A 55111-nucleotide genomic window follows, 5' to 3' on the forward strand; every position below is an offset into this window, starting at 1 on the left:
CGAGCTTCTTCGGCAGCAAGTTCCAGCGTTCCATCGAAGAGCTGATGGTCTCGCCGGTGTCGCCGCACACGATCCTGGTCGGCTACACCCTGGGCGGCGTGCTGCGCGGCCTGATGGTGGGCATCATCGTGACCCTGCTGTCGCTGTTCTTCACCCGCCTGCAGGTGCATCACCTGGGCGTCACCGTGCTGGTGGTGGTGCTGACCGCGACGATCTTCTCGCTGCTGGGCTTCATCAACGCGGTGTTTGCGCGCAACTTCGACGACATCTCGATCATCCCGACCTTCGTGCTGACCCCGCTGACCTACCTGGGCGGCGTGTTCTATTCGATCAGCCTGCTGCCGCCGTTCTGGCAGACCGTGTCGCTGGCCAACCCGGTGCTGCACATGGTCAACGCGTTCCGCTACGGTATCCTCGGCGTGTCGGACATCAGCATCGGCACCGCCATCACGTTCATGCTGGTGGCGACGTTGGCGCTGTACATCGGCTGCGCACGGTTGCTGGTGAGCGGGCGCGGGATGCGCACCTGAGTACCGGTTGCGACCATCGCCGGCCCGCTGGCGATGGCTGCAGGCCAGGCACCCAAAAAACGGCCTCCGGAGATGGAGGCCGTTTGCGTTCATGGCATTCGGTTTCTCTTGCGCCGCGCCCATTGCCGGGCCACCCACCAGCGCCAGTACATCATCACCGTGAAGTAGGCGAGGGCGCCCAGCGCCAGCCCCGTCACCACCGAGCCCAGCAGGAACGGCTTCCACAGGGTGGAGAGTTCGCCGCTGATCCATTCCCAGGTCAGTTCGTCGGGCAGGGTCCTGGCCGGAACGTCCATCAGCCACGCACCGGCCTGATAGGTGCAGAAGAACACCGCCGGCATGGTGATCGGGTTGGTCAGCCAGACCAGGCTGACGGCGATCGGCATGTTGCCGCGCACCATGATCGCCAGCACGGCCGCCACCAGCATCTGCGCCGGGATCGGCAGGAACGCCGCGAACAGGCCGACCGCCATGGCGCGGGCCACCGAGTGGCGGTTGAGGTGCCAGAGGTTGGGGTCATGCAGCAGCGTGCCGAGAAAGCGTAAGGACTTGTGTTCCCTGATGCTCGTCGGGTCGGGCATGTAACGTTTGAATAAGCGCCGGGGCATAAGGCTTCTCGGTCGGTCAAGGCGGCAAGTATGTCTGGATTCTAGAAGCGGCCCATTCAGACTTTGTGACAATTGTTGACGACGTTTGGGGCCCGGATCCGCTATGCCTGAAGGCGGGACTCTCAAGGACGGGCGTATGCGCACAGGGATGATGGCGCTGGCGGCCGGTCTGCTGGCCCCGGTTTTTTTGCCGGCCTTGCCGCCGGTCGGGCTTTTGTGGGCGATGCCGGTGGCGGTGCTGATGCTGCTGCCGTTTCGCGGTTATCCCTTGGCCTTTCTGCTGTTCGGTTTCATGTGGACGGGCCTCGGCGCCCATTGGGCGCTGGACGACCGCTTGCCGGCGGCGCTGGAGGGCGAGACGCGTTGGGTCGAAGGGCGGGTGACCGGCCTGCCGCAGAACGGCGGGGGTGTGGTGCGGTTCGAACTGGCCGACGCCCGTTCGCGCCATGAACGGCTGCCGGCGAAGATGCGCCTGGCCTGGTACGACGGGCCGCCGGTCAACAGCGGCGAGCGCTGGCGTCTGGCGGTGAAGCTCAAGCGCCCGGGCGGCCTGCTCAATCCCGACGCCTTCGATCCGGAAGCCTGGGCGCTGGCGCAGCGCATCGGCGCGACCGGCACGGTCAAGGACGGCCAACGGTTGTCGGCGGCGCAGTGGGCCTGGCGTGACGGCATCCGCCAGCGCCTGCTCGCCGTGGACGCGCAGGGCCGCAACGCCGCGCTGGCGGCGCTGGTGCTGGGCGACGGCTCGGGGCTGGCGCGTGAAGACTGGCAGATCCTGCAGGACACCGGCACCGTGCATTTGCTGGTGATTTCCGGCCAGCACATCGGCCTGTTGGCGGCGGTCGTCTATGGGCTGGTCGCCGGCCTGGCGAGGTGGGGCCTGTGGCCGGTGCGTTGGCCGTGGTTGCCGTGGGCCTGCGCACTGGCGTTCGCGACGGCCCTGGGATACGGCCTGTTGGCCGGGTTCGACGTGCCGGTGCGGCGCGCCTGTGTGATGGTCGCGCTGGTGCTGCTGTGGCGTCTGCGCTTTCGCCATCTGGGCCTGTGGTGGCCGCTGCTGCTGGCGTTCGACGCCGTTTTGCTGATGGATCCGCTGGCCAGCCTGCGCCCGGGGTTCTGGCTGTCGTTCGCGGCGGTGGCGGTGCTGATCTTCACCTTCGGCGGCCGTTTGGGGCCATGGCGATGGTGGCAGACGTGGACGCGGGCGCAGTGGCTGATCGCGCTCGGCCTGTGCCCGGTGCTGTTGGCGCTGGGCTTGCCGGTCAGCCTCAGCGGGCCGCTGGTCAATCTGCTGGCGGTGCCCTGGGTCAGTCTGGCGGTGCTGCCGCCGGCCTTGCTCGGCACGGTGCTGCTGCCGGTTGCGCCGGTGGGGGAAGCCCTGCTGTGGCTGGCCGGCGGGCTGATCGAGGGACTGTTCCGTGGTCTGGCCCTGATCGCCGGGCAATGGCCGGCATGGACGGCCGCCACGGTCGCGGGCTGGGTCTGGGCGCTTGGGGCGCTGGGGGCCGTTCTGCTGCTGTTGCCCAGGGGCGTGCCGATGCGTCCCCTGGGCTGGCCGTTGCTGTTGCTGCTGGCGGTGCCGCCCCGGGAAGGGCTGGACGAGGGCGTCGCCGACGTCTGGCAGTTCGACGTCGGGCAAGGCCTGGCGGTGCTGGTGCGTACCCGCCATCACGCGTTGCTGTATGACGCCGGCCCGCGTATGGGCGATTTCGATGCCGGTGAGCGGGTGGTGCTGCCGGCGCTGCGCAAACTGGATGTCCGGCGGCTGGACCTGTTGTTGCTCAGCCATGCCGACGCCGACCACGCCGGCGGCGGATTGGCGGTGTTGCGCGGCTTGCCCGTCAGCCGGGTGATGAGCGGCGACCCGGCGGGGCTTGCGGGCGGGCTGTACGCCGAGGCCTGCGCCAGCGGCCGGCAATGGCAGTGGGACGGCGTCGTTTTCCGGCTGTGGCAATGGGACGCGGCCCACGACAGCAATCAGCGCTCCTGTGTCCTTCAGGTCGACGCCGCCGGCGAGCGCCTGCTGTTGACCGGCGACATCGATGCCGCCGCCGAGCGCGCCTTGCTCGACAGCCCGTTGGCGCAGCCGGTGCGCTGGTTGCAGGCGCCGCATCACGGCAGCCGCACGTCATCGTCGATGGCGTTGCTCAGGGGATTGCGCCCCGAGTCCGTGCTGATTTCCCGGGGGCAAGGCAATTCGTTCGGCCACCCGCACCCGACCGTGACCGCGCGTTACCGCCATCAGGGCATCCATATCTACGACAGTGCCCGGCACGGCGCCCTCCACCTTCGGCTGGGCCGGTTCCAGCCGCCCCGCGTCCTGCGTCAGCAGGGGCGGTTCTGGCGCGACCCACCGCCGCCGGCCGAGACGCGCCGTTGAGCCGTCACAGGGCACGGTCGTCGGAGCGACGGGTCGTCATCGTGAACCGGTATGGTAAAGTGGCGCACTTTTTCGAGGGGGCTGTCACTGTGTGGGAATTGGTCAAATCCGGCGGCTGGATGATGTTGCCGATCATTCTGAGTTCCATCGCCGCCATGGCGATCGTCGCCGAGCGCCTGTGGACCCTGCGGGCCAGCCGCGTGACCCCGGAGCACCTGCTCGGTCAGGTCTGGGTGTGGATCAAGGACAAGCAGCTCAACAAGGAAAAACTCAAGGAACTGCGCGCCAATTCGCCGCTGGGCGAGATCCTCGCGGCGGGCCTGGCCAACTCCAAGCACGGTCGCGAGATCATGAAGGAGTGCATCGAAGAGGCGGCCGCCCGAGTCATCCACGAGCTGGAGCGCTACGTCAACGCCCTGGGCACCATCGCCGCCATGGCGCCGCTGCTGGGCCTTTTGGGCACGGTGCTGGGCATGATCGACATCTTCAGCGCGTTCACCGGCTCCGGCATGACCACCAACGCGTCCGTGCTGGCCGGCGGCATCTCCAAGGCCCTGATCACCACGGCGGCGGGCCTGATGGTCGGCATTCCGTCGGTGTTCTTCCACCGTTTCCTGCAACGGCGCATCGATGAGCTGGTGGTGGGCATGGAGCAGGAAGCGATCAAGCTGGTCGAGGTGGTGCAGGGCGACCGTGACGTCGACCTGGCCGGAGCCAAAGCGTGAAGTTCCGTCGCAAGCCCCGGGAAACCATCGACATCAACCTCGCGTCGCTGATCGACGTGGTGTTCATCTTGCTGCTGTTTTTCGTCGTGACCACCACGTTCACCCGTGAGACCCAGCTGCGCGTCGACTTGCCGGAAGCGGTCAGCGGTTCGCCCGCCGAAGACCAGCAGGTCAAGCAGTTGGACGTCGCCATCAACGCCGAGGGCGTGTTCTCGGTGAACAACCGGATCCTGCCGAAGAATGATCTGGCGACCCTGATGGAAGCCATGCAGAAGGAATCCAATGGCGACACCAACATGCCGTTGTCGATCAGCGCCGACGGCAAGACCCAGCACCAATCGGTGATCACCGCCATGGACGCGGCCGGCAAGCTTGGCTTCAGCCATCTGCGCATGACCACGGTCGAGGCGGCGCCCAAATCCTGATGGCCATGTCCGATCGATTGCTCGCCGCCTGGTACGAGGGGCATCCGGCCCTGAACCTGCTGCGGCCGCTGGAGTGGCTGTACCGCCGCGTCGTCGACGGCAAGCGCCGGCGTTTCCTGGACGGCGAAGGCGCGATCTATCAGGCGCCGGTGCCGGTGGTCGTGGTCGGCAACATTACGGTCGGCGGCACCGGCAAGACGCCGATGATCCTCTGGCTGATCGAGCACTGCCGGCGCAGCGGCCTGCGGGTCGGCGTGGTCAGCCGCGGCTACGGCGCCCGGCCGCCGGCGTTGCCGTGGCGGGTCGAGGCCGATCAGGGGGCCGACGTGGCCGGCGACGAGCCGTTGCTGATCGTGCGGCGCACCGGTGTGCCGCTGATGATCGACCCCGACCGCAGCGCCGCCGTCAAAGCCTTGCTCGAGAGCGAACCGCTGGACCTGATCCTGTCCGACGACGGCATGCAGCATTACCGTCTGGCCCGGGACCTGGAACTGGTGCTGATCGACGCCGCCCGCGGCCTGGGCAACCGGCGCTGCCTGCCCGCCGGACCGCTGCGCGAACCGGTCGAGCGGCTGCAGAGCGTCGACGGCGTGCTGTACAACGGCGCTGCCGCCGACCGCGACGACGGTTTCGCTTTCCGCCTGCAACCCACGGCGCTGGTCAACCTGCGCAGCGGCGAACGCCGGCCGCTGGATCATTTCCCTGCCGGCCAGGCCCTGCACGCGGTGGCCGGGATCGGCAATCCGCAACGTTTCTTCAATACCCTCGAAGCGCTAGACTGGCGACCTGTTCCGCATGCGTTTGCCGACCACGCCGAGTACAGCGTGCAGGCCTTGAATTTCACGCCGTCATTGCCGTTGGTGATGACCGAGAAGGACGCGGTGAAGTGCCGTGCCTTCGCCGCCGCCGACTGGTGGTACCTGGCGGTCGATGCCGTGCCGTCGCCGGCCTTCGTGGCCTGGTTCGACACCCAACTGATGCGCCTGCTGCCGGATCGGCTTTTGCCTTAAACCGTTTTCATCCAGGGAATGTTCATGGACACCAAACTGCTCGACATCCTCGCGTGCCCCGTCTGCAAAGGCCCGCTCAAGCTCAGCGCCGACAAGACCGAACTGATCAGCAAGGGCGCAGGCCTGGCCTACCCGATCCGCGACGGCATCCCGGTGATGCTCGAAAGCGAAGCCCGCACCCTGACCAGCGACGAGCGCCTGGACAAATGAGCACAGCGTTCACCGTCGTCATTCCGTCGCGCTTCGCCTCCACCCGCCTGCCGGGCAAGCCGTTGCTGCCGATCGCCGGCAAGCCGATGATCCAGCATGTCTGGGAACAGGCGAGCAAGAGCGGCGCCGACCGCGTGGTGGTGGCCACCGACGATGCGCGCATCGTCGAGGCCTGCAACGCGTTCGGCGCCGAAGTGGTGCTGACCCGCGAAGACCACAACTCCGGCACCGACCGCCTGGCCGAAGTGGCCGCGAAACTGGGCCTGGCGCCGGACGCCATCGTGGTCAACGTGCAGGGCGACGAGCCGTTGATCCCGCCGAGCGTGATCGATCAGGTGGCCGCCAACCTCGCGGCCCACACCGAGGCGCGCATGGCCACCCTGGCCGAGCCGATCGAGGACGTGGACACCCTGTTCAACCCCAACGTGGTCAAGGTCGTCAGTGACCTCAACGGCCTGGCGCTGACCTTCAGCCGCGCCACCCTGCCGTGGGCCCGCGACGCGTTCGCCAAGAGCCGCGAGCAACTGCCGGAGGGCGTGCCGTACCGCCGCCACATCGGCATCTATGCCTACCGCGCCGGGTTCCTCCAGGACTTCGTGAACTGGGGCCCGTGCTGGCTTGAGAACACCGAGTCCCTGGAGCAGCTGCGTGCCCTGTGGCACGGCGTGCGCATCCACGTGGCCGATGCGTTGATCGCGCCGCCGACGGGGGTCGACACCGCCGAGGACCTCGAGCGCGTCCGTCGCCTGCTGGAGGCCTGATGCGCGTTCTGTTCGTGTGTCTGGGCAACATCTGCCGCTCGCCCACCGCCGAAGGTGTATTGCGCCACAAACTGCGCGAAGCGGGGCTGGCGGGGCAGGTCGAAGTGGCCTCCGCCGGCACCGGCGACTGGCACGTCGGCAACCCGCCGGACAAGCGCAGCCAGGCCGCGGCCAAACTGCGCGGCTACGACCTGTCGGCCCAGCGGGCGCAGCAGGTCAGCCGCGCCGACTTCGCCAGCTACGACCTGATTCTGGCGATGGACAACAGCAACCTGCGCAACCTCAAGGCGATGCAGCCGTCCACCGGTAAGGCCGAACTGGACCTGTTCCTGCGCCGCTACGAAGGTGAGGTCGATGAAGTGCCGGATCCGTACTACGACGGCGATCAAGGGTTCGAGCAAGTGCTGGACCTGATCGAGCGCGCCTGCGACCGGTTGCTGATCGAAGTGAAGGGGCGGTTATGAGTCTGTCGGTGCAACCGCAGGTTTCCCTGAAACCGTTCAATACCTTTGGCGTAGACGTGCGGGCGCAACTGTTCGCCGAAGCCCGCAACGACGCCGACGTGCGCGAGGCCCTGGCTTATGCGGCGGCGCAGCAGCTGCCGCTGCTGGTGATCGGCGGCGGCAGCAACCTGCTGCTGACGGCGGATGTGCCGGCGCTGGTGCTGCGCATGGTCAGCCGCGGGATCCGGGTGGTCGGCGAGGACGGCGACCGCGTGGTGCTGGAGGCCGAGGCGGGCGAGCCGTGGCATCCGTTCGTGCAGCACACGCTGGCGCTGGGCCTGTCGGGCCTTGAGAACCTCAGCCTGATCCCCGGCACCGTCGGGGCGGCGCCGATGCAGAACATCGGCGCCTACGGCGTCGAGATCAAGGACGTGTTCGCCGGCCTCACGGCGCTGGATCGCCAGACCGGCGAACTGCGCGACTTCACGCTGGCGGAGTGCGGGTTCGCTTACCGCGACAGCGTGTTCAAGCAACATCCTGGCCGTTGGCTGATCCTGCGGGTGCGCTTCAACCTGAACCGGGCGGCCCACCTGCACCTGGAATACGGGCCGGTGCGTCAGCGCCTGACCGAACAGGGCATCGAGCAGCCTACCCCCAGCGACGTGAGCCACGCCATCTGCAGCATCCGCAGCGAGAAACTGCCGGATCCGGCGGTGCTCGGCAATGCCGGCAGTTTCTTCAAGAACCCGCTGGTGCCGGCGCAGACGGCGGCGCAGATCAAGGCGCAGCACCCGGACCTGGTGGCCTATCCGCAGGCGGACGGTCAGGTGAAGCTGGCCGCCGGCTGGCTGATCGAGCGGGCAGGGTGGAAGGGTTTCCGCGAGGGCGACGCCGGGGTGCACAAGCTGCAGGCTCTGGTGCTGGTCAACTACGGCGCGGCCACCGGCCTGCAACTGTTCGACCTGGCGCAACGCATCCAGAAAGACATTGCAGAACGTTTCAATGTCGAGCTGGAAATGGAGCCCAACCGGTATTGAGGCTACGCTTCCAAGGCCCGGCCCAAAGCCCTGCACCGGACACCGGTGCAGGGCTTTTTTGTTAATGCTGGGTTAACTTAGCGAGCTAACGATGCAAGTCATTTGCTCCACCGAAGGCCCGGTGCAGACGCATCCCGTCGGCACAAGAGAGCCGCATTAGCCTGAGTCGATCTGCACGAACCACCGCCGTGCCTGCGGCGGCAGATTGCTCGACCCCATAACCTCCATGAATATGCGGGCGTGCCCATGATTACCCTGAAGCTCAACGGTCAAGACCATCAACTCGACGTCGGCGAAGACATGCCGCTGCTGTGGGCGATCCGCGACGTCGCCGGCTACAGCGGCACCAAGTTCGGCTGCGGCATGGGCCTGTGCGGCGCGTGCACCATCCATATCGACGGCTCGCCCGCCCGCAGCTGCATCACGCCGATCGGATCGGTGGCCGGGCAGGACGTGACCACCCTCGACAACCTGCATGCCGACCCTGTGGGCCGGATCGTCCAGCAGGCCTGGCTCGACACCGCCGTGGCCCAGTGCGGCTACTGCCAGGGCGGGCAGATCATGTCCGCCACCGCATTGCTTAAGGTAAACCCGAACCCCAGCGACGAGCAGATCGAAGAGGCGATGGTCGGTAACATTTGCCGCTGCGGCACTTACAACCGGATCAAGACCGCCATCCGCCAGGCGTCCACCCACCTGAAGGAGGCCAAGGCATGAGCCGTCTACCGAGCGATTTCGCCCTGAGCAATCTCAGTCGCCGGGGCTTTCTCAAAGGCGTCGGCGCGACCGGCGCCCTGGTGCTGGCGGCGAGCTGGGGCTGGCAGGACGCCCTGGCCGAGGACAAACCCAAGCAGTTCGGCGCCGACGGCATGCCCAACGGCTGGGTGGACGATCCGAAGGTCTACGTCAGCATTGCCGCCGACGGCACGGTGACCGTGGTGTGCAACCGTTCGGAAATGGGCCAGGGCGTGCGCACCAGCCTGAGCCTGGTGGTCGCCGATGAGCTGGAGGCCGACTGGGCCCACGTGAAGGTGCAGCAGGCGCCGGGCGATGAAGTGCGTTTCGGCAACCAGGACACCGACGGTTCGCGCAGCATGCGCCACTGGTACGAGCCGATGCGCCGTTGCGGCGCCGCCGCCCGCACGATGCTCGAACAGGCGGCCGCCACCCAGTGGAAGGTGCCCGTGAGCGAATGCCATGCGCAGCTGCACAAGGTCATTCACCAACCGTCCGGGCGCGAGCTGGGCTACGGCGAGCTCGCTGCCGCCGCCAGCGCGTTGGCGGTGCCGGCCCGTGACAGCCTGCGGCTCAAGCAGCCGTCGGAGTTCCGCTACATCGGCAAGGAGGGCACCAAAGCCATCGACGGCGCCGACATCGTCAACGGCCGCGCCGTGTACGGGGCCGACGTGCATTTCGACGGCATGCTGTTCGCCGTCATCGCCCGGCCGGCGGTGTATGGCGGCACCGTCCGCGCGGTGGACGACAGCGCCGCGCTGAAGGTGCCGGGGGTGCTCAAGGTCATCTGGATCGAAGGCCGTCCGTTGCCTTCGGAGTTCCAGCCGCTGGGTGGCGTCGCCGTGGTGGCCAGCAACACCTGGGCGGCGCTCAAGGGCCGCGAAGCCCTGAAGATCGAGTGGGACGACGGGCCCAATGCCAGCTACGACTCGGTGGCCTACCGCAAGACGCTGGAAGCCGCTTCGCTGAAGCCGGGCAAGGTGGTGCGCAACACCGGCGACGTCGACAAGGCCATCGCCGGAGCGGCCGGCACCCTGGAAGCCTCCTATTACCTGCCGCACCTGGCGCAGGCGCCGATGGAGCCGATGGTCGCCGTCGCCCGCTACAAGGACGGCACCTGCCAAGCCTGGGCGCCGAGCCAGGCGCCCCAGGTCACCCGCGAGCGGATCGCCGAGCGTCTGGGGCTGCCGTTCGACAACGTCACCTTCAACGTCACCCTGCTCGGCGGCGGCTTTGGCCGCAAATCCAAGCCGGACTTCGTGATCGAAGCCGCGATCCTGGCCAAGGAATTCCCCGGCAAAGCGGTGCGGGTGCAGTGGACGCGGGAAGACGACATCCATCATTCGTATTTCCACACCGTCTCTGCCGAGTACCTCAAGGCCGGCGTGGGCAAGGACGGCTTGCCGTCCGCCTGGCTGCACCGCACGGTGGCGCCGAGCATCAGCGCATTGTTCGCGCCGGGCATGAACCACGAGGCGGCATTCGAGCTGGGCATGGGCTTCACCAACATGGCGTACGCGATCCCCAACGTACGCCTGGAGAACCCTGAAGCCGCCGTGCACACCCGGGTGGGCTGGTATCGCTCGGTGTCCAACATTCCCCATGGCTTCGCGATCCAGAGCTTCGTCGATGAACTGGCGCACAGGGCCGCTGAGGATCCGCTCCAGTACCAGGTCAGGCTGCTCGGCCCGGACCGGCAGATCGACCCGCGCACCCTGAGCGAAGAGTGGAACTACGGCGAATCCCCGGAGCGCTATCCGATCGACACCGGGCGCATGCGCACGGTGCTGGAAACCGCAGCCAAGGCCGCCGGCTGGGGCCGCAAGCTGCCCAAAGGGCGCGGGCTGGGGCTGGCGGTGCATTACAGCTTCGTCACCTACGTGGCGGCGGTGATCGAGGTGGAGGTCAAGGACGACGGCACGCTGATCGTGCACAAGGCCGACATCGCCGTGGACTGCGGACCGCAGATCAACCCCGAGCGGATCCGCTCGCAGTTCGAAGGGGCCTGTGTGATGGGGCTGGGCAATGCCGTGTGGGGCGAAATCAGCTTCAAGGACGGCAAGGTGCAGCAGGACAACTTCCATATGTATGAAGTGGCGCGCATGTCCCTGGCGCCGAAGGAGGTGGCGGTGCACCTGGTCACGCCGCCGGGCGAGGTGCCGCTGGGCGGCGTCGGCGAACCGGGCGTGCCGCCGATTGCGCCGGCGCTGTGCAACGCGATCTTCGCCGCCACCGGCCGGCGGATCCGCAGCCTGCCGGTGCGCTACCAGCTGCAGGGCTGGCAAAAGGCGCAGGCGTGATGGACAGCGTCGATCTCAACGTCCTGCGCAGCGTGCTCCAGTGGCGCCGCGCCGGGCAACGGGTGGTGCTGTTCAGCGTGGTGCAGACCTGGGGCACCGCGCCCCGGGCGCCCGGCGCGATGCTGGCGCTGCGTGAGGATGGCGTGGTGATCGGCTCGGTGTCCGGCGGTTGCGTCGAGGACGATCTGATCGCCCGTCTGCACGACGGCCGGATCCCTGCCGGCGGGCCGCCGGTGCAGTTGATCACCTATGGCGTGACCCAGGAGGAGGCGGCCCGCTTCGGCCTGCCTTGCGGCGGCACCTTGCGCCTGACCGAGGAGCGGGTCGGTGATCCGGCCTGGGTCGCCGAATTGATCGCCCGTTGCGATAACCATGAAATCGTTGCCCGGACACTGAATGTCGAGACGGGTGAGGTGACGTTGCAGGCGGCCGGCAAGCACGACTCGCTGGCCTTCGACGGCCGGATCCTGCGCGCGATCTATGGCCCGCGCTGGCGGCTGTTGCTGATCGGCGCCGGGCAACTGTCGCGTTATGTGGCCGAGATGGCGCGGCTGCTGGATTTCGAAGTGCTGGTCTGCGATCCGCGCACGGAGTTCGTGCAGGATTGGGAAGAGTTGCACGGGCGGTTCATCCCCGGCATGCCGGATGACGCCGTGCTGAGCATCCAGGCCGATGAACGCACGGCGATTGTGGCCTTGACCCACGACCCGCGCCTCGACGACATGGCGTTGCTCACGGCGCTCGACTCCAGGGCGTTTTACGTCGGCGCCCTCGGCTCGCGGGTCAACAGCCGCAAACGGCGCGACAACCTGGCTGAGCTAGGCTTGTCGGAACAGGCCATCGCCCGCTTGCACGGTCCGATCGGCCTGCCCATCGGCAGCCATTCCCCGGCGGAGATCGCCTTGTCGTTGCTGGCGGAAATCGTGGCTCTGAAAAACGGCGCCGGGCAGAAACAGAAAGAGGCAATGGAGAGCGTATGAGTCGATCCATCGGCGTGATTGTGCTCGCGGCAGGCGAGGGCAGACGGTTTCGCGAAGTGGCAGGGGCCGACAAGGACAAGCTGCTGGCCGATTGCACCGGGCGTGACGGCGCGGTGCGTTCGGTGATCGAGCAGGCGCTGGTGAATCTGCCGGCGGAACTCGACAGGCGCGTGCTGGTGACCACTGAAGCGCGCCCGCAAGCCATGCGCATGGCCCAGGCCTATGGCTGTGACATCGTTTCGATCGAGTCCACCGGGATGGGCGACAGCATTGCGGCAGGGGTTGCGGCATGTCCTGATCTGGACGGTTGGCTGATTGTGCTGGGCGACATGCCGTTCATCCTGCCGTCGAGCATCGAGCGGGTGGTGGCTGCCATCGCTGACGATGGCGTCAGTGTGCCGGTGTTCAACGGCGAGTACGGGCATCCGGTCGGATTTGGCCGCGTGTTCGGGCCGAAGTTGCAGGCGTTGTCCGGCGATCGGGGCGCCAGGCCGTTGTTTGTCCAAGGGCGGGTGGTGGAGGTGGCGGTGGATGATCCCGGGGTGTTGTGGGACATCGATGTGCCCCAGGCGTTGCTTTTCACGCCATCCTGACGTGCCCCTGCAGGAGCGAGCCTGCTCGCGATAGCACTGGATCAGTGACGCCAATGCCGACTGATGCACCCCTATCACGAGCCGGCTCGCTCCTACAGGGGGATTCGCAGTTCGCGCAGGCAATAAAAAGCCCCGCCTGGATCACCAGGCGGGGCTTTTTAACGGCTGTCGGAATCAGACGAGCGGTTTGCTCTCGTGTTCTTTTTCCTCGGACCGTTCGTGTTGCTCGACCGCTTCCTGTACGGAGCGCGGCGCTTCGTCGATCACGGACTCAACCGGCGCAGCGGCTTCTTCGGCGACCGGGGCAGGGGCTGCCTCGACCACGGTTTCGGCGACCGGCTCTACGGCGGCAACGGTTGCGGCAGCGGCGGCTGCTGCAGCTGCTTCGGCTTCACGCTTGCGGCGACGCACTTCACGTGGATCGTTCGGTGCGCGGCCGCTCGGGCTCAGGGCGCTGGCCGGAGCCGCTTCTACCGCAGGTGCGGGTGCTTCGGCAACGACTGGCGCCTCTTCAACCGCTGGAGCCGGCTCGACAGCCACTTCCTCTACCTTGGCTTCTTCAACCGGCGCTGCTTCAACGGCAGGCGCAGGCGCTTCGGCCTCGGCAGGTTCGGCAGCAGGCTCGGCGGCCCAGTTGAATGCGGTCTGCTCTTCGCGGACTTCACGCACGGTTTCGGTCACGGTCTCAGCGACGGTTTCGACGACCGACTCTTCGACAACGACCGGCGCCTCGACGACAGCGGCTGGTTCGGCGACCGCTTCAGCCTGAGGCTGTTCTTCGCGGGCCGGAGCCACTTCGACTTCCGGTGCGGCAATCACTTCTACCGGCGAGGTCGCTTCGACGACCGGCGCTTCCACTGGCGCAGCGTCCTGAACGGCGGCGGTGGCGCGCTCAGCCTGCTCGTTGGCCTCGGCTTCGGCCGGTGCGCTGATCACGGTGCCGGCGACGGCAGCGGTGACCGCCAGGCCGGCGGCCAGGTCGGCAGCGGCTGGGGTCGGTACGTTTTCGCCGGATTCGGACTCTTCCGAACCTTCGATCACGTTGCCGTTGGCATCACGCTGACGCTCGCGACGGTTGCTGCGACGGCGCTGGCCACGGGAACGACGGCGTGGGCGGTCGCCTTCGGCGCTTTCCGAACCGTCTTCCGGCAGTTGCTCTTCGCCGACGACCGGTTGTGCGTTCAGTTCCTCTTCCGCCACGGCGGCAGCGGCCTGCTCGGCACGCGGTTGACGCTCTTCGCGCGGAGGACGCGGTGCACGCTCTTCGCGTGGCTGGCGCGCCGGACGCTCTTCAGCGGTGGCGGCGGCCGGTGCGGCATCCAGAGGCTCGCGCAGTTCGCGTACGCGCTCTTCGCGTTCGCCGCGTGGCTTGCGGTCTTCGCGCGGTGCACGTGGGGCACGTTCTTCACGCGGGGCACGCGGTGCGCGCTCTTCGCGGGCGGCCGGCGCATCGTCACGGGATTCGCGAGGCTCACGCAGTTCACGTGGCTCACGGGCTTCGCGTGGCTGACGCTCTTCACGAGGCTCGCGCGGTGCGCGTTCTTCACGTGGAGCGCGCTCTTCGCGCGGCTTGCGGTCTTCGTCGCGGCGACCGTTACGGTTGCGGCTCTGTTGACGGCCGTTGCGGCGTTCTTCGTTGCGGGCAGGGCGTTCGGTGGCCGGTTTTTCGACCGCGACCGGAGCGGCAGGCTCTTCCTTGCTGGCGAACAGGCTGACCAGGGACTTCACCAGGCCCTTGAACAGGCTTGGCTCAGGCGCAGCGACAGGGGCCGGGGCCACAGGAGCCGGGGCGGCGGCTTCGGTCGGAACCGGAGCGTTGGCGCGGGCCGGAGCGGTCTTGACGGCCGCTTCCTGGCGCACCAGGGTGCGGGTCGCAGCGGTCGGCTGGGCTTCTTCGGCTTCAGCGGCCGCAGCGGCGATTTCGTAGCTGGACTGGCTGTTCGCCGCTTCCGGGTTGTCGTCGCGCAGGCGCTGAACTTCGAAATGCGGGGTTTCGAGGTGGTCGTTCGGCAGGATGACGATGCGGGCGCGGGTGCGCAGTTCGATCTTGGTGATCGAGTTGCGTTTTTCGTTGAGCAGGAACGCCGCCACCGGGATCGGCACCTGGGCGCGGACTTCGGCGGTGCGGTCTTTCAGGGCTTCTTCTTCGATCAGGCGCAGGATCGCCAGGGACAGCGACTCGACGTCACGGATGATGCCGGTGCCGCTGCAGCGCGGGCAGACGATGCCGCTGCTTTCGCCCAGGGACGGACGCAGGCGCTGACGGGACATCTCCAGCAGGCCGAAGCGCGAGATGCGGCCGATCTGCACGCGGGCGCGGTCGGCTTCCAGGCATTCGCGGACTTTCTCTTCCACGGCGCGCTGGTTCTTGGCCGGGGTCATGTCGATGAAGTCGATGACGATCAGGCCGCCGATGTCGCGCAGGCGCAGCTGACGGGCGATCTCTTCGGCGGCTTCGAGGTTGGTCTGCAGGGCGGTCTCTTCGATGTCGCTGCCTTTGGTGGCGCGCGCCGAGTTGATGTCGATGGACACCAGGGCTTCGGTCGGATCGATGACGATGGAGCCGCCGGACGGCAGTTCGACGACGCGCTGGAAAGCGGTTTCGATCTGGCTTTCGATCTGGAAGCGGTTGAACAGCGGCACGCTGTCTTCGTACAGCTTGATCTTGCTGGCGTACTGCGGCATCACCTGACGGATGAAGGTCAGGGCTTCGTCCTGGGCTTCGACGCTGTCGATCAGCACTTCGCCGATGTCCTGGCGCAGGTAGTCGCGGATGGCGCGGATGATGACGTTGCTTTCCTGGTAGATCAGGAACGGCGCGGAACGGTCCAGCGAGGCTTCCTTGATGGCGGTCCACAGCTGCAGCAGGTAGTCGAGGTCCCACTGCATCTCTTCGCTGCTGCGGCCGAGGCCGGCGGTGCGCACGATCAGGCCCATGTCGGCCGGGGCCACCAGGCCGTTCAGCGCTTCGCGCAGCTCGTTGCGCTCTTCGCCTTCGATGCGGCGGGAGATGCCGCCCGCGCGCGGGTTGTTCGGCATCAGGACGAGGTAACGGCCGGCCAGGCTGATGAAGGTGGTCAGGGCGGCGCCCTTGTTGCCACGCTCTTCTTTCTCGACCTGGACGATGACTTCCTGGCCTTCGCTCAGGACGTCCTTGATGTTGACGCGGCCTTCGGGGGCTTTCTTGAAGTATTCGCGGGAAATTTCTTTGAGGGGCAGGAAGCCGTGGCGCTCGGAGCCGAAATCGACGAAGGCGGCCTCCAGGCTTGGCTCGATGCGAGTGATGCGGCCCTTGTAGATGTTGGCCTTCTTCTGCTCGCGGGCACCGGACTCGATGTCCAGGTCGTAGAGGCGCTGGCCGTCTACCAGGGCAACACGCAACTCTTCGGGTTGAGTTGCGTTAATCAGCATTCTTTTCATGTAGTACCGTCGGTTTCCGGGCTGCCGGAAACGGCGTTCGGCACACACGACTTCTCACGGTCGGTGTCAGGTGCGTCGGGAGTGGCTGGCCATTCCCGTGTCCAGCGATGTCCGGCCTGTGGCGCGGGTATCGCGACGTACGCGTCCTGCTTGCTGTGGCTACTTAAGCACTCAGTCAGGAGGAGGAATCAACCGGCGGCTGCGGACGGGATAAAGCGTCTTGATAAAGCCTGTCGCTACGCAGTCCAGCGGTTGTGCATCTCCACCCTACACGTATCCCTGATAATTCGGGTGCTGCCGCGCGCAGAATCCGCAGCGGGTTGGCATTTACCGTGAGCTCCGGTTTGGGGAGGTCACGCATCATGGCTTTTCAGGCGATGTTTCCGACGCCTTCGCTCGGGGTCATCCGCAGACGACTGCACTTTGTGAACTGGCCATGAATATGGCGCGCCTGGCGAGTGGAAACTCTGCCTGGCGGCGTGAATCAGGCCTCATGTCACCTGCGCTCGTTGCATCTGCAAACTCCACCGTTACGTAGCGAAAGCCCCGTAGGACGGCCTTGCGTCCTGGTGAATTGCGTTGGTCAGGGCCGGTCTTTGACCGTGGTTCCGCTGTCCAGGCCGCTTTTGGCGGCGTTCGCGACTATAGCAGCAATGATTAAGTGCTTCAATTCCATAAAAATTGTTATCATCCGCGCCATGACGACTACGACCCCTCCGACTTCCGGCGTTCAAATGCTTGAGGTCTCGCCGGAATATGCCGGCCAACGAATCGACAATTTCCTTCTCGCCCGCCTCAAGGGCGTGCCCAAGACATTGATTTACCGCATTTTGCGCAAGGGCGAAGTGCGCGTGAACAAGGGGCGGATCAAACCTGAGTACAAGCTGCAGGCCGGTGATGTGGTGCGCGTTCCGCCGGTTCGCGTGCCTGAGCGCGACGAGCCCGTGCCGGTCGCCCAGGGCCTGCTGCAACGCCTGGAAGAGTCGATCGTCTACGAAGACAAGGCCCTGATCGTGATCAACAAGCCTGCCGGCATTGCGGTCCACGGCGGCAGCGGGCTGAACTTCGGCGTGATCGAGGCCTTTCGTCAGTTGCGTCCGGATGCCAAGGAGCTGGAGCTGGTGCACCGCCTCGACCGCGACACCTCCGGCCTGCTGATGATCGCCAAGAAACGCAGCATGCTGCGCCATCTGCACGAGCAACTGCGCGGCGACGGCGTCGACAAGCGGTATATGGCGCTGGTGCGCGGCCATTGGGCCACGTCGATCAAGCAGGTGCGTGCGCCGTTGCTCAAGAGCAACCTGCGTTCCGGTGAGCGCATGGTCGAGGTCAACGACGAGGGCAAGGAGGCGTTGACCGTGTTCAAGGTGCTGCGCCGCTTCGGCGAGTTCGCCACCATGGTCGAGGCCAAGCCGGTGACCGGGCGTACCCACCAGATCCGCGTGCACACCCTGCATGCCGGGCATTGCATCGCCGGCGACAGCAAGTACGGCGATGACGATTTCACCAAGGAAATCCGCGAGCTGGGCGGCAAGCGTCTGTTTCTGCATGCGTACATGCTGACGGTGCCGCTGCCAGACGGCGGTGAACTGAAATTGCAGGCCCCGGTGGACGACATGTGGGCCAAGACCGTGGAGCGACTCAGTGCGGCACCCTGACTATGAGCTGCTGATCTTCGATTGGGACGGCACGCTGGCCGATTCCATCGGTCGGATCGTCGAGGCGATGCACGTCGCCTCCGAGCGTTCCGGCTTTGAACTGCGCGATGATTCTGCCGTCAAGGGCATCATCGGGCTGGGGTTGCCCGAGGCGATCCGCACCCTGTACCCGGAGATCGGCGATGACGAACTGATCGCGTTCCGCGGGCACTACGCCGATCACTACATCGCTGCCGAAGCCGTGCCTTCGCCGCTGTTCGAAGGCGTGGCCGAATCGCTGGAGTCGTTCCGCGCCGACGGTTACCGCCTGGCGGTGGCGACCGGCAAGGCCCGGCGCGGCCTGGATCGGGTGTTGAGGGCGCATGGCTGGGAAGATTATTTCGATATCACCCGCGCCGCCGACGAGACCGCGAGCAAGCCGCACCCGCTGATGTTGGAGCAGATCCTCGCCCATTGCGGCGTGGAGCCTGCGCAGGCGCTGATGGTCGGGGACTCTTCCTTCGATCTGCAGATGGCGCGCAACGCCGGCATGGGCTCGGTGGCGGTCAGTTACGGCGCTCAGCCGGTCGAGGCGTTGCAGGTGTTCGAGCCGCGCCTGACGATCGATCGCTTTTCCCAATTGCATGCCTGGCTGGGGCAGCAGGCCTAATACGTTTTCGCTGGGGTGGATGGCATGACCGACGAATGGAAAGCACCGGCCAAGGCAAGTGCCGACGACGGTGACGCAAAGAGCTGGAAGCTGCTGGAGAAGACCCTCCTGGCCAGCGTGCAGGAACAGCGCCGTTCGCGGCGCTGGGGGATCTTCTTCAAGCTGCTGACGTTCGTGTACCTGTTTGTCGCGTTGATCCTGTTCACGCCGCTGATGGACATGGAAAGGAGCGCCACCCGTGGCCCGAACTACACGGCGCTGATCGACATCAACGGCATGATCGCCGACAAAGAGCCCGCCAGTGCCGACAACATCGTCGGCAGCCTGAGGGCGGCGTTCGAGGACAAGAAGGTCAAGGGCGTGATCCTGCGGATCAACAGCCCGGGCGGCAGTCCGGTGCAGTCGGGGTACGTGTACGACGAGATCAAGCGTCTGCGCGGCCTCAATCCGGACACCAAGCTGTATGCGGTGATTTCCGACCTTGGGGCTTCCGGTGCCTACTACATCGCCAGCGCGGCGGACCAGATCTATGCCGACAAGGCCAGCCTGGTGGGCTCCATCGGCGTGACGGCGGCGGGTTATGGTTTCGTCGGCACGATGGAGAAACTGGGGGTCGAGCGGCGCACCTACACCTCCGGCGAGCACAAGTCGTTCCTGGATCCGTTCCAGCCGCAGAAGCCTGAAGAGACCGCGTTCTGGCAGGGTGTGCTGGACACCACGCATCAGCAGTTCATCAACAGCGTCAAGAAGGGGCGTGGCGACCGGCTCAAGGACAAGGAGCATCCTGAGCTCTTTTCCGGCCTGGTCTGGTCCGGCGAGCAGGCCTTGCCGCTGGGGTTGATCGACGGGCTGGGCAACGCCAGTTCGGTGGCCCGTGACGTGATCGGCGAAAAGGAACTGGTGGACTTTACGGTGCAGGAATCGCCGTTCGACCGTTTCTCCAAGAAGCTCGGCGCCAGCGTAGCCGAGCAGTTGGCGATGTGGATGGGCTTTCACGGCCCGTCGTTGCGCTGAGCGCTCGCTGACAGCGGAAACCGGCCTTGAGGGCCGGTTTTTTGTGGTTACGGGATTTGCACGCCTTCGGCCAGCAGCATGTCGGTCAGGCGGATCAGCGGCAGGCCGACCAGGCTGGTGGCGTCCGGGCCTTCGGTGCGCCGGAACAGGCTCACGCCCAGTCCTTCGGCCTTGAAGCTGCCGGCGCAGTCGTACGGCTGTTCGGCGCGCAGGTAGCGTTCGATGCGGGCCTCGTCCAGGGTGCGCATGTGCACGGTGAAAGGGACGCAGTCGATCTGGCAGTGGCCCGTGCGGCTGTTGAGCAGGGCCAGGCCGGTGAGGAAGGTGACGCTGGCGCCGCTGGCGGCCAGCAGTTGTTCGCGGGCCTTTTCGAAGGTGTGCGGCTTGCCGATGATCCGCTCGCCGAGCACGGCGACCTGGTCGGAGCCGATGATCAGGTGGTCGGGACGGCTGTCGGCGAGGGCGCGGGCCTTCTCTTCGGCGAGGCGCTTGACCAGCTCGAGGGCGGACTCGCCCGGGCGATGGCTTTCGTCGATGTCCGGCGAGCGGCAGGTGAACGGCAGGCGCAGGCGGCTGAGCAATTCCCGGCGGTACGTCGAGCTTGAAGCGAGTAATAAAGGCAGCATTCGCGTCTCCTGAGGCAGGGGCGGGATTCTAGCGGAGGCAGGCAACTGACGGACAGGGCGGAATTTCCTTTGACATGGGCGGGGGCATCCCTATAATGCTGCGCCTATGTTGAATGACCCGATTCCACCTCACGTTGACCCGCGCAAATTGGCTGATCGTGGCGCCACCCTTCAAGGTGAGCTGCTGCTGGCCGATTTGGAGAGACTCTGCGACCCGCTTTCCGACGATGTCGGTACGGTGCAGGCCAAATTCGTTTTTGAACGAGATGAACGTAACGCCGTGGTGATCCACAGCGTTATCGACACTGAAGTCAAAATGGTTTGCCAGCGTTGTCTTGAGCTGGTCACCCTGCCGATCCACAGCGAATGCAGTTACGCGGTGGTGAAGGAGGGTGCGAATACCCAGTCGTTACCGAAAGGTTATGACGTGCTGGAACTGGGCGAAGATCCTTTGGATCTGCAGTCACTGATCGAGGAAGAGCTTCTGCTCGCCTTGCCCATTGTGCCTGCTCATCATCCGGAAGAATGCCAGCAGCCGGCGGGCGCAGATGAGCCCGAGCCGAGCGAGGACGAGGTAACGCGGTCCAACCCGTTCAGTGTATTGGCGCAGTTAAAGCGTGACCCAAACGTTTAGGAGTTAATCAATTATGGCTGTTCAGCAGAACAAAAAATCCCGCTCTGCCCGTGACATGCGCCGTTCGCACGACGCTCTCGAGGCGAATGCTCTGTCCGTGGAAAAAACCACCGGTGAAGTACACCTGCGTCACCACGTATCGCCAGAAGGCGTATACCGTGGCCGTAAAGTGATCGACAAGGGCGCCGACGAGTAATCACTTGTCCGCTCAAGTCATCGCGATTGACGCAATGGGCGGGGACTTCGGTCCCCGCAGCATTGTTCAGGCCAGCCTTGCTTGCCTCTCCGCCACACCCTCGCTGCACCTGACCCTCGTCGGTCAACCCTCCCTGCTTGAAGAACTGCTCAGCGGCCAGTCGGCTGCGGATCGCGCGCGCCTGACGATCATGCCGGCGTCCGAAGTCGTCACCATGGACGAAAAACCCGCCCAGGCCCTGCGCGGCAAGCCAGACTCGTCGATGCGCGTCGCCCTTGAGCTGCTGCGCGACGGCAAGGCCCAGGCCTGCGTCAGCGCCGGCAACACCGGTGCGCTGATGGCGCTTTCCCGTTTCGTGCTCAAGACCTTGCCCGGCATCGACCGACCGGCGATGGTCGCCGCCATCCCGACCCAGAAAGGCTATTGCCAGTTGCTCGACCTGGGCGCCAACGTCGACTGCAGCGCCGAGCATCTGCTGCAGTTCGCGGTGATGGGCTCGGTGGCGGCGCAGACCCTGGGCATCGCACGTCCGCGGGTGGCGTTGCTGAACATCGGCACCGAAGACATCAAGGGCAACCAGCAGGTCAAGCTGGCGGCCACATTGCTGCAGGCGGCCCGGGGCATCCATTACGTCGGATTCGTCGAGGGGGACGGGCTGTACCGGGGCGAGGCGGATGTCGTGGTGTGCGACGGCTTCGTCGGCAACATCCTGCTCAAGTCCAGCGAAGGCCTGGCGGCGATGATCGCGGCGCGGATCGAGGCGCTGTTCAGGAAAAACCTGGCGTCCCGTGCGGTCGGCGCGCTGGCGTTGCCGTTGATGAAGCGTTTGCAGGCCGATCTGGCCCCGGCGCGGCACAACGGGGCGAGTTTTCTCGGGTTGCAGGGCATTGTGGTGAAAAGTCACGGTTCGGCAGGGGTGCAGGGCTTTCAGAGCGCGATTTCGCGCGCATTGATCGAGATTCAGGAGAATCTTCCCGAGCGCCTGCACGGCCGTCTGGGGGATTTGTTGTCTTAGGCGTTTTCGTCGGACAATGCTTAAATGTGACCGCCCGGTTCAAAGGGCCATCCAACTGTCAGTTTCTTGCGTCCCCCGGCGGGGCGCCAATTCTTCGACGACAAGATCATTAGGGGCTTGTTACATGTCTGCTTCCCTCGCATTCGTCTTTCCAGGACAGGGTTCGCAGTCCCTCGGCATGCTGGCCGAGCTGGGCGCGGAACATCCGTTGATCCTCGAAACCTTCAAAGAGGCCTCCGACGCCTTGGGCTACGACCTGTGGGCACTGACCCAGCAGGGCCCGGAAGAGCTGCTCAACCAGACCGACAAAACCCAGCCCGCCATCCTGACCGCCTCCATCGCCCTGTGGCGCCTGTGGCTGGCTGAAGGCGGCGCGCGTCCGGCGTTCGTCGCCGGCCACAGCCTGGGCGAGTACAGCGCGCTGGTCGCTGCCGGCAGCCTGAGCCTGCCCGATGCGGTCAAGCTCGTCGAGCGCCGCGGCCAACTGATGCAGGAAGCGGTTCCGGCCGGTCAGGGCGGCATGGCCGCCATCCTTGGCCTGGAAGATGCCGACGTGCGCGCCGCCTGCGCCGAAGCGGCACAGGGCGAAGTGGTGAGCGCGGTCAACTTCAACTCGCCGGGCCAGGTGGTGATCGCCGGCGCCAAGGCAGCCGTCGACCGCGCGATCGAGCTCTGCAAGGCCAAGGGCGCCAAGCGCGCCATGCCGCTGCCGGTCAGCGTGCCGTCGCACTGCGAGCTGATGCGTCCGGCCGCCGAGCGCTTCGCCGAAGCCGTCGCCGCCATCGCCTGGCAAGCACCGCAGATCCCGGTGGTGCAGAACGTCAGCGCGCAGGTGCCGGCGGATCTGGACACCCTCAAACGCGATCTGCTGGAGCAACTGTACAAGCCGGTGCGCTGGGTCGAGTCCGTGCAGACCCTGGCCGCCCATGGGGCCACCAGCCTGGTCGAATGCGGTCCGGGCAAAGTCCTGGCCGGCCTGAACAAGCGCTGCGCCGAAGGCGTATCGACCTCCAACCTCAACACCCCAGACGCTTTCGCTGCCGCACGTGCAGCGCTGGCCTGAATCAGGAGAAGCTTGCATGAGTCTGCAAGGTAAAGTTGCACTGGTCACCGGCGCCAGCCGTGGCATCGGCCAGGCCATCGCCCTGGAACTGGGTCGTCAAGGCGCCATCGTCGTCGGCACCGCGACCTCCGCCTCGGGCGCCGAGCGCATCGCCGCCACCCTGAAGGAGCACGGCATCCAGGGCACCGGCCTGGAACTCAACGTCACCAGCGACGAGTCGGTCAGCGCGGTGCTGGCAAGCATCCAGGAGCAGTTCGGTGCGCCGGCGATCCTGGTCAACAATGCCGGCATCACCCGTGACAACCTGATGATGCGCATGAAAGACGACGAATGGTACGACGTGATCGATACCAACCTGAACAGTCTGTATCGCCTGTCCAAAGGCGTTCTGCGCGGCATGACCAAGGCGCGTTGGGGCCGGATCATCAGTATCGGCTCGGTGGTGGGTGCCATGGGCAACGCCGGGCAAGTAAACTATGCGGCCGCCAAGGCCGGTCTGGAAGGTTTCAGCCGTGCGATGGCCCGTGAAGTCGGTTCGCGCTCGATTACGGTCAACTCGGTGACCCCAGGGTTCATCGACACCGATATGACCCGCGAACTGCCGGAAGCGCAGCGCGAAGCCTTGCAGACGCAAATTCCGCTGGGTCGTCTGGGGCAGGCTCAAGAGATCGCATCCGTGGTCGCTTTTCTTGCGTCCGACGGCGCGGCATACGTGACCGGGGCTACAATCCCGGTGAACGGCGGGATGTACATGTAATACAAATGTGACGGATTGCTTCAAAAAAATGTCATACGAGCTGTCTAAAATCCGTTATAAAGCTGCAATCTATTTATAGGCAGGGGGCCGCAGGGTTCGAGGAGTGAAGCTTTCAGTTGAAAAGCTGAAAAGCCTTTCTATACACTTACCCACTGGCCAGCTGCCTGAATTTGTCCATTAGGAGTGAAAACAAGGTATGAGCACCATCGAAGAGCGCGTCAAGAAAATCGTTGCCGAGCAACTGGGTGTTAAAGAAGAAGAAGTGAAGAACGAATCTTCCTTCGTTGACGACCTGGGTGCCGACTCCCTTGACACCGTTGAGCTGGTGATGGCTCTGGAAGAGGAATTCGAGACCGAAATCCCTGACGAAGAAGCCGAGAAGATCACTACCGTACAAGCAGCAATCGATTACGTTAACGCTAACAAGGCGTAATAGTTTGTAATCGTTGTTCGCTGTCATGGAAAAACCGCACTGCCATCATGGCGTGCGGTTTTTTCTTTAGGCCTGATGCAAATCGTCATTTGAAAAAGGAGAGTGCTGTGTCGCGTAGACGCGTCGTAGTCACCGGTATGGGTATGTTGTCGCCACTGGGCACGGACGTGCCGAGCAGTTGGCAGGGCATTCTGGCTGGCCGCAGTGGCATTGGTCTGATCGAACACACCGACCTTTCTGCCTATTCCACCCGTTTCGGCGGCTCGGTAAAGGGCTTCAATGTCGAGGAATACCTGTCGGTCAAGGAAGCGCGCAAGCTCGACCTGTTCATTCAGTACGGTCTCGCGGCGGGTTTTCAAGCCGTGCGCAACGCCGGCCTGGAAGTCACCGACGCCAACCGCGAACGCATCGGCGTGGCCATGGGTTCGGGTATCGGCGGGCTGACCAACATCGAAGAGACCAGCCGCACGCTGCATGAGACCGGCCCGCGCCGGATTTCCCCGTTCTTCGTGCCGGGCTCGATCATCAACATGATTTCCGGCTTCCTGTCGATCCATCTGGGCGCACAGGGGCCCAATTACGCCATCGCCACGGCCTGCACCACCGGCACGCACTGCATCGGCATGGCGGCACGCAACATCATGTACGGCGAAGCCGACGTGATGATCGCCGGCGGCGCCGAAATGGCCGCCTGCGGTCTGGGCATGGGCGGCTTCGGTGCCTCCCGCGCGCTGTCGACCCGCAATGACGAGCCGACCCGCGCCAGCCGTCCATGGGACAAGGGCCGTGACGGTTTCGTGCTGTCCGACGGCGCCGGCGCCCTGGTGCTTGAAGAACTGGAGCACGCCAAGGCCCGCGGCGCGACCATCTACGCCGAGCTGATCGGCTTCGGCACCAGCGGCGACGCCTACCACATGACGTCGCCGCCCGCCGACGGCGCCGGTGCCGCGCGCTGCATCACCAATGCGCTGCGCGACGCGAAGATCAACGCCGACCAGGTGCAGTACATCAACGCCCACGGCACCTCGACCCCGGCCGGCGACCTCGCCGAAGCCCAGGCGATCAAGTCCGTGTTCGGTGACCATGCCTACCGGCTGGCGGTCAGTTCGACCAAGTCCATGACCGGCCACCTGCTGGGTGCGGCGGGCGCGGTCGAGGCGATCTTCAGCGTGCTGGCGATCAACAGCCAGGTGGCGCCGCCGACCATCAACCTCGATGAGCCGGACGACGGCTGCGACCTCGATTTCGTGCCGCACACCGCGCGCAACATGGACATCGATGTCGTGCTGTCCAACTCCTTCGGGTTCGGCGGCACCAACGGCACGTTGGCGTTCCGTCGGTTCGCCGGCTGATGGACTGCTGGGTCGACGGTCAACCGGCTGACGCACTGTCGCTGAAAGATCGCGGCCTGGCCTACGGCGACGGTCTTTTCGAGACCGTCGCCGTTCGGGACGGGCAGCCGTTGCTGCTGGACCGGCATCTGGCGCGTCTGGCCGAAGGCTGCTCGCGCCTGGCCATCGCGGCCGATCCCGAGCGGATCCGCCATGAGCTGTCCAGCTATGCGCTCGCGATGGGGGAGGGTGTGCTCAAGCTCATCCTCACCCGGGGCGACGGTCAGCGCGGTTACGCGCCCGACACGACGGCGCCGGGGCGGCGCATTCTGCAGGCCAGCCCTGCGCCGTCCTATCCCGCCGCACACGCTGAGCAGGGCATTCGCTTGTTTCCGTGCAGCACGCGCCTTTCCCACCAGCCGCTCCTTGCCGGGCTCAAGCACCTCAACCGACTCGAACAGGTCATCGCCCGCAGCGAATGGCAGGACGGCGAGCACGCCGAAGGCTTGATGCTCGACCAGGCCGGCCGGGTGATCGAGGGCGTGTTCAGCAATCTTTTTCTGGTGCGCGACGGCGTGCTGGTCACGGCGGACCTGAAGCGTTGCGGGGTGGCCGGCGTGATGCGCGCCGAGCTGCTGGCCCAGGCCCGTGGCCTTGGGATCCCCACCCAAGTCACCGACATCGGGCTCGAACAGCTGCAATGGGCCGATGAAGTGTTTGTCTGCAACAGCGTCTATGGCGTCTGGCCGGTACGTGCCTGCGCCGCACTGAGCTGGCCGGTTGGTCCGCTCACCCGTAAACTGCAAACCATTGCCCGCGCGCTACTGGATGCCTGATTCGTGAGACGTAAACTTTTGCTGCTGCTGGAGACCGGACTGGTGCTGGCAGGGCTGCTGATGGGCGCCAGCGCCTGGAAGATCCATTCGGCGCTGGAACAGCCGCTGAACATCACGCAGGAAGAGCTGCTGGATGTTCCCAAGGGGTCGACCCCCACCCGCACCTTCCTCGGGCTCGAAGCGGACGGCGTCATCAAGGACGCTTTCTGGCTGCGGGTCTATTGGCGCTTCAACCTGGCCGGCACCCCGATCCACAGCGGCGAATACCGCATGCAGCCGGGCATGACCGTCAACGGTCTGATCGAGCTGTGGAAGCGGGGCGATGTGGTTCAGTACAGCCTGACCCTGGTCGAAGGCTGGAACTTCCATCAGGTGCGCGCCGCCTTGGCCAAGGACGAGAAGCTCGAACAGACCCTCGACGGCCTCAGCGACAGCCAGGTGATGGAGAAGATCGGCCATCGCGGCCTGTTCCCGGAAGGTCGTTTCTTCCCGGACACCTACCGTTTTGTGCGAGGCATGAGCGATGCCGAACTGCTCAAGAAGGCCTTCGACCGCCTGGACGAAGTGTTGGCCAAGGAGTGGGAGAACCGCTCGGCCGATGCACCTTACACCGAGCCTTACCAGGCGCTGATCATGGCTTCGCTGGTGGAGAAGGAAACCGGCGTACCCCAGGAGCGCGGCCAGATCGCCGGTGTGTTCGTGCGGCGCATGGCGCTCGGGATGCAGCTGCAGACCGACCCGACCGTGATCTACGGACTGGGCGACCGCTACACCGGCAAGCTGACCCGGGCCCACCTCAAGGAAGCCACGCCGTACAACACCTATGTGATTCCGGGGTTGCCGCCGACGCCGATCGCCATGGTCGGACGCGAGGCGATCCATGCCGCCCTCAACCCGGTGGAAGGCAACAGCCTGTATTTTGTCGCCCGGGGCGACGGCAGCCATGTGTTCTCCGACGATCTGGACGCGCACAACAATGCGGTGCGCGAGTTTCAGCTCAAGCGCCGAGCCGATTACCGCTCCAGCCCTGCGCCGGCCGGCCAGGCCCCGACGCAGGAGGCAGCGCCGGCAGGCGATGAGGTGATCCCCGCCGCCGCGCCCGATGCTGCGCCGGAGTCGATGCCACCGCAGGAGCCGGCGCCGGCCTCTGAGGCGGCCGCTCCGCAAACGACGCAATGAATTTGATGAAGGACTGCCCGTGACTGGCTTGTTTATCACCCTGGAAGGCCCGGAAGGCGCCGGCAAAAGCACCAACCGCGAATACCTTGCCGAGCGGCTGCGCGCCGCCGGCATCGAAGTGGTGCTGACCCGTGAGCCGGGCGGTACGCCGCTGGCCGAACGCATCCGCGAGGTGCTGTTGGCCCCGGCCGACGAAGTCATGCACTCCGACGCCGAACTGCTGCTGGTGTTCGCCGCCCGCGCCCAGCACCTGGCCGAAGTGATCCGTCCGGCGCTGGCCCGGGGAGCGGTGGTGCTGTGCGACCGCTTCACCGATTCGACCTATGCGTACCAGGGCGGCGGCCGTGGCCTGTCGCTGGAGCGCATCGCGGTGCTGGAAAGCTTTGTCCAGGGCGACCTGCGTCCGGACTTCACACTGATTTTCGATTTGCCGGTTGATGTCGGTCTGGCCCGGGCCGCTGCCCGTGGCCGGCTGGACCGGTTCGAGCTGGAAGGTCAGGCGTTTTTCGAAGCGGTGCGCGATGCGTTCCTCAAGCGGGCCGAGGCTGACCCCAAACGTTACGTGCTGATCGATGCCGCGCAGCCCTTGGCGCAGGTTCAGCAATCCCTCGACGCCTTGTTGCCGCGTCTCCTGGAGCGCAGCCGTGGCTGAAGCCTACCCCTGGCAGGACAGCCTTTGGCAGCAACTGGCCGGACGCAGCCGGCACGCCCACGCTTACTTGCTGCACGGGCCTGCCGGCATCGGCAAGCGGGCGCTGGCCGAACGGCTGATGGCCAGCCTGTTGTGCCAGCGCCCGACGCCGGACGCCTGCGGCGAATGCAAATCCTGCCTGCTGCTCAAGGCCGGCAGCCATCCGGACAACTACATCCTGGAGCCGGAGGAGGCCGACAAGGCGATCAAGGTCGACCAGGTGCGCGACCTGGTGAGTTTCGTGGTGCAGACCGCGCAGCTGGGCGGACGCAAAGTGGTGCTGATCGAACCGGTGGAGTCGATGAACATCAACGCCGCCAACGCCTTGCTCAAGAGCCTTGAAGAGCCGTCCGGCGATACCGTGCTGCTGTTGGTCAGCCACCAGCCGAGCCGCCTGCTGCCGACGATCAAGAGCCGCTGTGTGCAGCAGGCCTGTCCGCTGCCGGGCGAGGCGATGAGCCTGAAGTGGCTGGCCGGCGCCTTGCCGGAATGTTCCGAAGACGAGCGTGTCGAACTGTTGACCCTGGCCGCCGGTTCGCCGCTGGCGGCGGTCACCCTGCACAACCAGGGCGTGCGCGAGCAGCGGGCGCAGGTGGTCGACGGGGTGAAGAAGCTGCTCAAGCAACAGCAATCGCCGATGCAGTTGGCCGAGGAATGGAAGAGCATTCCGATGCTGCGCCTGTTCGACTGGTTCTGCGATTGGTCGAACCTGATCCTGCGCTACCAGTTGACCCAGGATGAAACCGGCCTGGGCCTGAGCGACATGCAAAAGGTCGTGCAGTACCTGGCGCAGAAAAGCGCCCAGGGCAAAGTGCTCGACATCCAGGACTGGATCCTGGCCCAGCGCCAGAAGGTGCTGAGCAAGGCCAACCTCAATCCGGCGCTGTTGCTGGAGTCGCTGCTGGTGCAGTGGGCGGGATTGCCTGCCCAGCGCTGACGCTTGCGTGAGCGCCGCAAAAGCGGCGGTGTGTGCCTAGACTCTGAAGATCAGCAGTGGAGGTGAACATGAATGAACCTGTCAGCCCCGGGCCGCGCAACGGCATCCTTTCCCTGACCATCAAGGACAAGTCGGTGCTGTATGCCGCCTACATGCCGTTCATCAAGAACGGCGGCCTGTTCATCCCGACCAACAAAAGCTACCGGTTGGGCGACGAGGTGTTCATGCTGCTGCACCTGATGGACGAGACGGAAAAGATACCGGTCGCCGGCAAGGTGGCCTGGATCACCCCCAAAGGGGCGCAAGGCAACCGCGCGGCGGGTGTCGGCGTGCAGTTCAACGATGGCGACAACACCGCCCGAAGTCGCATCGAAACCCATCTGGCCGGAGCCCTGAAGTCCGACCGTCCCACTCATACGATGTAAGTTGCAGTCCTTTTATGCTTGTAGATTCCCATTGCCACCTTGATCGCCTTGACCTCGCCGCCCACGACGGCTCCCTGGATGCCGCACTGGATGCCGCCCGGCAGCGTGGTGTCGGGCACTTCCTGTGCATCGGCATCAGTGCCGACAACGCCGCCGACGTGAAAGCGCTGGCCGAACGCTACGACGACGTCGACTGTTCGGTGGGCGTGCATCCGCTGGACGTCCAGCCGGGCGCGGCGCCGGCGCTGGACTGGCTGTTGCGTGAAGTCGATCACCCCAAAGTGGTGGCCATCGGCGAGACCGGGCTGGACTACCACTACGAACCGGAAGCCGCCGAACTGCAGCAGGAATCCTTCCGCCTGCACCTGCAGGCCGCGAAGCAGACCGGCAAGCCGGTGATCATCCATACCCGCGGTGCGCGCGAGGACACCCTGGCGCTGCTGCGCGAGGCGGCGCTGCCCCAGGCCGGCGTGCTGCATTGCTTCACCGAGGACTGGGACATGGCCAAGGCCGCCCTGGACATGGGCTATTACATTTCCCTGTCGGGCATCGTCACGTTCCGCAACGCCGATGCGCTGCGCGATGTGGCCAGCCGGGTGCCGGCGGACCGCCTGCTGGTCGAGACCGACTCGCCGTACCTTGCGCCGATCCCGTACCGGGGCAAGCCGAACCTGCCGCAGTACGTGCGGGAAGTGGCAGAGTTTTTGGCGATGCTGCGCGGCGAGGACTACGAGCGCTTTGCCGCGCAGACTACGGAGAATTTCAGGCGGCTGTTCCCGCTGGCCCACGTAAGCGCCTGAATCGCGGGCAAAAAAAACCCGGGTTCTGGGGGGTGAATCCGGGTTAAGACCATTAGGAGTAAAACAAAGGCACGCGGTCCTTTGGTACCTTTACCGGCGCGGCACTTGGGGGAGATGCCGCCCGACAGTTCAAGTATTGATCAGTCTGGCGTTCAGTCCAGTGGGTCGGCCGGGGTTTTTAAACAAATTTGGAATACGATCGCTTCGGTTGAGTTCTCATTCCCGTGCAAACGTTCGTGAAACGAACGGGAAACACAGATATGGTCGGATGATCCGTGCATTTTTGCGCAAGTTAGGCATAATACGCGGCTTCGTATTTTGACCCCTACAGACCTTTTCTTATGCACAAAGAACCTCGTAAGGTCCGTGAGTTTCGTCGCCGCGAGCAAGAAATTCTCGATACCGCGCTCAAGCTGTTCCTCGAACAAGGTGAAGACAGTGTCACCGTCGAGATGATTGCTGATGCCGTGGGTATCGGCAAAGGCACGATCTACAAGCACTTCAAGTCCAAGGCGGAGATCTACCTGCGCCTGATGCTCGATTACGAGCGCGACCTGAACGCGCTGTTGCATTCGGCCGATGTCGACAAGGACAAGGAAGCCCTGTCCCGTGCCTACTTTGAATTCCGCATGCGCGATCCGCAGCGCTACCGCCTGTTCGACCGGTTGGAAGAAAAAGTGGTCAAGGGCAATCAGGTGCCGGAAATGGTCGAGGAGCTGCACAAGATCCGCGCCTCGAACTTCGAACGTCTGACCCTGCTCATCAAAGGCCGCATCAGCGAAGGCAAGCTGGAGGACGTGCCGCCGTACTTCCACTACTGCGCGTCCTGGGCGCTGGTGCACGGCGCCGTGGCGCTGTATCACTCGCCGTTCTGGAGCAACGTGCTGGAGGATCAGGAAGGTTTCTTCCAGTTCCTGATGGACATCGGCGTGCGCATGGGCAACAAGCGCAAGCGTGACCCTGAAGCGCCGACCAACTGAAGCCATTCAGTTGCCTTATCGCGCCATGTTTTCGCTGCATGGCGCAGTACCACAGGAATATACTCAGGCATAGGGGTTGCTAAAACTTGATTTGTGAGTCAAGTTTTAGCCGCCCGATTTACTGTTGCCGGAGTGATCATGATCGTTGACCGTCAAGGCAGGCGTTTTCGCAATCTGCGGATCAGCCTGACCTCTGCCTGCAATTACGCCTGTACCTACTGCGTGCCGAACGGCAAGCGGCTGGTGGCTGCGCAGGATGAGCTGTCGGCCGAGGCCATGGCGCGCGGCGTGGCCTATCTGATCGAGGCGGCGGGCATCGAGCGCCTGCGCATCACCGGCGGCGAGCCGTTGGTCAGTCCCAAGCTCGAATCCTTCATGGGCGCCGTCGGCCAGATGGGGCTGGAGGACATCAGCCTCACCACCAACGGTCAACTGCTGGCGAAAAAGCTGCCGTTGCTGGTCGACGCCGGCCTGCGGCGGATCAACGTTTCCCTCGATACCCTGGACGCCGGCGCGTTCCGCAGCATCGCCCGCGGCGGCGACCTGGCCACGGTGCTCGACGGCATGGAGCAAGCCGCGGCGGCGGGCCTGAAGATCAAGGTCAACATGGTGCCGTTGCGGGGGCAGAACCTCGATCAGGTGATGCCGCTGCTCGACTACTGCCTGGCGCGGGGTTACGAGTTGCGCTTCATCGAGCTGATGCGCATGGGTCACCTGGCCAACGACACCAATGCCTTCCTGCAGCAGTTCGTCAGCCTTCAGCAGTTGCTCAGCCTGATCGGCGAGCATTACGAGTTCGCCCAGGCCGATGCGCCCATCGACGCCACCGCCGTGCGCTACGGGATTCCCGGCGTCGGCCATTTCGGCGTGATCGCCAACGAAAGCGTGCCGTTCTGCCGGACGTGCTCGCGGTTGCGCCTGTCGTCCACCGGATGGCTGCATGGCTGCCTGTCGTCGAGCAACCGTCACTATGTCGGCGATCTTCTGGACAAACCCCGCCACCAGGCGTTGCCGGCCTTGCAGCGTTTGCTGGTCAAGGCGCTGGGGGACAAGCAGGAGGTGGCGTTCTCCGGCGGCGCAACGGTCATGAAGATCATCGGCGGCTGAACAACCGCACAGGATGACCGAGCTGGCGCAAAAGCTGCATCCTACGGCCATTCGCCGGTTTTCCGTCACCGGCTTCTGGAGGATGAGGATGCGTAGCCTGGTTTTGCTGCTGGCCGTTCTGGCGCTTGGTGGCTGTATGACTGTCAGCGATATGGCGGAGGGCACCCGCTATCAGATGAGCGACGCGGGCCTGCTGGATCACAGTGACAGCCGGCGCGTGAACAACCTGCGCATTCAGCCGGACTCGTTCATCTACATCGCCCAAGGGGCGTTCGCGCCGCCGGGCGGCTCTTACCCGCGCCCGAACGTGGTCGCCGAAGAAGCCTTCAAGGGCTTCGTCGAGTATTTCCCGATGGTGCGCCGCGCCCGTGCGCCGGAAGGTCTGGATCAGGCGATGGGCGAGGCCCGCGAGGCCGGCGCCCACTACCTGCTTTACACCCGTTTCGCCAAGGCCGACAACCGCATCGGCAACTCCGATGAATGGCTTGACGAGGAAGCGGTGGATCGCCTTGGCATCGACAGCGGCGTGATTCAGATCATGTTGATCGAGACCAGCACCCAGTATCTGATCGATACTGCACGGATCAAGAGCCGTGGCGGGTTGCTGACGTTCCACGACAACAAGCCGGAAGACCTGATCGGCCCGCCGCTTGCCCAATATGCGCGCAGCCTGCTGGGCGTGGCCGACCAATAACCAGAGGAATGCGCCATGAGCGGACCGCAGAAGGCCAATGACCTGCTGGGGCAGATCCCCAAGACCCAAGGCTTGCCCCCGGTGCACTTGTGGAATCCGGACTTCTGCGGCGACATCGACATGCGCATCGCCCGGGACGGCACCTGGTTCTACCTGGGCACGCCGATCGGGCGCAAGCCGATGGTCAAGCTGTTCTCCACCATCATCCGCCGCGACGGCGATGACTATTTCCTGATCACCCCGGTCGAGAAGGTCGGGATCAAGGTCGACGATGCGCCGTTCGTGGCGATTGCCGTCGAGGCGCAAGGCGAGGGCGAGGCGCAGGTTCTGCGTTTCACCACCAACGTCGATGAGACCGCCGAGGCCGGCGCCGAACATCCGATCCGCGTGCAGACCGATCCGCTCACGCAAGAGCCTGCGCCGTATGTGCATGTGCGCAGCAACCTGGAAGCGCTGATCCACCGCAACGTGTTCTACCAACTGGTGGAGCTGGCGGTCAGCCGCGAAATCGACGGCCAGCGCTGGCTGGGCGTATGGAGCGGCGGCGAGTTCTTCCCGATCGGCCTGGAGCCCTGAGGTTCATGCGTCACCTGTGGTATTGAACAATCCGATTTGACTCCCAATCGTATGATGATTAGCGTGGGCATCCATCGCAGACGGCGTTGAGGTGTCCATGTCCAGCAGCTTTCATGCATCAACGGTCGATTGGCTCGGAGGATGGATCGCGGCAGGCCATGTGCAGCCGGGGCAGGCCATCAAGGTCGAGGCCGATCTGGGCGAGCAGCTCGGGGTCAGTCGAACCGTCATCCGCGAAGCCATCAAGACCCTGGTCGCCAAAGGCATGCTCGAGGTCGGGCCGAAAGTCGGCACCCGGGTGCTGCCGGTACGGCGCTGGAACCTGTTCGACCCGCAGGTGGTGGGCTGGCTGTCGCGCAACGGGCTGCCGGAAAACTTCGTCGACGACCTCCTCGACCTGCGCCGCACCATCGAGCCGATGGCGGTGCGCTGGGCCTGCGAGCGGGCCACGGCCGAACAGTTGCAAGCCGTGCAACTGGCCTACAACGCGCTGGAACGGGCGGTGGACGACGGCCTCGATTACAACCGCGCCGACCAGGCTTTTCACGAATGCATCCTCGCCGCGAGCCACAACCAGTTCATCGAACAGATGGTGCCGGCCCTCGGCGCGTTGCTGGCGGTGTCTTTCGAGGTGTCCGCCGCCGACCCCGATGAGTTGCGCCGCACCTTGCCGATCCACAAGGACATGGCCGACGCCATCGCCGCCCGTGACGCTGCGCGGGGCGTCTGGGCCTGCATGACGTTGATCGACGACGCGGACCTGGCGATCAAGCGCCATTACCCGCAGGTGATGGCCGACAGACGACATGGCTGACCACCGCGCAGCCTTATGTGGGAGCGAGCCCGCTCGCGATGGCGGATTTGCGGCCGACACAGAAGCGACTGACGCACTGCCATCCCCACCCCAAACAGACGATCGAAGGAGGTTGCATGACGTGGACCGCAGTGACCCAGCACCGGGCGCACCTGGGCGAAGGCCCGTTCTGGGACGCGCCGACCCAGGCGCTGTACTGGGTGGACATCGCCGGCCGCCAGGCCTTGCGGCTGATCGGCCACAACGTGCAGATCTGGCAGATGCCGGAGCACGTGTCGGCGTTCATTCCCTGCGCCAGCGGCGATGCACTGGTGACCCTGAGCAGCGGCGTGTACCGCCTGGACCTCGATTCGCCGGGCCTTGAGCCCAGGCTGACGCTGTTCTGCGTCGCCGATCCGCAGCCCGGCAACCGGCCCAACGAGGCCCGCTGCGATGCCTTGGGCCGGCTGTGGCTGGGCACCATGCAGAACAACATCGGCGAACAGGGCGAGGACTTGCCCATTGTGCGGCGTTCCGGCGGGCTGTTCCGCATCGATCCGGACAAACGCATCACGCCTCTGCTGCGCGGCCTGGGGATCCCCAACACACTGCTGTGGCGCGACGGCGGCACCACGCTGCTGTTCGGCGACAGCCTCGACGGCACGCTGTACCGCTACTTCGTCCATACCGACGGCAACCTCGACACCGCCTGCATCTGGTACGGCCCCGACCAGCACCAGGGCAAGCACGGCGGGCCGGACGGCTCGGCGATGGACGTCGACGGCTACGTCTGGAACGCCCGCTGGGACGGCGGTTGCCTGCTGCGCCTGACCCCGGACGGCCAAGTGGATCGCCGGATCGACCTGCCGGTCAGCCGGCCGACCAGTTGTGTGTTCGGCGGCGAAGACATGAAAACCCTGTACATCACCAGTGCCAAGAGCCCGCGCAACCATCCGCTGGACGGTGCGGTGCTGTCGATGCGGGTGGATATCGCCGGCCTGCCTTGTACCCGGTTTGCTGGATAGTTCCCATAATATGGGATGCAAAATTATATATTGAGATTATTTGGCGGTCGGGTTTATAGTCGGCCCCAGCAGTGACACGCACTCACACTCAAAAAGAACAAAACAGGTGAAGTGATGCAGCCAATCTCCATCGCACTCCCCAGTGGAGCCGGCGCTTCGGGCCGTTTCGGTGCCGTCGCGTCCATGCGCCTGTTTGTTCCAGAAGCCTTCCGTACCGGACATCGTCAGATGTCCGGTTTTTTTGCGCTTTCGAACAGGAGTCCTGATCCATGGCTGAACCCCTTTCCCTGCCGCCGGTGCCGGAACCGCCGAAAGGCGAGCGCCTGAAGAACAAGGTCGTGCTGCTTACCGGTGCCGCCCAGGGCATCGGCGAGGCGATTGTCGCCGCGTTCGCCTCGCAACAGGCCCGGCTGGTGATCAGCGACATCCAGGGCGAGAAAGTCGAGAAGGTCGCCGCCCATTGGCGCGGGCAGGGCGCCGATGTCCAGGCGGTCAAGGCCGATGTCTCCTCCCAGCAGGACCTGCACGCCATGGCCGAGCTTGCCGTGGGCCTGCACGGGCGCATCGACGTGCTGGTCAACTGCGCCGGGGTCAACGTGTTCCGCGACCCGCTGCAGATGACCGAAGAGGACTGGAAACGCTGCTTCGCCATTGACCTGGACGGCGCCTGGTACGGCTGCAAGTCTGTACTGGCGCAGATGATCGAGCAGGGCGCCGGCAGCATCATCAACATCGCCTCGACCCATTCGACGAACATCATCCCCGGCTGCTTTCCGTACCCGGTGGCCAAGCACGGCCTGCTCGGGCTGACCCGCGCCCTGGGCATCGAGTACGCGCCCAAGGGCATCCGGGTCAACGCCATCGCACCGGGCTACATCGAAACCCAGCTCAACGTCGACTACTGGAACGGCTTCGACGACCCCCATGCCGAACGCCAGCGCGCCTTCGACCTGCACCCGCCGCGCCGCATCGGCCAGCCCATCGAGGTGGCGATGACGGCGGTGTTCCTGGCCAGCGACGAAGCGCCGTTCATCAACGCCTCGTGCATCACCATCGATGGCGGCCGCTCGGTGCTGTACCACGACTGACAGCAAGGCGTCTGGGGCGGATCAGTCCGTCTGAAATTCAATCATCATACGATATGACTATTTTCGGTACGGTGAGAGGGCTGCCTCACGGCCCGGCAGGCGCAAGGGCCCTCGCTGCAGAGACTTAACGTTTTCGAACAACGCTCAAGAACAACAAGGAGTCTGCTCATGAAACGTCGTTACGCAATCCGCAACCTGTGCAGCGCCGCGCTGGCGACCGCTGCGTTCAGTATCAGCGGTTCGCTGCTGGCCGCCGACCCGGTGAAGATCGGCTTTCTGGTCAAGCAGGCGGAAGAACCCTGGTTCCAGACCGAATGGGCCTTCGCCGAAAAGGCCGCCAAGGACAAAGGCTTCGAGCTCATCAAGATCGCCGTGCCGGACGGCGAGAAAACGCTCTCGGCCATCGACAGCCTGGCCGCCAACGGCGCCCAGGGCTTTGTGATCTGCCCGCCGGACGTGTCCCTGGGCCCGGCGATCATGGCCAAGGCCAAGCTCAACGACCTGAAGGTGATCGCCGTGGACGACCGCTTCGTCGACGCCGGCGGCCAGTTCATGGAAGACGTGCCGTACCTGGGCATGGCCGCGTTCGAGGTCGGCCAGAAGCAGGGCGCCGCCATGGCCGCCGAAGCGAAGAAGCGCAACTGGGACTGGAAGGACACCTACGCGGTGATCAATACCTACAACGAACTCGACACCGGCAAGAAGCGCACCGACGGCTCGGTCAAGGCGCTGGAAGACGCCGGCATGCCGAAGGCCAACATTCTGTTCTCGGCGCTCAAGACCCTCGACGTGCCGGGCAGCATGGACGCCACCAACTCGGCCCTGGTGAAGCTGCCGGGCGCGGCGAAGAACCTGATCATCGGCGGCATGAACGACAACACGGTGCTGGGCGGCGTGCGCGCCACCGAAGCGGCAGGGTTCGCGGCCAGCAATGTGATCGGCATCGGCATCAACGGCACCGACGCCATCGGTGAGCTGAAGAAACCCGCCAGCGGCTTCCACGGCTCCATGCTGCCCAGCCCGCACATCGAGGGCTACAACACCGCGAGCATGATGTACGAGTGGGTCACCACCGGCAAAGAACCGCCCAAGTACACCGCCATGGACGACGTCACCCTGATCACCCGCGACAACTTCAAGCAAGAACTGGAAAAGATCGGCCTGTGGAACTGAAGACTGTCCGGACGGTGTGACGAGGTGGCTTTATGCATGCGCAAGAACAGACACACGAACACGAACCGCATTCAACCGGCGCCAGCCTGCGCTTCAACGGGATCGGCAAGACCTTTCCCGGCGTGAAGGCGCTGGACGGCATCAGCTTCGTCGCCCGGCCGGGTCAGGTGCACGCCCTGATGGGCGAGAACGGTGCCGGCAAATCGACCCTGCTGAAAATCCTCGGCGGCGCCTACGTCCCCAACAGCGGCGAACTGCAGATCGGCGAGCGGACGATGGCGTTCCGCTCCACCGCCGACAGCATCGCCAGCGGCGTGGCCGTGATTCACCAGGAGCTGCATCTGGTGCCGGAGATGACCGTGGCCGAGAACCTGTTCCTCGGTCACCTGCCGGCGCGCTTCGGTCTGGTGGACCGCGGCGCTTTGCGCCGGCAGGCCCTGGCCTGCCTCAAGGGCCTGGCCGATGAGATCGATCCGCAGACCAAGGTCGGGCGCCTGTCCCTGGGCCAGCGGCAACTGGTGGAAATCGCCAAGGCGCTGTCCCGGGGCGCCCATGTGATTGCCTTCGACGAACCGACCAGCAGCCTCTCGGCCCGGGAAATCGAGCGGCTGATGGCGATCATCGGCCGCCTGCGCGACGAGGGCAAAGTGGTGCTGTACGTCTCCCACCGCATGGAGGAGGTGTTCCGCCTCTGCGATGCGGTGACGGTGTTCAAGGACGGCCGCTACGTGTGCACGTTCGAGGACATGAGCCAATTGACCCACGACCGCCTGGTGACCTGCATGGTCGGTCGCGACATCCAGGACATCTACGATTACCGCAGCCGGCCCCGCGGTGCGGTGGCGCTCAAGGTCGACGGTCTGCTCGGGCCGGGCCTGCGCGAGCCGGTCAGTTTCCAGGCGCACAAAGGCGAAGTCCTCGGCCTGTTCGGGCTGGTCGGCGCGGGGCGCACGGAACTGCTGCGCCTGCTCGGCGGCCTGTCGCGCAGCACCGCCGGACGCCTGCTGCTGCGCGGCCACGAACTGAAACTGCGCTCGCCCCGCGACGCCATCGCCGCCGGGATCCTGCTGTGCCCGGAGGATCGCAAGAAGGAAGGCATCATCCCGCTGGCCAGCGTCGCCGAGAACATCAACATCAGTGCCCGCGGCGCTCATTCCGGCCTCGGCTGCCTGCTGCGCGGGGGCTGGGAACGGGGCAACGCCGACAAGCAGATCAAGGCGCTGAAGGTGAAGACGCCCCACGCCGGGCAGCCGATCAAGTTCCTCTCCGGCGGCAACCAGCAGAAGGCGATCCTCGGCCGCTGGCTGTCGATGCCGATGAAGGTGCTGCTGCTCGACGAACCCACCCGCGGCATCGACGTCGGCGCCAAGGCCGAGATCTACCAGATCATCCACGACCTGGCCGCCGGCGGCATTTCGGTGATTGTGGTGTCCAGCGACCTGATGGAAGTGATGGGCATTTCCGACCGCATCCTGGTGCTGTGCGAAGGCGCCGTGCGCGGCGAGGTCAGCCGCGACCAGGCCAACGAATCCAACCTGCTGCAACTGGCTTTGCCGCGCCAACGCGCCGGCGCGTCGAACTGAGAGGTGAACCTGATGACGACTCAAAACGAAGCCTTGCCGACGCCGCGCAAGACCCTGGACCTGCGGCGCTTTCTCGACGACTGGGTGATGCTGCTGGCGGCCGTCGGCATCTTCGTCGCCTGCACGCTGCTGATCGACAACTTTCTGTCGCCGCTGAACATGCGCGGGCTGGGGCTGGCGATCTCCACCACCGGGATCGCCGCCTGCACCATGCTGTATTGCCTGGCGTCGGGGCACTTCGACCTGTCGGTGGGTTCGGTGATCGCCTGCGCCGGCGTGGTGGCGGCGGTGGTGATGCGCGACACCGACAGCGTGCTGCTGGGTGTCGGCGCGGCGTTGGCGATGGGGCTGATCGTCGGGCTGATCAACGGGATCGTGATCGCCAAGCTGCGGGTCAACGCGCTGATCACCACACTGGCGACCATGCAGATCGTCCGTGGCCTGGCCTACATCTTCGCCAACGGCAAAGCGGTGGGCGTGTCCCGGGAATCGTTCTTCGTGTTCGGCAACGGGCAGATGTTCGGCGTGCCGGTGCCGATCGTGATCACGGTGCTGTGCTTCCTGTTCTTCGGCTGGCTGCTCAACTGCACCACCTACGGGCGCAACACCATGGCCATCGGCGGCAACCAGGAAGCGGCGCTGCTGGCGGGGGTGAACGTCGACCGCACCAAGATCATCATCTTCGCCGTGCACGGCGTGATCGGCGCGCTGGCCGGGGTCATCCTCGCCTCGCGCATGACCTCCGGCCAGCCGATGATCGGGCAGGGCTTCGAGCTGACGGTGATTTCTGCCTGCGTGTTGGGCGGGGTTTCGCTGAGCGGCGGGATCGGCATGATCCGGCACGTGATCGCCGGGGTGCTGATCCTGGCGATCATCGAGAATGCGATGAACCTGAAGAACATCGACACGTTCTACCAGTACGTGATCCGCGGCTCGATCCTGCTGCTGGCGGTGGTCATCGACCGGCTCAAGCAGCGCTGACCTGTGGCGCCTGAACCGGTGCCATCGCCAGCAGGCCGGCTCCCGCCCCGTTTGGCGGTGAACGCCAATGCGGCATCCACCCGGGAAGCCTGTGAGAGCGGGCTTGCCCGCGATGGCGTCAGCCCAGGCGCCTCAGAATCCGCAGAAGAAACTCATCCCGCCTTGCGCAAGGCTTCGATCAGCTCCTGCTTGCGCATGGTGGAGCGGCCGGGGATGTCCTTCGCCCGGGCCTCCTTCCTCAGGCTCTCGACCGTTTGGGTATTGCGCGAAGCGCGGCTGTCGCGTGGGAGTCCTTCACGGCTGGCGGCTGCCCGCCGCGCCGACTCACGGCGATCCCGGGTCTTGGCGTCCGCCGTCTTTTCCCGACCGGAGCCGCCGGCCTTCTCGCCGCCGCCGGACTGCTTGTTTACCGTCGCCCAGGCGCGGGCTTCGGCTTCGTCCTTCGGCACGCCTTTGTGTGCGTAGCGCTCTTCGATGTGCTGTGCCTTGCGCTTTTGCTCGGCGGTGTATTTGGCTTTGCTTCCACGGGGCATGGGGTGTTCCTCCTACGGGTTGCCGCTGCCGGAGCCCGGCAGGGCGTCGGGCCTCTTGCCGCTGCCAGGTCCCGTGTCGGCGGGCGGGACGGGATTGCCGGGTGTGCCGCCCTGGCGCCCTGGATCGTTGCCCTGTGTTCGTGGATCGATGCCGGTGGCCGGCGGCAGGGCGTTTTCCACGCCCGAGCCGTCGGTGTTCATGCCGGGGGCACTCTGGATGGCGGGGGCCTTGGGCCGCTCGACCGGGTCGGTGGGGCCGGTGCCGGCGGCGGTGACCGTGGCGGCGAAGGCCGCCGGGCAGAGCGCGGCGGTGAGCAACAGGGCAGTCAACCTTGACGCAATCATGGCGAGTCTCCAGTGATGGATGTCCTTACCTGACGTTGGTCTGCCCCGCAACGCAGAGGTGCCCGGCCGATGACGAACGGTCTAGGCCGCTTGCGCAGCGCGCTCCCGTGACCGCCGCCACAGCAGCCGGGCGACGGTGATCAGCCAGTTCTGCGCCGCCACCGCCAGGACCGTCAGCAGCAGGGCCGGCATGCCCCGCTCGACGATGATCTTGCCTGCCAGCAGCGGAAAGCCGAACACGCCGATGAAGTACGCCAGGCTGAACAGCAGCAACGCCTGCGGCATGGTGCCCGGCGGTGCTTCGTTGGCCGCCAGGCCGTTGATCACCGAATAGGTGAGGCCGTAGCCGACGCCCAGCATCAGCGCCGCCAGCAGGTAACCGGCGCCGCTGTGCACACCGAAGGCGAACAACACGATCGAGCCCAGCATCAGTCCCGACAACAGGCACGACGCCCGCAGCGGATCGCGCTTGACCACGAACCCCGCGATCAGCAGACGGCTGCTGATGGCCGCACTCATGAAACCGATGAAGAACAGCGAGTAATCCAGCGAGCGGCCGGCGGCGTAGCTGGTCTGGAAGCTCGACAGGCCGCCGAACACCGCGCCGCCGAGGCCGACCATGATGATCGGCAGCACCGCCCGGGACCCCAGCACCTGTGCCGTGGCACGCCAGGAAATGCGCGCGGCCGATGTCGCCTGGGCGCCTGTGAGCCGTGCGCCGAGGCGCCAGAACAGCCCTGCGCCCATCAGGCTCGCCGCCGCCGCGATGAAGAACGCCGACGTCACCGGCCAACCCAGCGCGGTGGCCGCACGGCCGAGCAACGGGCCGCTGCCGATCCCGGTCATCATGCTGCCGGACAGCAGGGCAAAGTACTTCGCCCGCTGCGTCGGGCTCACCAGGCTGGCGACGATGATCGGCCCCAGCGTGTAGAACACGCCCCAGCCCAGTCCCAGCAACAGGCCGAAAAACAGCAGCAGCGAACCGAACCCCGGCGTCAGCGCAAACCCCAGGCTCGCCGCCGCCAGCAGCAGGCCGAACAGCGCAATCGAGCGCGGCGCGCCCAGCCAGTCGGACAGGTGCCCGGACACCAGCACCGCCGCAAAGGTGCTGAGCATCGCTGCGCTGATCACGCTTCCGGCGTCGTGTTCGTTGCCGCCCCGGGAGCCGATCAGCAGCGACAGCAGAAACGTCGCGCCGTAAGACAGCGACAGCAGATAGCTGGCCAGGCAAAACAGGCCGAACAGCCTGCCCGGAACCTTGGGTGTTGCGTGAGGCATGACGCGTTTCCTTCAACCGACAGAAATGAGCGTCCCCTATCTACCATGCCGGGCGGGCGGGTTAGGTCTGAGGTTGGTGAAGTCAGGATCGGCGCCGGGCGGAGTAACCCTCAGGCGATGCCGATCTCTTCCTTGAACCGCTCCAGGAATTGCTTCAGGCGCTGATGGCGCAACTGCGCAAGGCGCTGGCCGGCCACGGTGCGAAAACCGGCGGCCAGGTTCAGCAGCTTGGTCTGGAAGTGGTCGAGGCAGAAGCGACTGTCGTCGTAGTCCCGGCCTTTGGCTTCGGGGTCGAGCGGATCGTACAGCGCGCTGCCCATGCGCCCGGCGGTATAGAACGTGCGGGCGACGCCGAGCATGCCCAGCGAATCGAGCCGGTCGGCGTCCTGCAGGATTTTGGCCTCCAGCGTCAGCGGCTCGATGCCTGCGGAAAAGCTGTGGGCCTCGATGGCATGGCCCACGGCGTCGATCTCGGCTTGGGGCCAATCGAGCGTTGTCAAGACCGTTGCGGCCTTCGCCGCCGCCAGGCGCGATGCCTGCGCACGCATTGGCGAGTTCTTCTCCACGGCCACGCAGTCGTGCAGCATCACCGCCGCCAGCAGCACCCGCAGATCCCCGCTTTCCTCGGCCTGCAGGGTTCGCGCGTTGTGCCATACCCGCTGCAGGTGCGACAGGTCGTGGGCACCGTCTTCCGAGGGCTCCAGGGCGTGGGGCAGCAGTTGGGCGGCGAGCGGCGCCAAAGGGGAAAAGGCGAGATTGTTCATGGGCATCGTGTCCGGCATGCGAAGATCCTGTGGGAACCAGCCTGCTGGCGATGGCGTCGGTCCGGACGCCGCCTGGCTGGAGCAAGGCAGTTGCGTCGGATAGGGTAGTGCGTGCAACGCCATGTGACGAGCGCTGCGCGCCGCCGTAGTATGGCGCTTTCCCATTTCCGACAAGGCCCGTCCATGACGATCGAGATCCGCCCGGCGACCCCCAGCGATGCACCGCAAATCCTCGCGTTCATCACGGAACTCGCCGATTTCGAAAAGGCCCGCCACGAAGTCATCGCCAGCGTCGCCGACATCGAGCGCAGCCTGTTCAGCGAAGGCGCCACCGCCCACGGCCTGATCTGCCTGCGCGACGGCCTGCCCATCGGGTTCGCGGTGTTCTTCTTCAGCTATTCGACTTGGCTTGGCAGCAACTGCCTGTACCTCGAAGACCTCTACATCACCCCGGAGCAGCGCGGCGGCGGCGCCGGCAAGACCCTGCTGCGCCACCTCGCCAAGATCGCTTGCGCCAATGACTGCGGCCGCTTCGAGTGGAGCGTGCTGGACTGGAACACCCCGGCCATCGAATTCTACAAATCCCTCGGCGCCCAGCCCCAGGAAGAGTGGGTGCGCTACCGCATGGACGGCAAGGTGTTGCGGGAGTTTGCCGAGGGCTGAAAAAAAGGTGGGCGGTTCAGGGTTCGCCTGATTGTCCGCACGCTTCCCGTCCGGCATCCTGTGCGCCTTTTTTTGCGCGCTCACGGACGACACCTGCAATGCCTTCGGCACTCTTTCTCCACGCCCGTGGAGCCTTCGCTGCGTCAATGAGTGACCGGCGATGAGCGGACTACGGGCGTCCATGCGTCTGTACGGCCTGGTGAAAAACCTTGGCTCCACCGACAACCCCCATCGGCAGGCGGTGGACATTCTCTGCACCGTCAACCGCACGGGCGGCAATGCCATCCGCGCCTTCGTGTCGCGCCTCGACGCCGAACTGATGGCCCGCAGCGCGGGGCTGGAGGGCTACCGCGTGATACCGCTGCGCACCTTCGACCCGAATGTGTTCATCGGCGCCCATCGCGGCTGGCTGATGCTTCACGTGTGCTGCGGCTTCACCGCCCCGTCCGGGCAAGCGATGCTGCATGAAGGCACGCTGTCGCCGATGGGCTGGTATGTCTACCTCGAAGCCGGGCGCTGGACGGACCGGCATTACCTGGAGCTCGGCCCGCAAATGGCCGGACTGCTGCAAGACACTTACCGGTTGCACGGTTTGCGCCACTACAACGACTGGCTCAACGAACTCGACGACGCCACGCCAGCTGAGTTGGCCTGGCAGGCCGATCAAGCCTGGCAGCGTGCGCAGACTGTCATCGCCCTCGACGGCCGAGGGCATCGCCACGGCCTGTTCGACCCCACCGACAACCGCTGGCGCTTCGCCGCGACCGACATCGATATCCATCAGCCTCACCCGGAACCTTTGAAGCAAGGAGCTTTGAATTGAGTGGAAAACCCGCCGCCCGCGTCTCAGACCCGACCGCGTGCCCTTTGCCTGGCCATGGCAACAACCCGATCGTCTCCGGCTCCCCGAACGTGTTCTTCGACGGCCTCCCGGCCGCGCGCATGACCGACAAATCCGCTTGCGGCAGTCCGATCACCGGCGGCGTCTCCGCCACCGTATTCATCAACGGCCTGAACGCCGCGACGCTCGACAGCACCGGAGGCCACGGCAATGTCGTGGTGGGCGGTTCCGGGACGGTGATTATCGGGCAGAGCGGAGGAGGGGCGGCGTTCAGTGGGTTGTTGCCGATGCCGGTGCATTTCAATGACCGGATGCAGGTGGTCAATGAAATCACCGGCGAACCGATGCCAAATCACCCTTATGCGATTCAGCGTGGTGATGGGAGCGTAGAACATGGCGTAACGAATGAGGCGGGCTTCACCCATATGGTGAGTTCGCATCTGCGTGAAACCATCAAGTTGTTTGTGGAGTAGGAAACTATGGCAGCTGAAAATCCTGCGCTGAAAGGGTGTCAAAGGCTGGTCGTGGCCCATGACTTGACTTGCAAAACTGATGGGACTGTAAAGCAGGCGACGGTTGCTCCCAAGAAAATTGTTCTCTTTTTCGTGGGCGGTGCTGGAGATAAAGAAAGCTATTATGGTACAGGGCCGAATAATAACGTTGCCGATGTGCTAAGAATATTTGTGAAGAATATGGAAGTTGAGGGGATTTGCGCAGATAACTATGATGCGCATCATATTGGCTATAACTATTTTTTCAATGATGAAGACCTGAAAAAAAATGTGCTAGATAAGATTGCTGACATGACGACACCCGTATACATAGTTGGGCATAGCCTTGGGGGCTGGAATGGTGCACATTTGTCCGCTGTTTTGACGGATAGGGGGTATCGAGTTTCGTTTCTAGCCACACTTGATCCAGTAGGTGAAGGAAAGATTGTGTGGGGGATATCCAATATCTATCGTCAGGAGCCGAAGCCGAAGGCCGAGTACTGGGTAAATGTCAGGGCCGACGCGAAAGACTGGAACTTTTCTGATCTGGTGGCTGATTTCGGGGAGCAATGGGATATGAAAAGCGGGCCCAATATGAACGGAAGGGTAGATGTAAATCACGCCGATGCTGGGTATATATATACAAGGGCACTGCCGAGTGGGAAGTCAGCTAGAGATGTTTTGATGCAGTCTGTTGTCAAACATTTTAAAGGAAGACAGTGTGCGTAATTTTATATTGTTTGTTGCTCTGTTGCTTAGCTCGTCCTGTGCCATAAATCATGGGAAGCCTATTGCTAATCTAAAATATCTCGGGGTGGATCGTTATCTGGATAGGAATATATATCAGGTAAGATTCACTTCTGATGTTGATGTTGTAGATTTATTCAAATCGAAAATAAGTCAGGCTTTAATCTGTTCGTTTGGAGATGATTTCGACTTTTCGGTTTCTCATGCCATGGATGTTTATGGGGAAGGATCTATAGAGTCGGTAGTTTCAAGTAAAAATCCGGAGTTTAGGGCTGATGTTTTGTTTTTCGAGAGGAAGGATGCTACCAGCGAGAAAGTTCTAGATAGTGAAGGGTTGAAGTCGCGTTTGCTGGGGAGAGAGTTTCTTGTTTGTAAGGTAAGGGTAAACTCCTACTCCTATAAGGTGTACTTGTCAGAGGAAATGAGATTGCCGGTGGCCGATCTTCTGAGAGAGATCGAGAAATTTAAATAGGTAACTCTGATGTGAAGAGTATATTTTCAATGCTTGTCTTGATGCTTTGTGCATCTTGTGTGAAAGGAATAAAGCTCCCTGAGTCGCGCATAGAATTTGTTTCCGTGGCGGAGACTAAAGGCAGTCCTTTTCTTGATCTTCGCTTCAGTTCGAAGACCAATCTGTTGACGTTCTTTAAGTCAAATACCGGCGAGGATCAGTTGGGAGAAGCGCTGATCTGCTCGCTGGATCAGAATGTTGCCTTTGAGAGGAGGCAGGATTTGCCGCGTTACCTTGAGGGTGAAATGGTTGAGGTCGGCGGCCCTGGGCCAGGGCAAGATGGGAAGCATATTTACTCCGCTCGCCTGTTTGCCATGCAAACACCGGATGGCGGAACATCGAGCACCTTCATTCCCAAGGCCCAACTGCTGGAAGTATTGAGGGGGCAGGATTCATTGGCCTGCAGGGTTTTTACTTCCTCTTACTCCTATGGCGGTTATTACTCGAATTCAATGAATGTTCCGGCAGTTGAGGTTGTGCGCGCCATTGAGTGAAGGAATGGTCGGTAAAGAGATTGTTTTTGGGTGACGTGCAGCCATGAACTCACCCTATGGATGAAACCCGCCTGATTCTTCCCAACTCCCATGCACCCACCCATCCAGCGCTTGTCGCCCCGCCCCGGCCTTCCCCTCGCTGAAGCCAGGGCAGCGGAGAGCAGCAGCGTTTTCAGCGGATGTCTCATTTCTTTCTTCCTTGATCCGTCGGCAGCCGTGCCGCAGGCGCGCATTCTAGAGCGTTGGCGCAGGCCTGCGCGTCATATTTGCATCGTCCCAAAATGTGGGACTGATATTTATATATTGAGATTTTGTGGCGCCCAGGTTTATAGTCCAGCCCACTCACTGCCAAAACAAAACAGGTGAAGCGATGCTGGCGCAATTGATCGCCCTCGATTGGGGGACGACCTCCCTACGTGCTTACAAACTCGGGCCGGACGGCCAGGTGCTGGAGCAGCGGTCGCTGTCGTTCGGGATCATGCAGTTGCCGAAGACGGCGCGGGTCATCCATGGTCGCGAATGCGCCGACGGTTTTGAGCTGGCGTTCGATGAGGCCTGCGGCGACTGGCTCGATGCGCAGCCCGGTCTGCCGGTGATCGCCTGCGGCATGGTCGGCAGCGCCCAGGGCTGGTGCGAGGCGGCCTACCGCGAGACGCCGGCCGACGTCGCCGACCTCGGCCATTCCCTGCAAACGGTGCGCAGCCTGCGTGGTGTCGATGTGCAGATCGTGCCGGGGGTGATCCAGCGTTCGCGCCTGCCGAACGTGATGCGCGGTGAAGAAACCCAGGTGCTCGGCGCGCTGCAGAACCTGGCGCCGGGGGCGGGCGGCGATCTGTTGATCGGCCTGCCGGGCAGCCATTCGAAATGGGTGGAGGTGGCCGGAGGCTGCATCACCCGCTTCGACACCTTCATGACCGGCGAAGTGTTCGCCGTGCTCAGCGAGCACAGCATTCTCGGGCGGACCCAGCAGCACGGCGCAGCCTTCGACGGCCAGGCGTTCGACCGGGGCGTGCAGGTGGCACTGTCGGCGGAAGGTCAGATCGGCGTGCTCTCCACCCTGTTCAGCGCCCGCAGCCTGGGCCTCACCGGCGAACTCGGCGCCGCCGCGCAACCTGACTATCTCTCCGGCCTGCTGATCGGCCATGAGCTGGCGGCCCTCGCCCAGGTGCAGCGGCAGCGGCGACACAGCGTGCACCTGCCTTCGATCGTCCTCATCGGCAACGGGGCTCTGTGCGCCCGTTACGGCCGGGCCCTCGACGCCTGCGGCTTCGCCCGCGTGACGCTGGCCGAGCAGGCCACCGAGCGCGGCCTGTGGCAACTGGCGCTGGCCGCCGGACTGATCGTTTCCCCATCCCGTTAACCCCCGACTGGAGGCCAGACATGCTCAAGCAAGCATTGGCGCAAAACGGTCTGATCGCGATCCTGCGCGGCCTGCACCCGCAGGAAGCGGCCGCGATCGGAGATGTCCTGTATGCGGCCGGATTTCGCGTCATCGAAGTGCCGCTCAATTCCCCTTCGCCGTACGACAGCATTCGCATCCTGCGTCAGGCGTTGCCCGCCGACTGCCTGATCGGCGCCGGCACGGTGCTGACCCCGGAGCAGGTGGAGCGGGTCAAGGCGGCCGGCGGTCAGGTGATCGTCATGCCCCACAGCGACGCGAAAGTGTTGCGGGCGGCGAAGGCGGCGGGGCTGTACCTGTCGCCGGGCGTGGCCACGCCGACCGAAGCCTTCGCGGCATTGGAGGAGGGTGCGGACATTCTCAAGCTGTTCCCGGCCGAGCAGATGGGGCCTGCGGTGGTGAAAGCCTGGCTGGCGGTGCTGCCGGTCGGAACGGTGCTGGCGCCGGTCGGCGGCATCACCCCGGACAACATGCAAGCGTTCATCGACGCCGGCGCCAAAGGCTTCGGCCTGGGCTCCGGCCTGTTCAAGCCCGGCATGACCCCGGAGCAGGTGGCGGCCAGCGCCAAGGCCTACGTCGCTGCCTGGAACGCCCTTCATTAAGCCTTGCGGCTCATCGACAAGAGAGACAAACAGATGAAAATCACCCGACTCACCACCTTCATCGTCCCGCCGCGCTGGTGCTTCCTCAAGGTCGAGACCGACGAGGGCGTCACCGGTTGGGGCGAGCCTGTGGTCGAAGGGCGCGCCCACACCGTCGCCGCTGCCGTCGAGGAATTGTCCGACTACCTGATCGGCAAGGACCCACGCAACATCGAGGATATCTGGACGGTGCTCTACCGCGGCGGCTTCTACCGCGGCGGCGCCGTGCACATGAGCGCCCTGGCCGGCATCGACCAGGCGCTGTGGGACATCAAGGGCAAGGCCCTCGGGGTGTCGGTCAGCGACCTGCTCGGCGGCCAGGTGCGGGACAAGATCCGCGTGTACTCGTGGATCGGCGGCGACCGCCCGGCGGACACCGCGCGGGCGGCGAAAGAGGCGGTGGGCCGCGGCTTCACGGCGGTGAAGATGAACGGCACCGAAGAGCTGCAGTTCCTCGACACCTTCGACAAGGTCGACCAGGCCCTGGCCAACGTGGCGGCCGTGCGCGACGCGGTGGGGCCGAACGTCGGCATCGGCGTGGACTTCCATGGCCGGGTGCACAAGCCCATGGCCAAGGTGCTGATGAAGGAGCTCGACCCGTTCAAGCTGATGTTCATCGAAGAGCCGGTGCTCAGCGAGAACTATGAAGCGCTCAAGGAGCTCGCGCCGCTGACCAGCACCCCGATCGCCCTCGGCGAGCGGCTGTTTTCCCGCTGGGACTTCAAGCGCGTGCTGAGCGAAGGCTACGTCGATATCATCCAGCCGGATGCGTCACACGCCGGCGGCATCACCGAAACCCGCAAGATCGCCAACATGGCCGAAGCCTACGACGTGGCGCTGGCCCTGCACTGCCCGCTGGGGCCGATTGCGCTGGCGGCGTGCCTGCAACTGGACGCGGCCTGCTACAACGCGTTCATCCAGGAGCAAAGCCTGGGCATCCACTACAACGAGAGCAACGACCTGCTCGACTACGTGAAGGATGCGCGGGTGTTCGACTACGACCAAGGCTTCGTCAAGATCCCGAACGGGCCGGGGCTGGGGATCGAGATCAACGAGGACTACGTGATCGAGCGCGCCGCCGTAGGCCACCGCTGGCGCAACCCGGTGTGGCGCCATGCCGACGGCAGTTTCGCCGAGTGGTGAGTCCTGCCTGACCCGCCGCCAATCCCTGTGGAAGCCAACCCTGCCGGCTTCCACAGCGTGATCTCCAGGGACAGGGGATCGGCCTTCATCCCAGACCTCAATAAACACAAGAAAGAGGCTCCCCATGCAACCGCAAACCCTCACCGGGCAGGCGTCCTTGGTCACGCCCAGCCGCAAGCGGTTTTTCATCATGGTGCTGTTGTTCATCACCGTGGTCATCAACTACCTGGACCGCAGCAACCTGTCGATCGCCGCTCCGGCGCTGACCAGCGACCTGGGCATCGATCCGATCCATGTCGGGCTGATCTTCTCCGCGTTCGGCTGGACCTACGCCGCCATGCAGATCCCCGGCGGCTGGCTGGTGGACCGGGTGCCGCCGCGCATCCTCTACAGCGCCGCGTTGCTGCTGTGGTCGCTGGCCACGGTGATGCTCGGCTTCGCCGCCAGCTTCATCGCGTTGTTCGTGCTGCGCATGGCGGTCGGCGCGTTGGAGGCGCCGGCCTATCCGATCAACAGCCGGGTGGTCACCACCTGGTTTCCCGAGCGCGAACGGGCTACGGCCATCGGTTTCTACACGTCCGGACAGTTCGTCGGGCTGGCGTTCCTGACGCCGGTGCTGGCCTGGCTCCAGCATGAATTCGGCTGGCACATGGTGTTCGTCGCCACCGGCGCGGTGGGCATCGTCTGGGCCGCGATCTGGTACGCGGTGTATCGCGAGCCCCGGGACTTCAAGGGTGCCAACGACGCCGAAATCGACCTGATCCGCGAGGGCGGAGGGCTGGTGGACATCCAGGCCGATGCGGCGAAGGTGAAGGCGGCGTTCAGTTGGCGCGATCTGGGCATCGTCCTGAGCAAGCGCAAGCTGTGGGGCATCTACCTGGGCCAGTTCTGTCTGAATTCGACGCTGTGGTTCTTTCTGACGTGGTTTCCGACCTACCTGGTGAAATACCGCGGCATGGATTTCATCAAGTCCGGCCTGCTGGCGTCGCTGCCGTTTCTGGCGGCGTTCGTCGGCGTGCTGTGTTCCGGGTTCTTTTCCGACTTCCTGATCCGGCGCGGCTGCACGGTGGGCTTTGCGCGCAAGTTGCCGATCATCGGCGGACTGCTGATTTCCACCTCGATCATCGGCGCCAACTTCGTCGAGTCGACACCGCTGGTGATCGCCTTCCTGGCGCTGGCGTTCTTCGGCAACGGGCTGGCCTCGATCACCTGGTCGCTGGTCTCGACGCTGGCTCCGGCGCGGCTGCTGGGCCTGACCGGCGGAGTGTTCAACTTCATCGGCAACCTGTCGGCGATCGCCACGCCGATCGTCATCGGCTTCCTGGCCAGCGGCGATTCGTTCGCCCCGGCGATCACCTACATCGCGCTGCTGGCGTTGATCGGTGCGCTGTCCTACGTGCTGCTGGTGGGCAAGGTCGAGCGCATCGAGTTGTAGTCGCCGGCGCCGGGCGACCATAATGCCGCCCGTTCCCTCGCTCAACGGTAAAGGCTGGATATGCAGGAAGACGCCCCGAAACCCGCCAAGGACGCCGCGCCCACCGGCACCCAGACCCTGCTCCGCGGGTTGGGTGTGGTGCAGGCCGTCGCCAGCGGCGCCCGCGACCTCAAGGAGATCGCCCGCCTGATCGGCACCACGCGCAGCACCACCCACCGTCTGGCCAGTTGCCTGGTGGACGAGCGCTACCTGCGGGTGGTGCCGCAGGTCGGCTACCTGTTGGGGCCGAAGCTGATCGAACTGGGGTTCCAGGCCCGCGAGGACCTGCCGCTGGTGACGTTGGCAGGGCCCTACCTGGACGAGTTGTCGGCGCTGACCGGCGACACCGTTCACCTGGGCATCCGTGAGGGCGACGAAGTGCTGTACCTGCTGAAGAATCCGGGGCGCAACGGCCCGGAGATGCGTTCGCGGGTCGGCCACCGCATGCCGCTGGCGCGCACCGGGATCGGCAAGGCGCTGATGCTCGACGACGCCCCGCAGGAGTGGCAGCGGCTGTACGACATCAGCCTGCCGGCAGGTGGGAAAAGTCAGTTCTGGCCGCAGCATCCGCAGCAGTCCTGGGAGCAGCTCGAACAGCGCATGAGCGAGTATGTGGCGGGCGGCTACGCGTTCGACCTGGAGGACAACGAGCCGTCGATCCGCTGCGTGGCGGCGCCGGTGCGCGACGCCAGCAAGCGCATCGTCGCGGCCGTCAGCATTGCCAGCACCGTGCCGTACATGCCGCTGGAGAAGATGGCCGAGCTGATCCCCCTGATCAAAGGGGTCACGGCCCGGCTGTCGGCGGAGCTTGGCTTGAAGGTCTGAGCCTCAGCGCTTGAGCGTCGCCATGTCGATCACGAAACGGTACTTCACGTCCCCGGCGATCATGCGGGCGTAGGCCTCGTTGATCTGGCGGATGTCGAGCATTTCGATGTCGCAGGTGATGTTGTGCTCGGCGCAGAAATCCAGCACTTCCTGGGTTTCGGCGATGCCGCCGATCAGCGAACCGGCCAGCACCCGGCGGCCCAGCACCAGTTTGGCGGCGTGCACCGGCGGATCGATAGGTTCGATCAGGCCCACCAGGATGTGCACGCCGTCGAAGCGCAAGGTGTCGAGGTACGGGTTGAGGTCGTGCTGCACCGGGATGGTGTCGAGCAGGAAATCGAACCGGCCGGCTGCGGCGGCCATCTTTTCGGCGTCGGTGGACACGATCACGTGGTCGGCGCCCTGGCGGCGGCCTTCTTCGGCCTTGCTGGCGGAGCGGGTGAACAGCGTCACTTCGGCGCCCATGGCCTTGGCGAACTTGATGCCCATGTGGCCGAGGCCGCCCATGCCCAGGATCCCGACCTTGTCGCCGGCCTTCACGCCGTAGTGCTTGAGCGGCGAGTAGGTGGTGATGCCGGCGCAGAGGATCGGCGCGGCGTTGGCCGGATCCAGCGTCGCGGGGATGCGCACCACGAAATGCTCGCTGACCACGATGCTGTCGGAGTAGCCGCCCATGGTGTTACTGCCGTCGACCCGGTCGGGGGTGGCGTAGGTCATGGTCGGGCCTTCGAGGCAGTATTGCTCCAGGTCTGCCTTGCAGGCTTCGCAGGTGCGGCAGGAATCGACCATGCAGCCGACGCCGACCAGGTCGCCTACTTTATGTTGGGTTACGTTCGCACCGGTTGCGGTGACTTTTCCGACGATCTCGTGGCCGGGCATCAACGGGTAGACCGCGATGCCCCATTCGTTGCGGGCCTGGTGGATGTCGGAGTGGCAGACGCCACAGAACAGGATCTCGATGGCGACGTCGTCGGCCCGCAGGCTGCGGCGCTGGAACGTCATCGGGGCGAGGGGAGTGGTGGCCGTTTGGGCGGCATAGCCGATGGCGGTGTACATGGGGAACCTCGCAAAAGCGCTGACAAGTGAGGCGGCGCATTCTGGGCGCCGACCGGGTGTCCGGCCATGACGATTCCTCCGGGTGTCATGCCTATTCCTCCGGCATGCGGGGTTGGCGCGCCGCGTTGGCCAAAGGATCTGCGATGATGGTTTCGTGCCTTATTCCGTGACTTTTCCGTGAAGAGCTTTCCATGCAGTTGACCCGCCACCTCGATGCCAATGCCACGCTGGTTTCGTTGATCGAACCGTTGGCGCAGCGCGACGGTTTCAGCCAGACCGGATTGCCGGGCGTGCAGGTGCTGCGCGCCAGTTGCGATGTCGCCCGCGGCCCGCATATCTACGAGCCGAGCCTGATGATCATCGCCCAGGGCAGCAAACTGGCGTACCTGGGCCCGCGCACGATGGAGTACGGCGCCGGGCATTACCTGATCCAGGCATTGCCGGTGCCGTTCGAGTGCGAGACCTATGCCGAGCCGGACGCGCCGTTGCTGGGGGTGTCGGTGTCGATCGACCGGGTGCTGCTCGGCGAACTGGTGCTGGCCATGGGGCTGGCGCCGGGGCGGCACATTGCGGCGCAGACGCCGGAGTCGATGACCTCGGTGGTGCTCGACGACGACATGCGCGGCTGCGTCGAACGCTTGCTCGGCTGCCTGCACGATCCGCTGGCGTGCCGGATACTCGGGCCGGCGCGTATCCGCGAGCTGCTGTTCACTGTGCTGCGCGGGCCCCAGGCCGACGTGCTGCGGGCGCTGGTGGAGCAGCAGGGGCAGTTTGCCCGGATCGCCGCGTCGATCAGCCACCTGCACACCCACTACACCGAACCGCTGAACGTCGAGACCCTGGCCGGTTGCGCCAACATGAGCGTGTCGACCTTCCACGAGCACTTCAAGCGCAGCACCTTGCTGTCGCCGGTGCAGTACCTCAAGCGCCTGCGCCTGCTCAAGGCCCAGACGCTGCTGATCGCCGAAGGGCTGGGCGTGGCGCAGGCGGCGCATCGGGTGGGCTACCAGAGCACGTCGCAGTTCAGCCGCGAGTACAAACGCTACTTCGAACGCAGCCCGGGCGAGGAGCGCGTGGCATGAGCCGTTGCTGCCCTGCGGGTGGGGCAGCTTGCATTGATGTTGCCGGCCCGGGCGCTTTCGCGGGCAAGCCCGCTCCCACAGGCTTGTGGTCACCGCAGATTCTGTAGGCACCCCGGCCCACTGGGGGAGCCAGCCTGCTGGCGATGAGGACGGCACCGTTCTCGCGCTGCCAAATGCAGGGCAACAAAAAGGCCCCCGTTCGGGAGCCTCGTTGTTTTGCGGTGCGGCTTACATGTTCGGGTAAGTCGGGCCGCCGGCGCCTTCCGGCGCCACCCAGGTGATGTTCTGCGCAGGATCCTTGATGTCGCAGGTCTTGCAGTGCACGCAGTTCTGGGCGTTGATCTGGAAACGCTTCTCGCCGTCTTCCTTGGTGATCACTTCATACACGCCGGCCGGGCAGTAGCGCTGGGCCGGTTCGTCGTA

60 protein-coding genes (2 of these 60 running past the window's edge) are annotated in these 55111 nt (G+C 64.8%); 51 read left to right on the forward strand and 9 right to left on the reverse strand.

Annotated elements, in window-relative coordinates; all coding sequences use genetic code 11:
• Positions 1-530: the 3' portion of an ABC transporter permease gene (locus tag KVG96_RS04715; protein ID WP_217891009.1), read on the forward strand. Its footprint begins 250 nt before the window's first position; only the last 530 of its 780 coding nucleotides appear in the window; the start codon falls outside the window, past its left edge; it ends in the stop codon at positions 528-530.
• 89 nt (positions 531-619) lie between these two features.
• On the opposite strand, the gene KVG96_RS04720 is transcribed toward KVG96_RS04715, so the two are convergent.
• Positions 620-1138, reverse strand: coding sequence for a DUF2062 domain-containing protein (locus KVG96_RS04720; protein ID WP_217891010.1), 519 nt, complete (start codon positions 1136-1138; stop codon positions 620-622).
• 136 nt (positions 1139-1274) lie between these two features.
• On the opposite strand from KVG96_RS04720, the gene KVG96_RS04725 reads away from it, so the two are divergent.
• From KVG96_RS04725 to KVG96_RS04780, 12 genes are all read left to right on the forward strand, one after another.
• Positions 1275-3518, forward strand: a complete 2244-nt coding sequence (locus KVG96_RS04725; protein WP_217891011.1) for a DNA internalization-related competence protein ComEC/Rec2 — start codon at positions 1275-1277, stop codon at positions 3516-3518.
• Between the two features lie 89 nt (positions 3519-3607).
• Positions 3608-4243 (forward strand): MotA/TolQ/ExbB proton channel family protein, encoded by a 636-nt coding sequence (locus KVG96_RS04730; protein ID WP_217891012.1) that lies wholly within the window; start codon positions 3608-3610, stop codon positions 4241-4243.
• On the forward strand, positions 4240-4668 hold the full coding sequence (locus tag KVG96_RS04735; protein ID WP_217891013.1) for an ExbD/TolR family protein: 429 nt from the start codon (positions 4240-4242) through the stop codon (positions 4666-4668). The genes KVG96_RS04730 and KVG96_RS04735 overlap by 4 nt, the downstream gene beginning before the upstream one ends.
• Positions 4668-5678, forward strand: coding sequence for a tetraacyldisaccharide 4'-kinase (lpxK, locus tag KVG96_RS04740; protein WP_217891014.1), 1011 nt, complete (start codon positions 4668-4670; stop codon positions 5676-5678). The genes KVG96_RS04735 and lpxK overlap by 1 nt, the downstream gene beginning before the upstream one ends.
• 24 nt (positions 5679-5702) lie before the next feature.
• On the forward strand, positions 5703-5888 hold the full coding sequence (locus tag KVG96_RS04745; RefSeq protein WP_085578288.1) for a Trm112 family protein: 186 nt from the start codon (positions 5703-5705) through the stop codon (positions 5886-5888).
• Entirely contained in the window at positions 5885-6649 is a 765-nt protein-coding gene (gene kdsB / locus KVG96_RS04750; protein WP_217891015.1) for a 3-deoxy-manno-octulosonate cytidylyltransferase, read from the forward strand. Before KVG96_RS04745 ends, kdsB begins: the two co-directional genes overlap by 4 nt.
• Positions 6649-7113: a low molecular weight protein-tyrosine-phosphatase gene (locus KVG96_RS04755; protein WP_217891016.1), complete on the forward strand. Its 465-nt coding sequence runs from the start codon at positions 6649-6651 to the stop codon at positions 7111-7113. Before kdsB ends, KVG96_RS04755 begins: the two co-directional genes overlap by 1 nt.
• Positions 7110-8129, forward strand: a complete 1020-nt coding sequence (murB, locus tag KVG96_RS04760; protein ID WP_217891017.1) for a UDP-N-acetylmuramate dehydrogenase — start codon at positions 7110-7112, stop codon at positions 8127-8129. Before KVG96_RS04755 ends, murB begins: the two co-directional genes overlap by 4 nt.
• 246 nt (positions 8130-8375) lie before the next feature.
• Complete coding sequence (locus tag KVG96_RS04765) at positions 8376-8846, forward strand: (2Fe-2S)-binding protein (protein ID WP_217891018.1); 471 nt, start codon at positions 8376-8378, stop codon at positions 8844-8846.
• Complete coding sequence (locus tag KVG96_RS04770; protein WP_217891019.1) at positions 8843-11164, forward strand: xanthine dehydrogenase family protein molybdopterin-binding subunit; 2322 nt, start codon at positions 8843-8845, stop codon at positions 11162-11164. The genes KVG96_RS04765 and KVG96_RS04770 overlap by 4 nt, the downstream gene beginning before the upstream one ends.
• Positions 11164-12144 (forward strand): XdhC family protein, encoded by a 981-nt coding sequence (locus KVG96_RS04775; protein ID WP_217891020.1) that lies wholly within the window; start codon positions 11164-11166, stop codon positions 12142-12144. The genes KVG96_RS04770 and KVG96_RS04775 overlap by 1 nt, the downstream gene beginning before the upstream one ends.
• A complete protein-coding gene (locus KVG96_RS04780; RefSeq protein ID WP_217891021.1) occupies positions 12141-12737 on the forward strand; it encodes a nucleotidyltransferase family protein in 597 nt (198 codons plus the stop codon). Before KVG96_RS04775 ends, KVG96_RS04780 begins: the two co-directional genes overlap by 4 nt.
• Before the next feature lie 174 nt (positions 12738-12911).
• Here the strand turns inward: KVG96_RS04780 and rne are convergent, their stop codons facing one another.
• The gene (gene rne / locus KVG96_RS04785; RefSeq protein WP_217891022.1) at positions 12912-16157 is read right to left on the reverse strand and encodes a ribonuclease E; all 3246 of its coding nucleotides are present in this window, start codon (positions 16155-16157) and stop codon (positions 12912-12914) included.
• Positions 16158-16855: 698 nt separating this feature from the next.
• Between rne and rluC the strand changes: the two genes are divergently transcribed.
• Genes rluC through KVG96_RS04800 form a run of 3 tightly spaced genes read left to right on the forward strand, consistent with a single transcriptional unit; the run spans position 16856 to position 19478 of the window.
• Positions 16856-17815 carry a 23S rRNA pseudouridine(955/2504/2580) synthase RluC gene (gene rluC / locus KVG96_RS04790; RefSeq protein ID WP_085629685.1) on the forward strand — a complete coding sequence of 320 codons (960 nt, stop codon included), beginning with the start codon at positions 16856-16858 and terminating at the stop codon, positions 17813-17815.
• Positions 17802-18464, forward strand: a complete 663-nt coding sequence (locus KVG96_RS04795; RefSeq protein WP_217891023.1) for an HAD-IA family hydrolase — start codon at positions 17802-17804, stop codon at positions 18462-18464. The genes rluC and KVG96_RS04795 overlap by 14 nt, the downstream gene beginning before the upstream one ends.
• Positions 18465-18488: 24 nt before the next feature.
• On the forward strand, positions 18489-19478 hold the full coding sequence (locus tag KVG96_RS04800) for a S49 family peptidase (RefSeq protein ID WP_217891024.1): 990 nt from the start codon (positions 18489-18491) through the stop codon (positions 19476-19478).
• A gap of 47 nt (positions 19479-19525) precedes the next feature.
• Here KVG96_RS04800 and KVG96_RS04805 read toward each other — a convergent pair whose 3' ends face one another.
• A complete protein-coding gene (locus tag KVG96_RS04805) occupies positions 19526-20104 on the reverse strand; it encodes a Maf family protein (protein WP_217891025.1) in 579 nt (192 codons plus the stop codon).
• A gap of 106 nt (positions 20105-20210) precedes the next feature.
• Between KVG96_RS04805 and KVG96_RS04810 the strand changes: the two genes are divergently transcribed.
• From KVG96_RS04810 to araH, 23 genes are all read left to right on the forward strand, one after another.
• Entirely contained in the window at positions 20211-20738 is a 528-nt protein-coding gene (locus KVG96_RS04810; RefSeq protein WP_085578123.1) for a YceD family protein, read from the forward strand.
• Positions 20739-20751: 13 nt separating this feature from the next.
• Positions 20752-20934 (forward strand): 50S ribosomal protein L32, encoded by a 183-nt coding sequence (rpmF, locus tag KVG96_RS04815; protein ID WP_009406838.1) that lies wholly within the window; start codon positions 20752-20754, stop codon positions 20932-20934.
• Positions 20935-20938: 4 nt separating this feature from the next.
• Positions 20939-21949 (forward strand): phosphate acyltransferase PlsX, encoded by a 1011-nt coding sequence (gene plsX / locus KVG96_RS04820; RefSeq protein WP_217891026.1) that lies wholly within the window; start codon positions 20939-20941, stop codon positions 21947-21949.
• A gap of 124 nt (positions 21950-22073) precedes the next feature.
• Positions 22074-23012 carry an ACP S-malonyltransferase gene (gene fabD / locus KVG96_RS04825; protein ID WP_217891027.1) on the forward strand — a complete coding sequence of 313 codons (939 nt, stop codon included), beginning with the start codon at positions 22074-22076 and terminating at the stop codon, positions 23010-23012.
• A 16-nt stretch (positions 23013-23028) separates the two neighbouring features.
• Complete coding sequence (gene fabG / locus KVG96_RS04830; protein ID WP_085578120.1) at positions 23029-23769, forward strand: 3-oxoacyl-ACP reductase FabG; 741 nt, start codon at positions 23029-23031, stop codon at positions 23767-23769.
• A 196-nt stretch (positions 23770-23965) separates the two neighbouring features.
• On the forward strand, positions 23966-24202 hold the full coding sequence (gene acpP, locus KVG96_RS04835; protein WP_217891028.1) for an acyl carrier protein: 237 nt from the start codon (positions 23966-23968) through the stop codon (positions 24200-24202).
• A gap of 107 nt (positions 24203-24309) precedes the next feature.
• The gene (gene fabF / locus KVG96_RS04840; RefSeq protein WP_217891029.1) at positions 24310-25554 is read left to right on the forward strand and encodes a beta-ketoacyl-ACP synthase II; all 1245 of its coding nucleotides are present in this window, start codon (positions 24310-24312) and stop codon (positions 25552-25554) included.
• Complete coding sequence (pabC, locus tag KVG96_RS04845; protein ID WP_217891030.1) at positions 25554-26369, forward strand: aminodeoxychorismate lyase; 816 nt, start codon at positions 25554-25556, stop codon at positions 26367-26369. Before fabF ends, pabC begins: the two co-directional genes overlap by 1 nt.
• A gap of 3 nt (positions 26370-26372) precedes the next feature.
• Positions 26373-27548 carry an endolytic transglycosylase MltG gene (mltG, locus tag KVG96_RS04850; protein WP_217891031.1) on the forward strand — a complete coding sequence of 392 codons (1176 nt, stop codon included), beginning with the start codon at positions 26373-26375 and terminating at the stop codon, positions 27546-27548.
• 19 nt (positions 27549-27567) lie between these two features.
• Positions 27568-28200 carry a dTMP kinase gene (gene tmk / locus KVG96_RS04855; RefSeq protein WP_217891032.1) on the forward strand — a complete coding sequence of 211 codons (633 nt, stop codon included), beginning with the start codon at positions 27568-27570 and terminating at the stop codon, positions 28198-28200.
• Positions 28193-29176, forward strand: a complete 984-nt coding sequence (locus KVG96_RS04860) for a DNA polymerase III subunit delta' (protein ID WP_217891033.1) — start codon at positions 28193-28195, stop codon at positions 29174-29176. The genes tmk and KVG96_RS04860 overlap by 8 nt, the downstream gene beginning before the upstream one ends.
• Positions 29177-29244: 68 nt before the next feature.
• A complete protein-coding gene (locus KVG96_RS04865) occupies positions 29245-29601 on the forward strand; it encodes a PilZ domain-containing protein (RefSeq protein WP_217891034.1) in 357 nt (118 codons plus the stop codon).
• A gap of 14 nt (positions 29602-29615) precedes the next feature.
• Positions 29616-30401, forward strand: coding sequence for a TatD family hydrolase (locus KVG96_RS04870; RefSeq protein WP_217891035.1), 786 nt, complete (start codon positions 29616-29618; stop codon positions 30399-30401).
• Positions 30402-30742: 341 nt separating this feature from the next.
• Entirely contained in the window at positions 30743-31381 is a 639-nt protein-coding gene (locus KVG96_RS04875; RefSeq protein ID WP_085578111.1) for a TetR/AcrR family transcriptional regulator, read from the forward strand.
• Positions 31382-31519: 138 nt separating this feature from the next.
• Entirely contained in the window at positions 31520-32488 is a 969-nt protein-coding gene (locus KVG96_RS04880; protein ID WP_085578110.1) for a GTP 3',8-cyclase MoaA, read from the forward strand.
• An 88-nt stretch (positions 32489-32576) separates the two neighbouring features.
• Positions 32577-33182, forward strand: a complete 606-nt coding sequence (locus KVG96_RS04885; RefSeq protein WP_085578109.1) for a DUF4823 domain-containing protein — start codon at positions 32577-32579, stop codon at positions 33180-33182.
• A gap of 15 nt (positions 33183-33197) precedes the next feature.
• The gene (locus KVG96_RS04890) at positions 33198-33758 is read left to right on the forward strand and encodes a DUF1285 domain-containing protein (RefSeq protein ID WP_085636731.1); all 561 of its coding nucleotides are present in this window, start codon (positions 33198-33200) and stop codon (positions 33756-33758) included.
• Positions 33759-33855: 97 nt separating this feature from the next.
• Positions 33856-34572, forward strand: a complete 717-nt coding sequence (locus tag KVG96_RS04895) for a FadR/GntR family transcriptional regulator (protein WP_217891036.1) — start codon at positions 33856-33858, stop codon at positions 34570-34572.
• Positions 34573-34688: 116 nt separating this feature from the next.
• The gene (locus KVG96_RS04900) at positions 34689-35576 is read left to right on the forward strand and encodes an SMP-30/gluconolactonase/LRE family protein (RefSeq protein WP_217891037.1); all 888 of its coding nucleotides are present in this window, start codon (positions 34689-34691) and stop codon (positions 35574-35576) included.
• Positions 35577-35845: 269 nt separating this feature from the next.
• Entirely contained in the window at positions 35846-36664 is an 819-nt protein-coding gene (locus tag KVG96_RS04905; protein WP_217891038.1) for an SDR family oxidoreductase, read from the forward strand.
• Positions 36665-36832: 168 nt separating this feature from the next.
• Entirely contained in the window at positions 36833-37837 is a 1005-nt protein-coding gene (locus KVG96_RS04910) for a substrate-binding domain-containing protein (RefSeq protein WP_217891039.1), read from the forward strand.
• 32 nt (positions 37838-37869) lie between these two features.
• Complete coding sequence (araG, locus tag KVG96_RS04915) at positions 37870-39420, forward strand: L-arabinose ABC transporter ATP-binding protein AraG (protein ID WP_217891040.1); 1551 nt, start codon at positions 37870-37872, stop codon at positions 39418-39420.
• Positions 39421-39432: 12 nt separating this feature from the next.
• Positions 39433-40401 (forward strand): L-arabinose ABC transporter permease AraH, encoded by a 969-nt coding sequence (gene araH / locus KVG96_RS04920; RefSeq protein ID WP_217891041.1) that lies wholly within the window; start codon positions 39433-39435, stop codon positions 40399-40401.
• Positions 40402-40553: 152 nt separating this feature from the next.
• Here the strand turns inward: araH and KVG96_RS04925 are convergent, their stop codons facing one another.
• The 4 genes from KVG96_RS04925 to KVG96_RS04940 all read right to left on the reverse strand — a co-directional run bounded on the left by KVG96_RS04925 (position 40554) and on the right by KVG96_RS04940 (position 43321).
• Entirely contained in the window at positions 40554-40934 is a 381-nt protein-coding gene (locus KVG96_RS04925; RefSeq protein WP_217891042.1) for a Rho termination factor N-terminal domain-containing protein, read from the reverse strand.
• A 12-nt stretch (positions 40935-40946) separates the two neighbouring features.
• The gene (locus KVG96_RS04930; RefSeq protein ID WP_217891043.1) at positions 40947-41279 is read right to left on the reverse strand and encodes a hypothetical protein; all 333 of its coding nucleotides are present in this window, start codon (positions 41277-41279) and stop codon (positions 40947-40949) included.
• A gap of 81 nt (positions 41280-41360) precedes the next feature.
• On the reverse strand, positions 41361-42557 hold the full coding sequence (locus KVG96_RS04935; protein WP_217891044.1) for an MFS transporter: 1197 nt from the start codon (positions 42555-42557) through the stop codon (positions 41361-41363).
• A 110-nt stretch (positions 42558-42667) separates the two neighbouring features.
• Positions 42668-43321 (reverse strand): HD domain-containing protein, encoded by a 654-nt coding sequence (locus tag KVG96_RS04940; protein ID WP_217891045.1) that lies wholly within the window; start codon positions 43319-43321, stop codon positions 42668-42670.
• Between the two features lie 183 nt (positions 43322-43504).
• On the opposite strand from KVG96_RS04940, the gene KVG96_RS04945 reads away from it, so the two are divergent.
• The 11 genes from KVG96_RS04945 (at position 43505) to KVG96_RS04995 (ending at position 52550) form a co-directional block, all read left to right on the forward strand.
• Positions 43505-43984 carry a GNAT family N-acetyltransferase gene (locus tag KVG96_RS04945; protein ID WP_041475599.1) on the forward strand — a complete coding sequence of 160 codons (480 nt, stop codon included), beginning with the start codon at positions 43505-43507 and terminating at the stop codon, positions 43982-43984.
• A 160-nt stretch (positions 43985-44144) separates the two neighbouring features.
• The gene (locus KVG96_RS04950; RefSeq protein ID WP_217891046.1) at positions 44145-44807 is read left to right on the forward strand and encodes a hypothetical protein; all 663 of its coding nucleotides are present in this window, start codon (positions 44145-44147) and stop codon (positions 44805-44807) included.
• Positions 44804-45298, forward strand: a complete 495-nt coding sequence (locus KVG96_RS04955; RefSeq protein WP_085629709.1) for a PAAR domain-containing protein — start codon at positions 44804-44806, stop codon at positions 45296-45298. Before KVG96_RS04950 ends, KVG96_RS04955 begins: the two co-directional genes overlap by 4 nt.
• 6 nt (positions 45299-45304) lie before the next feature.
• Positions 45305-46045, forward strand: coding sequence for an alpha/beta fold hydrolase (locus KVG96_RS04960; protein WP_217891047.1), 741 nt, complete (start codon positions 45305-45307; stop codon positions 46043-46045).
• Positions 46038-46535 (forward strand): hypothetical protein, encoded by a 498-nt coding sequence (locus tag KVG96_RS04965; protein ID WP_217891048.1) that lies wholly within the window; start codon positions 46038-46040, stop codon positions 46533-46535. Before KVG96_RS04960 ends, KVG96_RS04965 begins: the two co-directional genes overlap by 8 nt.
• A gap of 29 nt (positions 46536-46564) precedes the next feature.
• Entirely contained in the window at positions 46565-47068 is a 504-nt protein-coding gene (locus tag KVG96_RS04970) for a hypothetical protein (RefSeq protein WP_217891049.1), read from the forward strand.
• Positions 47069-47438: 370 nt separating this feature from the next.
• The gene (locus KVG96_RS04975; RefSeq protein ID WP_217891050.1) at positions 47439-48428 is read left to right on the forward strand and encodes a 2-dehydro-3-deoxygalactonokinase; all 990 of its coding nucleotides are present in this window, start codon (positions 47439-47441) and stop codon (positions 48426-48428) included.
• Positions 48429-48448: 20 nt separating this feature from the next.
• On the forward strand, positions 48449-49069 hold the full coding sequence (locus KVG96_RS04980; protein WP_217891051.1) for a 2-dehydro-3-deoxy-6-phosphogalactonate aldolase: 621 nt from the start codon (positions 48449-48451) through the stop codon (positions 49067-49069).
• 33 nt (positions 49070-49102) lie between these two features.
• Positions 49103-50251 (forward strand): galactonate dehydratase, encoded by a 1149-nt coding sequence (gene dgoD, locus KVG96_RS04985; protein WP_217891052.1) that lies wholly within the window; start codon positions 49103-49105, stop codon positions 50249-50251.
• 124 nt (positions 50252-50375) lie between these two features.
• Entirely contained in the window at positions 50376-51686 is a 1311-nt protein-coding gene (locus tag KVG96_RS04990; protein WP_217891053.1) for an MFS transporter, read from the forward strand.
• 60 nt (positions 51687-51746) lie between these two features.
• The gene (locus KVG96_RS04995; protein ID WP_217891054.1) at positions 51747-52550 is read left to right on the forward strand and encodes an IclR family transcriptional regulator; all 804 of its coding nucleotides are present in this window, start codon (positions 51747-51749) and stop codon (positions 52548-52550) included.
• Positions 52551-52553: 3 nt separating this feature from the next.
• Here KVG96_RS04995 and KVG96_RS05000 read toward each other — a convergent pair whose 3' ends face one another.
• Entirely contained in the window at positions 52554-53606 is a 1053-nt protein-coding gene (locus KVG96_RS05000) for an NAD(P)-dependent alcohol dehydrogenase (RefSeq protein ID WP_217891055.1), read from the reverse strand.
• A 191-nt stretch (positions 53607-53797) separates the two neighbouring features.
• Between KVG96_RS05000 and KVG96_RS05005 the strand changes: the two genes are divergently transcribed.
• A complete protein-coding gene (locus KVG96_RS05005; RefSeq protein WP_217891056.1) occupies positions 53798-54688 on the forward strand; it encodes an AraC family transcriptional regulator in 891 nt (296 codons plus the stop codon).
• Between the two features lie 228 nt (positions 54689-54916).
• Here the strand turns inward: KVG96_RS05005 and KVG96_RS05010 are convergent, their stop codons facing one another.
• Positions 54917-55111: the final stretch of an electron transfer flavoprotein-ubiquinone oxidoreductase gene (locus KVG96_RS05010; RefSeq protein WP_085578088.1), read on the reverse strand. 1470 nt of this gene lie beyond the right edge of the window; only the last 195 of its 1665 coding nucleotides appear in the window; its start codon lies off the right edge, out of view; the stop codon is at positions 54917-54919.

The organism is Pseudomonas ekonensis, from assembly GCF_019145435.1.
Classification (GTDB): Bacteria; Pseudomonadota; Gammaproteobacteria; order Pseudomonadales; family Pseudomonadaceae; genus Aquipseudomonas; species Aquipseudomonas ekonensis.

Bases quoted from the DNA above. Each gene is read 5' to 3' on its own strand.
- KVG96_RS04720 (WP_217891010.1), bottom strand. From the start codon at position 1,138: ATGCCCCGGCGCTTATTCAAACGTTACATGCCCGACCCGACGAGCATC.
- KVG96_RS04725 (WP_217891011.1), top strand. From the start codon at position 1,275: ATGCGCACAGGGATGATGGCGCTGGCGGCCGGTCTGCTGGCCCCGGTT.
- lpxK (WP_217891014.1), top strand. From the start codon at position 4,668: ATGGCCATGTCCGATCGATTGCTCGCCGCCTGGTACGAGGGGCATCCG.
- KVG96_RS04745 (WP_085578288.1), top strand. From the start codon at position 5,703: ATGGACACCAAACTGCTCGACATCCTCGCGTGCCCCGTCTGCAAAGGC.
- kdsB (WP_217891015.1), top strand. From the start codon at position 5,885: ATGAGCACAGCGTTCACCGTCGTCATTCCGTCGCGCTTCGCCTCCACC.
- KVG96_RS04755 (WP_217891016.1), top strand. From the start codon at position 6,649: ATGCGCGTTCTGTTCGTGTGTCTGGGCAACATCTGCCGCTCGCCCACC.
- murB (WP_217891017.1), top strand. From the start codon at position 7,110: ATGAGTCTGTCGGTGCAACCGCAGGTTTCCCTGAAACCGTTCAATACC.
- KVG96_RS04765 (WP_217891018.1), top strand. From the start codon at position 8,376: ATGATTACCCTGAAGCTCAACGGTCAAGACCATCAACTCGACGTCGGC.
- KVG96_RS04770 (WP_217891019.1), top strand. From the start codon at position 8,843: ATGAGCCGTCTACCGAGCGATTTCGCCCTGAGCAATCTCAGTCGCCGG.
- KVG96_RS04775 (WP_217891020.1), top strand. From the start codon at position 11,164: ATGGACAGCGTCGATCTCAACGTCCTGCGCAGCGTGCTCCAGTGGCGC.
- KVG96_RS04780 (WP_217891021.1), top strand. From the start codon at position 12,141: ATGAGTCGATCCATCGGCGTGATTGTGCTCGCGGCAGGCGAGGGCAGA.
- rne (WP_217891022.1), bottom strand. From the start codon at position 16,157: ATGAAAAGAATGCTGATTAACGCAACTCAACCCGAAGAGTTGCGTGTT.
- rluC (WP_085629685.1), top strand. From the start codon at position 16,856: ATGACGACTACGACCCCTCCGACTTCCGGCGTTCAAATGCTTGAGGTC.
- KVG96_RS04800 (WP_217891024.1), top strand. From the start codon at position 18,489: ATGACCGACGAATGGAAAGCACCGGCCAAGGCAAGTGCCGACGACGGT.
- KVG96_RS04805 (WP_217891025.1), bottom strand. From the start codon at position 20,104: ATGCTGCCTTTATTACTCGCTTCAAGCTCGACGTACCGCCGGGAATTG.
- KVG96_RS04810 (WP_085578123.1), top strand. From the start codon at position 20,211: ATGTTGAATGACCCGATTCCACCTCACGTTGACCCGCGCAAATTGGCT.
- rpmF (WP_009406838.1), top strand. From the start codon at position 20,752: ATGGCTGTTCAGCAGAACAAAAAATCCCGCTCTGCCCGTGACATGCGC.
- fabD (WP_217891027.1), top strand. From the start codon at position 22,074: ATGTCTGCTTCCCTCGCATTCGTCTTTCCAGGACAGGGTTCGCAGTCC.
- fabG (WP_085578120.1), top strand. From the start codon at position 23,029: ATGAGTCTGCAAGGTAAAGTTGCACTGGTCACCGGCGCCAGCCGTGGC.
- acpP (WP_217891028.1), top strand. From the start codon at position 23,966: ATGAGCACCATCGAAGAGCGCGTCAAGAAAATCGTTGCCGAGCAACTG.
- pabC (WP_217891030.1), top strand. From the start codon at position 25,554: ATGGACTGCTGGGTCGACGGTCAACCGGCTGACGCACTGTCGCTGAAA.
- KVG96_RS04865 (WP_217891034.1), top strand. From the start codon at position 29,245: ATGAATGAACCTGTCAGCCCCGGGCCGCGCAACGGCATCCTTTCCCTG.
- KVG96_RS04870 (WP_217891035.1), top strand. From the start codon at position 29,616: ATGCTTGTAGATTCCCATTGCCACCTTGATCGCCTTGACCTCGCCGCC.
- KVG96_RS04875 (WP_085578111.1), top strand. From the start codon at position 30,743: ATGCACAAAGAACCTCGTAAGGTCCGTGAGTTTCGTCGCCGCGAGCAA.
- KVG96_RS04880 (WP_085578110.1), top strand. From the start codon at position 31,520: ATGATCGTTGACCGTCAAGGCAGGCGTTTTCGCAATCTGCGGATCAGC.
- KVG96_RS04885 (WP_085578109.1), top strand. From the start codon at position 32,577: ATGCGTAGCCTGGTTTTGCTGCTGGCCGTTCTGGCGCTTGGTGGCTGT.
- KVG96_RS04890 (WP_085636731.1), top strand. From the start codon at position 33,198: ATGAGCGGACCGCAGAAGGCCAATGACCTGCTGGGGCAGATCCCCAAG.
- KVG96_RS04895 (WP_217891036.1), top strand. From the start codon at position 33,856: ATGTCCAGCAGCTTTCATGCATCAACGGTCGATTGGCTCGGAGGATGG.
- KVG96_RS04900 (WP_217891037.1), top strand. From the start codon at position 34,689: ATGACGTGGACCGCAGTGACCCAGCACCGGGCGCACCTGGGCGAAGGC.
- KVG96_RS04905 (WP_217891038.1), top strand. From the start codon at position 35,846: ATGGCTGAACCCCTTTCCCTGCCGCCGGTGCCGGAACCGCCGAAAGGC.
- KVG96_RS04910 (WP_217891039.1), top strand. From the start codon at position 36,833: ATGAAACGTCGTTACGCAATCCGCAACCTGTGCAGCGCCGCGCTGGCG.
- araG (WP_217891040.1), top strand. From the start codon at position 37,870: ATGCATGCGCAAGAACAGACACACGAACACGAACCGCATTCAACCGGC.
- araH (WP_217891041.1), top strand. From the start codon at position 39,433: ATGACGACTCAAAACGAAGCCTTGCCGACGCCGCGCAAGACCCTGGAC.
- KVG96_RS04925 (WP_217891042.1), bottom strand. From the start codon at position 40,934: ATGCCCCGTGGAAGCAAAGCCAAATACACCGCCGAGCAAAAGCGCAAG.
- KVG96_RS04930 (WP_217891043.1), bottom strand. From the start codon at position 41,279: ATGATTGCGTCAAGGTTGACTGCCCTGTTGCTCACCGCCGCGCTCTGC.
- KVG96_RS04935 (WP_217891044.1), bottom strand. From the start codon at position 42,557: ATGCCTCACGCAACACCCAAGGTTCCGGGCAGGCTGTTCGGCCTGTTT.
- KVG96_RS04940 (WP_217891045.1), bottom strand. From the start codon at position 43,321: ATGAACAATCTCGCCTTTTCCCCTTTGGCGCCGCTCGCCGCCCAACTG.
- KVG96_RS04945 (WP_041475599.1), top strand. From the start codon at position 43,505: ATGACGATCGAGATCCGCCCGGCGACCCCCAGCGATGCACCGCAAATC.
- KVG96_RS04950 (WP_217891046.1), top strand. From the start codon at position 44,145: ATGAGCGGACTACGGGCGTCCATGCGTCTGTACGGCCTGGTGAAAAAC.
- KVG96_RS04960 (WP_217891047.1), top strand. From the start codon at position 45,305: ATGGCAGCTGAAAATCCTGCGCTGAAAGGGTGTCAAAGGCTGGTCGTG.
- KVG96_RS04970 (WP_217891049.1), top strand. From the start codon at position 46,565: ATGCTTGTCTTGATGCTTTGTGCATCTTGTGTGAAAGGAATAAAGCTC.
- KVG96_RS04975 (WP_217891050.1), top strand. From the start codon at position 47,439: ATGCTGGCGCAATTGATCGCCCTCGATTGGGGGACGACCTCCCTACGT.
- KVG96_RS04980 (WP_217891051.1), top strand. From the start codon at position 48,449: ATGCTCAAGCAAGCATTGGCGCAAAACGGTCTGATCGCGATCCTGCGC.
- dgoD (WP_217891052.1), top strand. From the start codon at position 49,103: ATGAAAATCACCCGACTCACCACCTTCATCGTCCCGCCGCGCTGGTGC.
- KVG96_RS04990 (WP_217891053.1), top strand. From the start codon at position 50,376: ATGCAACCGCAAACCCTCACCGGGCAGGCGTCCTTGGTCACGCCCAGC.
- KVG96_RS04995 (WP_217891054.1), top strand. From the start codon at position 51,747: ATGCAGGAAGACGCCCCGAAACCCGCCAAGGACGCCGCGCCCACCGGC.
- KVG96_RS05000 (WP_217891055.1), bottom strand. From the start codon at position 53,606: ATGTACACCGCCATCGGCTATGCCGCCCAAACGGCCACCACTCCCCTC.
- KVG96_RS05005 (WP_217891056.1), top strand. From the start codon at position 53,798: ATGCAGTTGACCCGCCACCTCGATGCCAATGCCACGCTGGTTTCGTTG.